Consider the following 55,190-nt stretch of genomic DNA (forward strand, 5'->3'; position numbering starts at 1 on the left):
GGCGTGACCCTGCGTTTTGTCGCCGAAGGCAGCGAAAGCACCGAAGCCCTGCGTGACGGCTCGGTCGACCTGGACATCGGCGCCGGCGACGTCACGGCGCCCGACATCCGCACCACCGTGCTGTACACCGAACGCCTGGTCGGCCTGGTCCGGGAGGACAGCCCCCTGGGCCGGCGCCCGACGCTGGCGCAGCTGTGCCGGCACCCGCACGTGTCGGCGTCCCGCCGCGGCCGCGCCCGGGGCCCGCTGGACGACGCGCTCGAGGCGGCGGGCCTGTCGCGGCACGTGGCGGCGGTGGTGCCGACGTCCGCCGTGGCCATGCTGCTGGTGGCCTCGAGCCCCTACGTCGGGCTCGTGCCGCAGCGGCTGGCCGAGCAGCACGGGCCGGCGCTGGGTCTGCGCTGGTTCCGGGTGCCGGCGCCGCTGCCGGAGATGGCCGTTCGCCTGTGCTGGCACGCCCGTCTCGACGCCGACCCGGCCCAGCGCTGGCTGCGCGAAACCATCCGTGACGCCCTCCGCTGAGCCTCCTCGGAAAGATCTTCGAAGAAATTTCCGGGGACGTGTCGAATCGCGGCCGCGGAGTTCGTAGCCGGAGTGAAGCCACCCACGAGGGGCGGCGCGAAGGCGAGGGACCGGCCACAGCCACGGCAACTTCTGCGGGAACAGTTGCTTGCCGCTCGAAGGTCCGGCTTGCTTTGGCCGGATGGGCACCAGCGCGCCGAGGCGTTCCTCTTCGGACGGCGGACCTACGAGCTGTTGGCCCGTCCTCGGCGCCGTCGAGGAGGTGCGCACCACCCGATCGGTCTGGCAGGTGTACGGCAGCGGCACGCTCACCCGGTGGCTGCCGGAAACGACCTGGTCGACGAGCTGACCCTGCTCGTGGTCCCGGTGGTGCTCGGCCAGGGCGCGCGGCTGTTCCCGGACGCCGGCCCGGACCTCGCGCTCGACCTCGTCGAATCGCGGACCGACACGAAGGGCGTGACGACCCAGGTCTTCCGGCCGGCCGGTCGCCCGCGGTATGCAACGGTCTGACATTCCCGACGCCGAGGAGCTGACTTCCGGATGCGGTACCTGGTTTCCGTGATCGACGACAAGACCGACCCCGGCCGCACGGACCGGGAGCCCGCCATCAGCGCGTTCAACGAACGCCTGGTCGCCGACGGCTACTGGGTGTTCGCGGGCGGGCTCGCGGACACCACCGCGGCGACGGTCGTCGACAACCGGGGCGGGGCGGTCGTGGTCAGCGACGGGCCCTTCGTGGAGTCGAAGGAGTACCTGGCCGGCGTCTGGGTCTGGGAGGTCCCCGACGCTTCGGTGGCGCTCGAGCTCGCCACCGAAGCGTCCAAGGCCTGCGACCGGAAGGTCGAACTGCGGCCGTTCTCGCCCGGGTGAGCGCGTCCGCTGTGGCAGGATCGGGGCGTGACCAGCACCGCCGCCACGGCGCAGTACCTGCGTGACCTCGCGCTGCTGCGGCGCGTCCGCGACCGGATCGACCGGGAGTACGCCCAGCCGCTCGACGTCGAGGCCCTCGCGCGCGGGGTCAACATGTCCGGCGGGCACCTCAGCCGGCAGTTCCGCCGCGCCTACGGGGAGTCACCGTATTCGTACCTCATGACACGGCGGATCGAGCGCGCGATGGCGCTGCTGCGCACGGGCGAGCTGAGCGTCACGGAGGTCTGCTTCACCGTCGGCTTCTCGTCGCTGGGCACCTTCAGCACGCGGTTCGCCGAGCTGGTGGGCATGCCGCCGAGCGTCTACAAGGAGCAGCGGGCCGAGGCCACCGTGGGCATGCCGCCGTGCGTGGCCAAACAGGTCACCAGACCGATCAGGAATCGAGAAGCGCGGCCTTCGGCGGCCACCTAGGGTGACGGCCATGGACGTCACCATTCACGCGAGCTTCCTCCCGCACACCGACGCGGAGGCCTCCCTGGCCTTCTACCGCGACCTGCTCGGCTTCGAGGTCCGCCAGAACGTCAAGTACGGCGAGATGAACTGGATCACGGTCGGCCCGCCGAACCAGCCCGACACGGCGATCGTGCTGTCGCCGGCGTCCGCGACGCCCGGCCTGACCGACGAAGAGCGCCGCATGATCGCCGAGATGATGGCCAAGGGCACCTACGCCTCGATCAACCTGGCGACCAAGGACCTCGACGCCCTCTTCGCGAAGCTCGAAGCGGGCAACGCCGAGGTCGTCCAGGAGCCGGTCGACCAGCCCTACGGCGTCCGCGACTGCTCCTTCCGCGACCCCGCCGGCAACCTGCTCCGCATCCAGGAGCTGCGCTGACCGAGGTCCCGTCCCACCGCCACGTCCGGCGGGTGGCCGGTCTGCTGCCGGGTGACAACGGCCTGCTCGGCCGGAACACCACGGGGTGGGCCGCGCGAGCCGAGGGCCTCCGGCCGGCGGATCCTGCGCCGGCGCCCGGTCGCCGCGCGGCGGCCGGCGACCCTGGTCGACCAGCTGCGGAACCTGCCGCAGCGGCCCCTCCTCGCCGCGATCACCGGCCGGTGGGCGCTGTGCTCCACCGTCGCCGCGCCCCTGGTCGAGCTGACCGGGGTCCGCACGCTCTTGCTGCTCCCGATCGCCGCGCGGGCGGTGCTCGGCCGTCCACCGTTGGGAGACCGATCATGTGCCTGAGCCTGTCCGCCGCCGCCCGGCGGCACATCGCCGAGCTGACGCTGCTGCGCCGGGTGCGCGACCGCATCGACCGCATCGACCGCGAGCAGACCCTCGACGTCGAGGCGCTCGCCGCCGGCGTGGACATGACGACCGGGGACCTCCTCCGCCGCTTCCGGGACGCCTACGGGCAGTCCCCGCACGCCTACCAGCGGGCCGCCCGGGCGCTCCGCACGCCGACCGCCGAACGAGTCCTGGAGACACGATGACCACGAGAAAGCCCGCGGCCCACCGCGCCGACAGCCACGACCTGATCCGCGTCCACGGCGCGCGCGTGAACAACCTCAAGGACGTGAGCGTCGAGCTGCCGAAGCGGCGGCTGACGGTGTTCACCGGGGTCTCCGGGTCCGGCAAGAGCTCGCTGGTGTTCAGCACGATCGCCGCGGAGTCGCAGCGGCTGATCAACGAGACCTACAGCACCTTCGTGCAGGGGTTCATGCCGACGCTGGCCCGGCCCGACGTCGACGTGCTCGACGGGATCACCACCGCGATCATCGTCGACCAGGAGCGGATGGGCGCCAACTCGCACTCGACGGTCGGCACCGCGACCGACGCCAACGCGATGCTGCGCATCCTGTTCAGCCGGCTCGGGCAGCCGCACATCGGCTCGCCGCAGGCGTTTTCGTTCAACGTCGCGTCGATCAGCGGCGCCGGCGCGGTCACCATCGAGAAGGCCGGGCGGCAGATCAAGGAGCGCCGCAGCTTCAGCATTACCGGCGGCATGTGCCCGCGCTGCGAGGGCCGCGGCAAGGTCAACGACATCGACCTGACCGCGCTGTTCGACGAGGAGAAGTCGCTCAACGAGGGCGCGATCACCATCCCCGGCTACAGCATGGAGGGCTGGTACGGCCGCATCTTCCGCGGCTCCGGCTTCTTCGACCCGGACAAGCCGATCAAGAAGTACACGAAGAAGCAGTTCAACGACCTGGTCTACAAGGAGCCGACCAAGATCAAGGTCGAGGGCATCAACCTGACGTACTCGGGGCTGGTGCCGGCGATCCAGAAGTCCTTCCTGGCCAAGGACGTCGACGCGATGCAGCCGCACATCCGCGCGTTCGTCGAGCGGGCTGTCACGTTCACGACGTGCCCGGACTGCGACGGGACGCGGCTGTCCGAAGAGGCCCGGTCGTCGAAGATCGACGGGATCAGCATCGCCGACGTCTGCGCGATGCAGATCAGCGACCTGGCCGGCTGGGTGGGGAAGCTGGCCGAGCCGTCGGTCGCGCCGCTGCTGGACGCGCTGAAGCGCACCCTCGACTCGTTCGTCGAGATCGGGCTGGGGTACCTCTCGCTCGACCGTCCATCCGGGACGCTCTCGGGCGGGGAAGCCCAGCGCACCAAGATGATCCGCCACCTCGGGTCGTCGCTGACCGACGTCACCTACGTCTTCGACGAGCCGACGATCGGCCTGCACCCGCACGACATCCAGCGCATGAACGACCTGCTGCTGCAGCTGCGCGACAAGGGCAACACGGTGCTGGTCGTCGAGCACAAGCCCGAGGCGATCGCGATCGCCGACCACGTCGTCGACCTCGGCCCGCACGCCGGGTCGAAGGGCGGCGAGGTCGTCTTCGAGGGCACTGTGGACGGTCTGCGCAAGAGCAAGACGCTGACCGGCCGGCACTTGGACGACCGCGCGTCGCTGAAGGAGTCCGTGCGGGAGCGGTCGGGGGTGCTGGAGGTGCGCGGCGCGTCGACGCACAACCTGCAGGACGTCGACGTCGACATCCCGCTCGGGGTGCTGGTGGTCGTGACCGGTGTGGCGGGCTCGGGCAAGAGCTCGCTGATCCACGGCTCGGTGGCCGGCCGCGAGGGCGTGGTGGCGGTCGACCAGACGGGGATCCGCGGCTCGCGCCGGAGCAACCCGGCGACCTACACCGGTCTCCTGGAGCCGATCCGCAAGGCGTTCGCCAAGGCCAACGGCGTGAAGCCGGCCCTGTTCAGCGCGAACTCCGAAGGCGCGTGCCCCAACTGCAACGGCGCCGGCGTCGTCTACACCGACCTCGGGATCATGGCCGGCACGGCCAACCCGTGCGAGGTGTGCGACGGCAAGCGGTTCTCGGCCGAGGTGCTGGAGTACACCTTCGGCGGCCGCGACATCAGCGAGGTGCTCGCGATGTCGGTGACCGAGGCCGAGGAGTTCTTCGGCGCGGGTGACGCGCAAACCCCGGCGGCGCACAAGATCCTGACGCACCTGGCCGACGTCGGACTCGGTTACCTGACGCTCGGCCAGCCGCTCACGACCTTGTCCGGCGGCGAACGCCAGCGGATCAAGCTGGCCACGCGGATGGCGGAGAAGGGCGGGGTGTACGTCCTCGACGAGCCGACGGCCGGCCTGCACCTGGCCGACGTCGAGCAGCTGCTGGGCCTGCTCGACCGGCTCGTGGAGTCGGGCAAGTCGGTGATCGTGATCGAGCACCACCAGGCGGTGATGGCCCACGCGGACTGGATCATCGACCTCGGCCCGGGCGCGGGCCACGACGGCGGCCGGGTGGTCTTCGAGGGCACCCCGGCGCAGCTGGTGAAGGCGCGGAAGAAGACCCTGACCGGGCGGCACCTCGCGGAGTACGTCGGCTGAGCCGCTCCATACCAGCGGGGACGGTAGGGCTGGCCCCCGCAAAGTGCCTCGGGCGCGCAGGATTCCGCGGCGGCCGCCCACGCCGAAGACTCGGGGGTGTGACCACTACAGAGATCAGCACCGGCAGCGACTTCGCCCGGCTGAGCCAGCGCGTCTCCGCCGCCGGCCTGATGCAGCGCCGTCCCGGTTACTACACCGCCCGGATCGCCGTCGTGACCGGGCTGTTCGCCGCCGGCTGGGTCGCTTTCGCCTTCCTCGGGAACTCGTGGTGGCAGTTGGCCGTCGCCGCGTTCCAGGCCGTCATGTTCGGGCAGATCGCGCTGCTGTCCCACGACCTCGCGCACAAGCAGGTGTTCCGGCGCCGCCGGCCCACCGAGATCGCCGGGATGCTCGCCGGCAACCTCGGTATCGGGATGAGCTACGGCTGGTGGATGGACAAGCACACCCGCCACCACGCCAACCCGAACCACGAGGAGCTCGACCCGGACGTCGACCCGGACATCCTGGTGTGGTCGAAGGACCAGGCCCGCGCCAGCCGCGGCGTGCCCCGGTTCATCGGGCGGCACCAGGCCTTCCTGTTCTTCCCGCTGCTGACGCTCGAAGGGCTGAACCTGCACTGGTCCGGCGTCCGCGCGGTCCGCAAGCCGGGCCTGCGCCGCCGCGGGCTCGAAGCCGCGTTGCTCGCGACGCACTTCGTCGTCTACTTCAGCGCGTTGGTCACCGTGCTGTCCCCCGGCATGGCGCTGCTGTTCTTCGCCGTCCACCAAGGACTGTGGGGTGTCTACATGGGATCGATCTTCGCGCCCAACCACAAGGGCATGCCGACGCTGACCGGGCGCCCCGAGCTGGACTTCCTCCGCAAGCAGGTGCTGACCTCGCGCAACGTCCGCGGCGGGCTCGTCACCGACGTCGCGCTCGGCGGCCTCAACTACCAGATCGAGCACCACCTGTTCCCGAGCATGCCGTCGCCGCACCTGCGGCGGGCGCAGCCGATCGTCCGGGACTACTGCGCCGAGCTCGGCATCCCGTACCTGGAGACGAGCCTCGTCGAGTCGTACCGGCAGGCGCTCACCCACCTGCATGAAGCTGGGGCGCCTCTCAGGAACCGTTCGTAGACTCGGGGCATGAGGAAGACCGAGTCATGAAAAAAACAGTCGCGGCGCGGGGGATCCGGGACCTGCCGGCGGCGTTCGGCGCGAGGGCGGCCGGGGCGCGGGCCGAGCGGGTCCGCCGGTCACCCCAGTTCGACGGCAAGGTGTTCCGCAACGCGGCCCCGCGCCACCCGATGACGGCCGCGTCGATCGGCACCATCTTCCGCGAGATGTTCTTCGGCGAGCACCGCGAGCTGCGCAAACCGGCCGGCGCGGTGCCGCTGGTGCAGGCAGCGCCGGTCGAGGCGGCCGAGGGCCTGCACGTCACCTGGCACGGCCACGCGACGGCGCTGGTGGAGCTGGACGGCGCCCGCGTGCTGCTCGACCCGGTGTGGAGCGACCGGGTGTCCCCCGCGGCGTTCACCGGCCCGCGGCGGCTGCACGAGCCGCCGGTGCCGCTGTCCGGACTCGGCCGGATCGACGCGGTGGTCATCTCGCACGACCACTACGACCACCTGGACCTGGCGACGATCCGGACGCTGGTCGCCGACACCGAAGCGCCGTTCCTGGTCCCGCTCGGCGTCGGCGCGCACCTGGAACGCTGGCACGTGCCGGCCGCCCGGATCATCGAGCTGGACTGGCACGAGGAGGCGACGGTCGCGGGTGTCCGGTTCGTCTCGACGCCGGCCCAGCACTTCTCCGGCCGCGGCATCACGAACGACCACACGCTGTGGACGTCGTGGGCGCTGCTGGGCCCGGCCCACCGCGTGTTCTACACCGGCGACACCGGCTACTTCGACGGCTTCGCGAAGATCGGCGAGGCCCACGGGCCGTTCGACGTCGCCCTGGTCCAGATCGGCGCGTACGCCCCCCACTGGCCGGACATCCACATGACGCCGGAAGAGGGCGTCGCGGCGGGCATCGACGTCCGGGCGAAGCTGCTGATCCCGGTCCACTGGGCGACGTTCCAGCTGGCCATGCACCCGTGGGGAGAGCCGGCGGACCGCGTGTGGCGTGAAGCCAAGGCGGCGGACCTCCCGCTGGCGATCCCCCGCCCGGGCGAGCGCATCGACATCTCGGCACCCCCAGCGGTCGACGGCTGGTGGCAGGCCCTGTGACCGGCGAGCACGAGCGTCTCCTGCTCGAGTTCGCCGCCGACGCCGGCGAGCCGGCACTGGTCCGCACGGTGCTCACCGACCCGGACGCTGTGCTGCAACCGGCGGGCGGGGAACCGGCGGCCCGGCGAGAACTGGAGCGCGCGTGAAGCTGAAGCTGGACCTCCACGACATCTACAACCGCGGCGGCGAGATCGACCGGGCCCTCCGGGCGATCATCGACGAAGCGGTCGCCAAGAAGGCGCCGCTCGTCGAGATCATTCCCGGCAAGGGCTCCGGCCAGCTGAAGAAGCACGTCCTGCGGTTCCTCGAGCGCAAGGACGTCAAGGCGCTCTACCACCGCGTCGAGAAGGACAAGGACAACTTCGGCCGGGTGTTCGTTCACTTCCGCTGGAAGTAGGTGGTCATGAGGACGCCGGACGGGAACGCCGTCGAACCGGACAGCTCGAACGAGCGCAGCGGGGCGTCTTCGGCGAACAGCCGCTTGCCCGCGCCCAGCAGCACCGGGTAGACGATCAGCACCACCTCGTCCGCGAGCTCGTGTTCGAGCAGCTTGGTCGTCACCGTCGAGCTGCCCGAGACGACCAGCCCGGGGCCGTCCTGCGCCTTGATGCGGCGGACGCCCTCGACGAAGTCCGGCCCGACCCCCTCGGCCGGGCCCCACTCGAGGCTTTCCGGCCGGTGGGTGGCGACGTACTTCTTCGCCGCCTTGATGCGGTCGCCGATCGGGTTGCTCGGCGCCTTGCCCCACATGGTCGTCCACATGTCGTAGGTGCGCCGGCCGAGCAGCAGGTCGAACTCGTCGCCGTGCGCGGCCATCACCTGGGCCCCGCCCTCGGCCGTCCGGTACGGCGCCGTCCAGTTGGTGTGGGCGAACCCGTTCTCGTCGGCGGAATGCTGGATCACGCCGTCGAGCGAGATGTGTTCGATGATCTTGAGGGTTCTCATGCCGTCTCCTCCAGGAGCGCGTCGAGCTGCGGCAGGGCGGCACGGAGTCCCTGCTCCACGCCGGGGAACGTCTTTTCCAGGGCATCGAGGCTCGCGAACCGGGTCACGCTGGTCATGCGCGACCCCGTTTCCGTGGTCTCGAAGACGAACTTCATCGCGGCCGGGCCGTCTTCGTCGCCGTCTCCGTCGTCGGCTTCGAACGAGTCGATGGGGTCCACCGCGGTGAACTTCCACGAGCCGGTCCACTTCTCGCCGTCCGGCCCGGACAGGAAGTACTCGGCGCGGCCGCCGGGCCGGAAGTCGTGGTGGGTGAAGGTGGCGGGCGCGAACGGCGGGCCCCAGAAGCGTTCCAGCTGACGCGGGTCGGAAAGCGCTTCCCAGAGACGCTGTTTCGGGACCGGGAAGTCGGCGACGAGCGTGAAACTGAGGTTTTCGGGGTCCTGGGTGACCGAGGTGACGGGCATCGTCATTCTTCTTTCGGTGAGAACATGTCGTCGAGCCGCGCCACGCGGTGACGCCAAAGGGCTTCGAAGGAGTCCAGCAGTTCCCGGGCCCGCTGCAGCCGCTCGCGGCTGGTCGAAACCCGTTGTTCGCGGCCGGTGGCCCGTTTTCGGACCAGGCCCGCGCGTTCGAGCACGGCGACGTGCTTCTGCACGGCGGCGAAGCTCATTTCGTACCGCGCGGCGAGTTCGGACACCGACGGCGTTTCCGTGATCGACCGCGCGAGGATGTCGCGGCGCGTGCCGTCGGCCAGGGCGCGGAAGAGCTGGTTGAGCGACTCCTCACTCTCTTCCTGAAGTACAACCATGTGGTTGTACGTTAGCCGTGCCCGATACCCGCGGCAAGAGCCGGGAGGGGAAAGGGTCAGAACCGGCTGTCGTGGCGCGCTTCGGACCAGGCGCGGTCCCACGCCACCGAGTGCAGGCGGCTCACGACGAGGCGGGCGGTCCCGTAGAGGCCGGCGAGCGCGCCCGTGACCGCGACCCAGAGCAGGATCGCCGCGAAGACGCCGTCGGCCGCCGAGGTCGACGGCGAGAGCGGCTCGGTCGTCAGCTGCCCGCGCTGGTCCAGCCACACCGAGAGGTGGGTGCCCGCGGGGCTGCCCGCGTCGGCCAGGACGTCACCGGTGTGGCGGGCGCCGCGCGCGTCGAACCAGGCGGCCTGGACCGTCGTCTGGTCGGCCGGGGCGCCGGCGCCGTCGGTGCTGTAGGTCTGGGTGGGGGCCGCGACGAGCGAAACCGCCGTCGCCGGGTGCCGCGTGGTGCGTTCCTGCTCGGCCCGGGCGGTCTGCGAGGCGTAGGTGTCGGAGCCGAAGGCGGCCGCGAACGGCAGGGCCAGCAGCGCGCCGGCGAACACCAGCATCAGCAGGGCCGCCTCGACGCGGTCTCCGAGCCTGGTCAGAGGGTTGCGGCCGGGGTGCACCCGGCGCCGGAACCGGGCGATCCGTCCGCTGGGCCCACGCATGCGCGACACTCCTCCCCGGGAACACGTCATCTCGGTAACAGTGTGCGCTCCAGGGCTCGACTTTCTCTCGCGAATGGGATGCGGCCCACCTGTGAAACCCTGCACAACCACCCGCTTGTGCCAACCCACGGCGATCGGCGGTCACGGACCGTGAGTGGTTCAGAGCCAGTCGTCGGGCCGCGGCCACGGCATCAGCGCCGACAGCGCGTCCCGGGCCGGCTCGGTCACCGCGTACCGGCCGCGGTGGAACAGCAGCGGCCGCGCGTCCGACGGGGTGCCCAGCGCCGTCACCCGGCCGATCACGACGTAGTGGTCCCCCGCCTCGTGGACGGCTTCCAGGCTGCAGTCGATCCAGGTGAGGGCACCGTCGAGCAGCGGCGCCCCGGACGGCGCGGGGGTCCAGCCGACCCGCGCGAACTTGTCCTGGCCGCGCGCGCCGAACACCGCGCTGACCTCCTGCTGGTCCTCGGCCAGCACGTTGACCGCGAACCGGCCCACCGCGGCCAGCACCGGCCAGGTCCGCGACGTCTTCGCCGGGCAGAACAGCACCAGCGGCGGGTCGAGCGACAGCGCCGCGAACGACTGGCAGGCGAACCCGGCGAGCGTGTCGCCGTCGCGGCCGGTGACCACCGTGACACCCGTGCAGAAGTGCCCGAGCACACTGCGGAAGGCGGCCCGGTCGACCGCCGCGGCCGTCATGAGCCCGGGGGCCGCGCGCCGACCGAGAAGTCGTGCCCCCACAGGGAAACCGCGGTGCTTTCGCGCGCGATCCAGTTGTCGTCGTCGACCTGGCGGCCTTCGCAGCCGAACTCGACGTCGAAGCCGCCGGGGGTCTTCATGTAGAACGACAGCATCAGGTCGTTGACGTGCCGGCCGAGCGTGGCCGACATCGGCACCTTGCGCCGGATCGCGCGGTCGAGGCACAGGCCGACGTCGTCGGTGTTCTCCACCTCGACCATCAGGTGCACGATCCCGCTCGGCGTCGGCATCGGCAGGAACGCCAGGCTGTGGTGGCGCGGGTTGCAGCCGAAGAACCTCAGCCACGCGGGCGGGCCGTCGGCGGGCCGGCCGACCATCTGCGGCGGCAGGCGCATCGAGTCGCGCAGCCGGAACCCGAGGACGTCGCGGTAGAACCGCAGCGACGCCTCATCATCCTTTGTAGACAAAACCACATGGCCGAGACCCTGCTCGCCGGTGACGAACTTGTGGCCGTACGGGCTGACCACGCGCCGGTGCTGCAGCGCGACGCCGTGGAACACCTCCTGGGTGTTGCCGGACGGGTCGTCGAAGCTGATCAGCTCGTCGACGCGCCGGTCGGCCAGCTCTTCGGGCGTGCCCTCCTTGTACGGCACGGACGCACTGTCCAACCGCGACCGGATCTCGGCGAGCTCGCCGGCGTTCGCCGCCTCCCAGCCGGTGACGGCCAGGCGATCCGCGGCGCCGGGTGAGATGACCAGGCGCGCCGGGAAGTCGTCCATGCGCAGGTAGAGCGCGTCGGGGTTGGTGCCGGTGCCTTCGACCATGCCGAGCACCTTGAGCCCGTACTCGCGCCACGCGGCCATGTCGGTGGCTTCGATGCGGAGGTAGCCCAGTGACCGGATGCCCATCAGGAGCTCCCGAGGAAGTCGAGGGCCAGCCGGTTGAACTCGTCGAACTTCTCCAGCTGGGCCCAGTGCCCGCAGCCGCCGAACACGTGCAGCTGCGCGCGCGGGATGGTCTTCAGCGCGAGCAAGGCGCCGTCGAGCGGGTTGACGCGGTCCTCGCGGCCCCAGATCAGCAGCACGCGCTGCCGCAGCCGGTGGGCCTCGCGCCAGAGCATGCCTTCTTCGTACGTTTCGGGCTGGGCGAACGACATCCCCATCGCGCGCATGGCGGCCAGGGACTCGGGGGTGTTCGCCGCGGCGAAGCGTTCGTCGACCAGCTCGTCGGTGATCAGCGCCTGGTCGTGGACCATGATGCGCAGGAACGCTTCCATGCGTTCACGGCTGGGTTTCGCGCCGAACTTGCCGAGGTTCTTGACCCCCTCGGTCGGGTCGGGCGCGAAGACGTTCACGCTCAGCCCGCCCGGTCCCATCAGGACGAGCCGCCCCGCGCGCTTGCCGTGGTTCAGCGCCAGCCGGACCGCGGCGCCGCCACCCAGGGAGTTGCCGACGAAGTGCGCGGTCTCGATCTCCAACGCGTCCATCAGGCCGACAACGGCGTCCGCGCTGTGGCGGAAGTACTGCGGGTGCTCGGTCGGCTTGCCGGAACGTCCGAAGCCGGGCTGGTCGACGGCGATCGTCCGGTAGTGCTTGGCGAACTCCGGCAGGTTGCGCCCGAAGTTGCTCCACGCCGACGCGCCGGGCCCGCCGCCGTGCAGCAGGATCACCGTCTCGGCGTGTTCGGCACCGGCCTCGTGGTAGTGGAGCTGGAGACCGCCCGCCTGGACGTACTTGCCAACGGGTGCGGCCATCAGTACATCGCGTTCTCGACGGGGAGCCCGAAGGCGCCGGTGCCGAACATGACGTACGCGCGCTCGGCGTCGTTGGCCGCGTGGACCCGGCCGGCGTGCGCGTCGCGCCAGAAGCGCTGGATCGGCGTGCCGCGCTGGATCGCGCGGCCGCCGGAGTTCTCGAAGAGACGGTCGATCGCGGCGATCGCGCGTTCGGTGCCGCGGACCTGGTCACGCCGGACGCGCAGGCGCAGCTCGCTCGGCAGCCGTTCCTCGCGCTTGGCCAGCTCGTACAGCTCGTCGATGTTGCGGGTCAGCTGCAGCCAGGCCGCGTCGATTTCGCTGGCGGCTTCGGCGATCCGCACCTTGGCGAACGGGTCCTCTTTGGACTGCTCACCGGCGTACGCGGCACGCACGCGCTTGCGCTGGTGCTCCACGTGCGCGTCGTAGGCGCCCTGCGCCATGCCGATGATCGGCGCGGTGATCGTGGACGGGTGCACCGACCCGTACGGCAACCGGTACAGCGGCCCGGGGTTGACGGCCTGGCCCGGCACCTTGCACTTCGACGTCGCGATGAAGCTCAACGCCCGGTGCTGTGGAACGAAGACGTCCTCGACGACGATGTCGTTCGACCCGGTGCCGCGCAGGCCGACGGTGTCCCAGACGTCCACAATGGAGTAGTCGGCGATCGGCAGCAGATAAGTGCAGAAGTCGACCGGCTTGCCGTCCTTGAACGCGGGCCCGCCGAGCAGCACCCACGTGCAGTGGTCACAGCCGGAGGAGAAGCTCCACCGGCCGGAGAGCCGGTAACCGCCGTCGACGACCTCGGCCTTGCCCATCGGGGCGTACGACGAGGAGATCCGCACGTCCTCGTCCTCGCCCCAGACCTCCTGCTGAGCCTGCGCGTCGAACAGCGCCACGTGCCACGGGTGGACGCCGAGGATGGAGGCGACCCAGCCGGTGGACCCGCACGCGCTCGCGATCAGCTTCACCGCGGTGTAGAAGCTCACCGGGTCGGCTTCGAAGCCGCCGTAGGGCTTCGGTTGCAGCAGCTTGAAGAACCCGGTCTCCTGCAGGGCCTTGACGGACTCCGCGGGGACGCTCCGCGCGTCCTCGGTGTCCTGGGCCCGTTCCCGCAGGACCGGCAGGAGGTCCCGGACCCCGGCGATCACCTGCTCGCTCATGCGCAGTCCTCTCTCGCGTTCACTCCGGCAAGACTAGAACACGTTCTCGTTTTTGTCGAGAACGCCCTGCGCCAGAGCGCTGTTGATCCCCGCCCTGCGGCCGGAAAACACGCAGTCGGCCAGGGACAGCCCGCTCACGTACGACCTGGAACAGATTCCCACCGCGGTGCGGCCGGCGGCGTACAGCCCGGCGATCGGCTCCCCCGCCGCGCTCCGGACCGCGCCGGTGTCCTCGTCGACGACCAAGCCGCCGAGCGTGAGCATCGGCGTCGGGTAACCGAGGTTGGGCCGCACCGAGATGTCGATGAGCGAGAACGGCGGGTTGTCCAGCCGGCGCGCGAACTCGGCGGGCTTGCCCATCGGGTCCTTCGCGCCGTGGTAAGCCTCGACGCTCGCGCGCAGACCCTCGGCGTTGATCCCGGCCTTCTTCGCGACCTCGTCGAGGGTCGTGCCGGTGACCCGGCCGCGCCGCAGCAGGTACCGCAGCTGGAGGCCCTGGAACCACTGGCTCTGCTTGCCGCCGTCCCGCCGCGCCTCGGCCACGATCGGCGCGTCGACGAGCAGCCAGCCCTTCGCGCCGTGCTCCTCGATGAGCTTCTCCCCGACGGCGGCGCCGTAGCGGGACTCGTCGATGACCCGGCTCCCCTCGGCGTCGACGATGATCCCGCCGAGGAACGCACTCGGCGGCGTGACGAACCGCCACGCGGAGATCCGGCCCAGCTCGCCGGTCGCGCCCCCGGCCTCGACCCCCATCCGGATGCCCGAGCCGTTGTCGGCGGACGTGCCGAGCGCGAGCCCCCCGCGGTAGGCGGGCGCGTGTTCGCGCACCATCTCGCGGTCGGCGATGAACCCGCCCGCGGCGAGCACGACCCCGCGCCGGGCGGTGATCCGCAGCTCCCGGCCGTGCGCGCGTTCGATCCGTTCGACCCGGCGGTGCAGGGACTTGCGCAGCGACGGGACGTAGATGCCGGGTTTGGCCGCGTACTGCGCGAGCCGCCGGTGCCGGGCGCGGGCCCCGGCGGGCGCGTCGCGGAGGGTGGCGGCGACGAGCCCGGTGACCCGGCCGTCGTCGTCGCGGATCAGCTCGCGCGCGTTGGTCTGGGTCAGCACCCGCACCCCGCGCTTCGCGACGGCCTCTTTGAGGCGCGTCATCAGCATTTTCCCGGAGGTCCCGGGGCCCTTGACGCGGTGGCCGCGCGGAGCGGGCTTCGCCGCGTCGCGGAAACCGCCGGCCGCCTCGCTGCCGGAGTAGTAGAGGTAGTGCCGGTCGCTCGGGTACGACGTCTTGTACGGGCACAGGCTGCCTTCGAACGGGACGCCGTTGCCCTCCAGCCAGGTGATCATCTCGCGGCTGCCTTCGCAGAACCGCGTCAGCGTCTGCTCCGAGACGACGTCCCCGGCCTCGAGCCGGAGGTAGGCGGACATCGCGTCGACGGAGTCGTCGACACCGGCGTCGAGCTGCTGGCGGGTGCCGCCACCGGCGTAGACCACGCCTCCGCTGACCGCGCTCGCGCCACCGCCCGCGAACCGTTCGACGAGAATGACGTCCGCACCGGCGTCGGCCGCTTCCAGGGCGGCGCAGGCGCCGGCCGCCCCGAACCCCACGATCACCACGTCCGCGACGAGTTCGTCCATGGTCACCACCCTAGAACTGGAACACGTTCTCGTCTATGGTGAGCTAAAGCGGCTCCCAACTGGATACTTGTCAGGTGGAACACGTTACCGATCTGGCCGAAAAGCAGGCGGGCACGGACCGGCGGCGACCCGCTCACCGCCGGCTTTCCGCCGTGGCTGTCGGCCGGATCGGTAACCATGGATACAGCAGGTGAGGTGGCATGACGGAGCAGTTCGACGTTGTCGTCGTCGGCAGTGGCGCCGCCGGGATGACCGCCGCATTGGCCGCGGCCCACCGCGGCCTGAGCGTCGTCCTCCTGGAAAAGGCCCCCTGCTTCGGCGGTTCGACCGCGCGCTCCGGCGGCGGGGTCTGGCTGCCCGGGAACCACGCGCTGCGCGCCGCCGGGATCGACGAACCGCCCGAGCGGGCGCGCGAGTACCTCGCTTCGATCGTCGGGGACGTCGTCCCGGCCGTCCGGCGCGACACGTTCCTCGAGCACGGCCCCGAGGTGCTGAAGTTCGTCTGCGACCACACGCCGTTGAAGTTCCGCTGGGTCCGGAACTACAGCGACTACCACCCCGAAGCCCCGGGTGGCCGCTCCGGCGGGCGTTCGGTCGAGCCGGTCGCCTTCGACGGGAAGCTGCTCGGTGACGACCTGGCCCACCTCGAACCGCCGTACAGCGCTCCCCCGCTCGGCGCGCCGATCACGCAGGCGGACTACCGCTGGCTGAGCCTGCTCGCGCGGCACCCGCGCGGGGTCGTCCGGCTGCTGTCACTGGGCGGCCAATGGCTTGCCGGACGGCTGCGCGGGCAGCGGCTGCTGGCCATGGGGCAAGCGCTTGCGGCCGGCCTGCGGGTGGGCCTGACCAGGGCGAACGTCGAGGTCCGGTTGAACACGCCGCTCGTCGACCTCCAGGTCGACGGCGACCGCGTCACCGGGGTCGTCACCGCCGAGGGAGTCATCGAGGCCCGGCGCGGCGTGATCCTCGCCAGCGGCGGCTTCGAGCAGAACCTCGAGATGCGCGAGAAGTACCAGCGCGCGCCGATCGGCACCGAGTGGACCGTCGGCGCGGCCGCCAACACCGGGGACGGCATCACCGCCGGTCTCAAGCTCGGCGCCGCGCTCGACCTGATGGACGACGCCTGGTGGGGCCCGACGCTCCCGCTCACCGGCGGGCCGTGGTTCGCCCTCGCCGAGCGCTCGCGGCCGCGCTGCGTCATGGTCGACGCGCGCGGCGAGCGGTTCGTCAACGAGTCGGCGCCCTACGTCGAGGCCGTGCACGCGATGTACGGCGCCGGCGACGGCCCGGGCGAGCACATCCCCACCTGGCTGGTGTTCGACCAGCGGTACAAGGACCGGTACATGTTCACCGGCATCGGGCCGCGCCAGCCGCTGCCCGGCCGCTGGTTCAAGGCCGGGATCGCGGTGAAGTCGGGCTCACTGGCCGGCCTGGCCGCGAAGATGGACGTCCCGCCCGCGGCTCTCGAAGCGACCATCACCCGCTTCAACGGCTTCGCGCGCGCCGGCGTCGACGAGGACTTCCAGCGTGGGCTCAGCAAGTACGACCACTACTACGGAGACCCGCGCAACAAGCCGAACCCGAGCCTCGGCCCCCTCGACAAGGCGCCCTACTACGCGGTGAAGATCGTGCCGGGCGACCTGGGGACCAAGGGCGGGCTGCGCACCGACGAACACGCACAGGTCCTGCGTGAAGACGGTTCGGTGGTGCCCGGGCTGTACGCCGCGGGCAACGTCAGCGCGGCCGTGATGGGCCGGACGTACGCCGGTCCGGGCGCGACCATCGGCCCGGCCATGGTGTTCGGCTACCTTGCGGCGACGCGGCTGGCGCACGAAGATCAAGGGACCACGGGAGGCGAGCGATGACGCAGGAGTCCGTACGCACGATCTACGCCGGTGAGCCGCCGACCCGGTTCGCGCGCGGCTGGCACTGCCTCGGCCTGGCCGAGCGGTTCCGCGACGGAAAACCGCACGCGGTCACGGCGTTCGGCACCAAACTCGTCGTGTTCGCCGATTCGCACGGTGAGCTGAACGTCCTCGACGGCTACTGCCGGCACATGGGCGGCGACCTCACCCAGGGCAGCGTCAAGGGCGACGAGGTCGCCTGCCCGTTCCACGACTGGCGCTGGAACGGCAAGGGCAAGTGCGTCTCGATCCCCTACGCCAAGCGGGTTCCGCTGCGCGCGCGGACGCGGTCGTGGATGGCGTCGGTGCAGAACGGCCAGCTGATGGTCTGGCACGACCCCGAGGGCAACCCGCCGGCCGAGGAGCTGGCGATCCCGAAGATCGAAGCGGCCGCCAGTCCCGAGTGGAGCAACTGGACGTGGGACTCGATCTTCATCGACGGCTCGAACTGCCGCGAGATCATCGACAACGTCGTCGACATGGCGCACTTCTTCTACATCCACTACGCCTACCCGACGTACTTCAAGAACGTCTTCGAAGGCCACATCGCTACGCAGTACCTGAACACCAAGGGCCGCCCGGACATGGGCATGGCGTCGAACTACGGCGGTGAGGACAACCTGCTGCGGTCGGAGGCGTCGTACTTCGGGCCGTCCTACATGATCAACAAGCTGGTGAACTCGTTCCAGGGCTACGAAATCGAGAGCGTGCTCATCAACTGCCACTACCCCGTGACGCCGACGTCGTTCGTGTTGCAGTACGGCATGAAGGTCAAGAAGCAGCACGGGTTGACCGACGAGCACGCGGACAAGATCGCCGCGAAGCTGGCCAAGGGCATCGGCGCGGGATTCCTGCAGGACGTCGAGATCTGGAAGCACAAGACGCAGATCGACAATCCGCTCCTGTGCGAAGAGGACGGTCCCGTCTACCAGCTTCGCCGCTGGTACCAGCAGTTCTACGTCGACGCCGCCGACGTCACCGAGGACATGACCCGGCGCTTCGAGTTCGAAGTGGACACTTCGAAGGCGAACGAGGCGTGGGCGGCGGAGGTGGCCGAAAACCTCGCCCGGCAGAAGACCGAGGCGGAAGTGTGACGACCGCCGAACAGACGGAGTTCCTCACCGGCGGGCTGCGGCCGCACGAGTGCCGCAGCTGCGGGACGTGTGTGCTGGTGAAGAAGAACAGCATCCAGCACACGAGCATCCAGTGGACCTCGCGGCCCGCCGAGACCTGCCCGGTGTTCGCCGACGCGGACGGGCCGTCGGCGCTGCTCGACACGTGCCCGAAGCTGGCGGACAGCATCGGGGACGCAGTGCGCGAGGGCTCGCTGGCGGTGGCCGATGGGTGAGCGCGTCTACACGCTCACGGTCGCCGACGTCGTCGTCGAGACGCCGGACGCGCGGTCGGTGGTGTTCGAAATCCCTGCCGAGCACGCTTCGGCCTTTTCTTACACGGCGGGGCAGTTCCTGACCCTGCGGATCCCCAGCGACCGGACCGGCTCGGTGGCGCGGTGCTACTCGCTGTCCAGCGCGCCGCACGAGAACCGCGTGCAGGTGACGGTCAAGCGGACCGACGGCGGGTACGGGTCGAGCTGGGTCTGCTCGTCTTTGAAGCCGGGGATGCAGGTCGACGTGCTCGCGCCGGCCGGGGTGTTCTGCCCGACGTCGGTCGACGAGGACTTCCTGCTGTTCGCCGGCGGCAGCGGCATCACGCCGGTGATGGCGATCCTGAAGACGGCGCTGGAGCAGGGCTCCGGGCGGGTGGTGCTGGTCTACGCGAACCGCGACGAGAGTTCGGTGATCTTCGCGGGCGAGCTCGCGTCGCTGGCCAAACGGTACGGCGATCGGCTCGTCGTGGTGCACTGGCTGGAGAGCGTGCAGGGCCTTCCGGACGTCTCGCAGCTGCGTGGCCTGGCCACGGCGTACACGTCGCACGAGGCTTTCCTGTGTGGTCCGGCGCCGTTCATGGCCGCCGTGCGGGAGGCGCTCGGGCAGCTCGGGGTGCCGCGGGAGCGGGTGCACGTCGAGAAGTTCACGTCGCTGACCGGGAACCCGTTCGAAGACGTCGCCGAGGAACCGGTCGCGGAATCGGACGAAGCGCCCGCGTCGCTGACGGTGACGCTGGACGGCTCGACGCGGTCGTCGGCCTGGCCGCGGCAGCGGAAGCTGCTCGACCACCTGCTGGACGCGGGGATGGACGCGCCGTACTCGTGCCGCGAGGGACAATGCAGCGCGTGCGCGTGCCGGGTCGTCTCGGGTGAGGTGAAGATGCTGCACAACGAGGTCCTGGACGCCGAGGACATCGCGGACGGCATCGTGCTCGCCTGCCAGTCGCTGCCGGTCACCGACGACGTCGAGATCAGCTACGAATAGGAGTTTCGCGTGCCCATCGATCCCGCGGTCGCCATCGGCGCCGAGATCGGCGAGGTGAACTTCGCCTGGACGTCGTCGGACGTGCTGCTGTACCACCTCGCGCTGGGCGCCGGGCCGGACCAGCTGCAGTTCACCTACGAGCAGGACCTGGTGGTGCTGCCGACGTTCGCGACGGTCGCGGCCAACCTCCGGGTGTTCGACCCGCCGGCGGTGTCGTTCCCCGGCGTCGAGATCGACCTGGCGAAGGTGCTGCACGGCAAGCAGGAGATCACCCTGCACCGGCCGATCCCGACGTCGGGCGAGGCGGTGGCCCGCTCGCGCGTCGCGGACGTCTTCGACAAGGGCAAGGCCGCGGTGGTGGTGCAGGAGGTCGCGGTGACCTCGTCGGCCGGCGATCCACTGTGGACGGCGCGGTCGAGCATCTTCGCCAGGGGTGAAGGGGGTTTCGGCGGGTCGCGGGGTCCGTCGGACCGCCTCGAGTGGCCCACGCGGGCGCCGGACTTCGTGTTCGAGACGCCGACGTTGCCCCAGCAGGCGCTGCTGTACCGGCTGTGCGGCGACCGGAACCCGCTGCACGCGGACCCGGCGTTCGCTGCGGCGGCCGGGTTTCCGAAGCCGATCCTGCACGGGCTGTGCACGTACGGGATCGTCGCGCGGGTGCTGGTCGACGAGCTCCTGGACGGCGACCCGGCGCGGGTGGCGTCGTTCGGGACGAAGTTCGCCGGCGTGGTGTTCCCCGGCGAGACGCTGCGCACCCGGGTGTGGCGCGCGGACGGCCGGCTGCTGGTGACGGCGTCGGCGGTCGAGCGGGACGACGCGCCGGTGCTGGCTGACACGGTGCTGTCCACGATCTGATCTCCCGGCCGGGCGCCCGCTAACGTGGAGGGGTGACTTCGGAATACTTCGTGGTGCGGGGAACCGTCGAGCCGGGTGACCAGCGCGGCCGTGAGCTGGGCTTCCCCACGGCGAACATCGCGCTGAGTGACCAGTCCGGCTCGGTCGGCGACGGAGTGTGGGCGGGCTGGGTCCGCCGCGCCGACGGAACGCACCTCCCGGCGGCGATCTCGGTCGGCCGCCGCCCGACGTACTACGGCGCGGACGGCTACCGCCTCCTGGAGGCGCACCTGCTGGAGTTCACGGGCGACCTGTACGGCGAGACGCTGGTGGTGTGGCTCGGGTCGCACCTGCGGGAGCAGCAGGCGTACGCCTCGGCGGAGGACCTGATCACGGCGCTGAAGAACGACATAGCGGCGGCGACCCGCTGGACCACAGCCCACCCGGCCGCCGGCCTTCCCGCCGCCACGGAGTCTCCCCTCGGCGAGGTCCAGCAAGTCAGGCCCTGATTCCCGCCCGCGCGAGATCCCCGCCGACGATCACGCCGAGCGAGATACCCCTGGGATCACGCGAGACACCCCTCCAGTCACGCGAGATGCCCCTCAGGTCACGCGAGATACCCCGCGGCGCACGCGAGGTCTGGCCGAACCGTCCGGCAACCGCCCCTAAGCACGCGAGACCCGGGCTCAATCACGTGAGTTCCGCCTCCGATCACGCGAGTTCCGGCCCCAATCACACGAGACCCGGCTTCAATCACGCCAATCCCGGCCCCCATCACACCGCCTCCGGCGAACCGCAGCTCACAACGCCGAAGCCAGCAGCATGTACCCCATCCCCGCCCCCATCACGGCCCGGCACACCGCCCGCGACGCCTCCCCGGCCCCGGCGGACACCACCGCCGATCCGCGCACGGCGAGCACCCCCGTCCGCGCCGCGTCGAACACGAAATAGCCCGCCGCCGCCACCGCGACCGCCGGAAGCGCCAACCTCGCCGACGGGTCCATCGTCAACCACGGTCCGTGAGCCATTCCGCCGTGGGGCATCGCCGTCACCATGTACAGCATCGCCGCCGCCGAAAGCGCGTGGTGGGCGCATGCCTCTCCGCGGCGCCAGGCCAGCGTGAACCAGCCCGCCGTCAGGGCCAGGACCGCCTGCCAGCCCGCCGCCGGGATCGGGCCGCCGATCGGGGAGAACATCGCCACCATCGCGAGCACCAGCAGCAGCTCGGCCAGGTCGCCGTGCCGGACGCCCGCGCCGAGGCGGCCGTAGTCGAGGCGGGCCAGCCGGCGCAGGCACGGCAGCGCCAGCAGTGCGAACACCGCCGTGAGCGCCCAGTCCATCCCTACGAGCAGCCGCACGAGGGGGCGCGGGGGTCGAGCGGCTCCGGCATGGCGGCCTCACTGTGCGTCGTGGGTGGTCCTTCAACCGTGACAGCCCACCCGATCGCGCACCAGCCGTCAATGAGGTGACACCGCTGACCCACAAGGGCGACTACCCGTCGCTCGTCAGCACCAGCCCGCTCGTCGGCACGCCCGTCCCCGCCGTCACCAGCACCCGGGACGCGCCCGTGACCTGGTTGACCGCCGTGCCGCGGAGCTGCCGGACGCCCTCCGCGATGCCGTTCATGCCGTGGATGTACGCCTCGCCCAGCTGCCCGCCGTGCGGGTTCAGCGGCAACACGCCGTCCAGCTCAAGAGCACCCTCGGAGATGAAGTCCTTCGCCTCGCCGCGGCCGCAGAACCCCAGTTCCTCGAGCTGCATCAGCACGTACGGCGTGAAGTGGTCGTACAGCACCGCGACGTCCACATCGGACGGCCCCAGCCCGGACTGCCCCCACAGCTGCCGCCCGACGACGCCCATCTCCGGCAGCGCCGCCAGGTCGTCGCGGTAGTAGCTGGTCATCACGTACTGGTCCGGCCCGCTCCCCTGCGCCGCCGCCGCGATCACCGCCGGCCGGGACGCCAGGTCGCGGGCCCGGGCGAGGCTCGTCACGACCAGCGCGACGCCGCCGTCGCTCTCCTGGCAGCAGTCGAGCAGGTGCAGCGGCTCGGCCACCCAGCGCGACGCCTGGTGCTCCGCCAGAGTGATCGGCCGCTCGTGGAACCACGCGTTCGGGTTGGTCGCCGCGTGCTTGCGGTCGATCACCGCGACACGCCCGAAGTCTTCGCTCGTCGCGCCGTAGTCGTGCAGGTACCGCTGCGCGACCATCGCCACCGTCGCCGCCGGGGTCGCGATGCCCATCGGGTAGTGGAACGCGTTGTCCACACCGGATGAGTTGACCTGCCCCGCCGCGGCCGGCGACACCTGCCCGAAGCGCATCCCCGAGCGTTCGTTGAACGCCCGGTAGGCGACCACCACGTCCGCGACGCCCGTCGCCACCGCCATCGCGGCCTGCTGCACGGTCGCCGCCGCCGCGCCGCCGCCGTAGTGGATGCGGCTGAAGAACTTCAGCTCGGGAATACCGAGTTCTCGCGCGACGGCGATCTCCGCATTGCCGTCCATCGTGAACGACACCAGTCCGTCCACATCGGACGGCGAAAGGCCCGCGTCCGCCAGCGCGTGCGAGATGCATTCGGCCGCCAGCCGCAGTTCGCTGCGCCCGGAGTCCTTCGAGAACTCCGTCGCGCCGATGCCGGCGATGGCCGCCTGGCCCGAGAGCGTCACGGCAGGGTCACCTCCACGGTCCCGGCGACGTGCTCGCCGAGCGAGTCCACTCCGGACACCGACACGACGACGTCGTTGCCGTCACGAGAGACCACGCGGCCGGTGAAGGTCAGGGTGTCGTAGGCGTAACACGGCACCCCGAGCCGGATCTTGATCGACCGGATCAGCGCCTCCGGCCCGGCCCACGCCGACACGAACCGCTGCACCAGACCGGTGTCGGTCAGGATGTTGAGGAAGATGTCCTTCGAGCCGCGCGCCACCGCCGATTCACGGTCGTGGTGCACGTCCTGGAAGTCGCGGGTCGCCAGCGCCGTGCTGACGACGAACGTCGGGGTCGCCTCGATCGTCAGCGGCGGCAGCTCCGTTCCTTCGGCGACGGTCATCGCGCCACCTTCCACGCCGGCAGGGTCAGCTCGTCGTCCACCTCGACGAACGCCGCCACCACGGGCAGTCCGATGTGGACCTCCTCCGGCGCGGCGTCCAGCAGCTCGGCCATGACCCGGACTCCTTCTTCCAGCTCCACCAACGCCACGACGAACGGCAGGTCCTTGCCCGGCACCGGTGGGTGGTGGTGCACGACGTAGGAAAACACCGTCCCGCGCCCGCTCGCGACGACGTAGTCCGGCTTCGAGTCCAGCGATCCGTCGGGCGGCATCGGGCCCGGCGGGTGCCGCAGGGTCTCGCCCCACCGCTGGATCCGCAGCTCCCCCTCCCGCAGACCGTCCCAGAAGAACTCCGTGTCCCGGCTGATCACCGGCCGCAGCACCGGCGCGGGCGGTGGTTTCGGCGCGGGCGGCCGGAACTTCAGCACCCGGAACATCATCTCGGCGACGGCTTCGTCCTCGACGTACCACCGCACGCGCGTGGTGACGAACCAGCCCTCGCCCAGCGCGGTCTTCTTCGGCCCGACAACGCTTTCGAGAGCAGTGGCCGCAACCACATTTTCGCCGGGTCGCAAGTAACGGTGGTAGGTCTGCTCGGAGTTCGTCGCGACCACCGAGGTGAACCCGGCCTCGTCGAGCAGCTCCATCATCAGGCCGAGCGGGTCGTCGGTCCCGCGCGGGACGTTCAGCCCGCCCATCGTCCACACCTGCGCCATCGCGGGGGGCGCGACCAGTCCCTTGTGGACACTCGCGGCGGCGAACTCCGGGTCGGTGTAGACCGGGTTGTCGTCGCCGATCGCCTCGACCCAGTTGTTCACCATGGCCTGGTTCACCGGGTCACGTGCCTGGCGCGGCGCGCACTCTCCGCGAGCAGCGACCTTCTCGGCGGCTTCGATGATGTCCTGGTCGTTCATCGTGGCACCCTCGGCAGACCCAGGCCGATCGAGGCGATCAGCTCCCGTTGGATTTCGCTGACGCCGCCGCCGAACGTCAGCACTATGTTGCGTTTCGCCGAGACGTCCAGCCACTCGGCCAGCTCGGCGGTGTCCGGATCGGACAGGTCTCCGTGGCGCCCGACGAGCTCCTCGAGGTCACGGCCGATCCGCTGGATCACCTCGGAGCTGAACACCTTGGTCGCCGACGCGTCGGCGACCACCACCGGCGCCGTCGCCGACGACACCGCGACCTGCCAGTTCAGCAGCTCGTTCACCCGCGTCACGGCCCAGGCGTCGGCCAGCACGGCGCGCACGTCGGCCAGGTCGAGCAGGCCGTGGGCGGCCGCCCAGGCACGGGCGCGGTCGTACAGGCCGCCGATGCGCCCGGCCGGACCGAGCATGACACGCTCGTGGTTGAGCTGCGTCGTGATCAGCCGCCAGCCCTCGTTTTCCTTGCCCACCAGGCGGTCCACCGGCACCTGAACGTCCGAATAGTACGTCGCGTTGACGTGGTGGGCGCCGTCGCAGGTGATGATCGGCGTCCAGGAGTAGCCCGGGTCGCTGGTGTCCATGATGAGGATCGAGATGCCCTTGTGCCGCGGCGCGTCCGGCGCCGTCCGCACGGCGAGCCAGATGTAGTCCGCGTCGTGACCGCCGGTGGTGAAGATCTTCTGGCCGTTGACGACGTACTCGTCGCCGTCGCGCACCGCCGTTGTGCGCAGCGCCGCGAGGTCGGTGCCCGCCTCCGGTTCGGTGTACCCGATCGCGAAGTGGATCTCACCCGCCAAGATCCGGGGCAGGAAGAAGGACTTCTGCTCGTCCGTGCCGTACTGCTGCAGCGTCGGGCCGACCGTCTGCAGGGTCACCGACGGCAGCTGGACGTCGGCGCGCGCGGCTTCGTCGACGAACAGGTGCTGTTCGACGCCGCCGAAACCCTGCCCGCCGTACTCGACCGGCCAGCCGACACCGAGCCGGCCGTCGCGCCCCATCCGGCGGACGATCTCGCGGAACACCGGCCCGTGCCGCTCGGTCCGCATCGCGCGGCGTTCTTCGGGGCTGATCAGCCCGGCGAAGTATTCGCGCAGCTCGGCGCGCAACTGTTGTTGCGCCGCGGTCAGTTCGACGTGCATCCGCTCACCCCGCCACTCGTTCGCCGAGCCTGCCGAGCCGGTGCGCGGTGCCGCCGAGCGCCCGGCCGAGATCCTTCACCGCCGACGAATACCGGTGCAGTGGATAGGTCTCGTCGACGCCGACCCCGCCGTGCAGGTGGTGGCAGGTCGCCAGCGCGACCGGCGCCTGCTCGGCGAGCCAGTAGGCGGCGACGTCCAGTTCGGCGTCCGCGTCGAGCCCCGAAGCCAGCCGCCACACCGCGGAAACCACGGCCAGGTGCACGGTCCGCGCGGCGACGTAGACGTCGGCGATCTGGCCCGCCACCGCCTGGAACGTCGCGAGTGGACGGCCGAACTGCGTGCGTTCGCCGACGTGCTTGACGGTAAGCGCCAAGGCGCCCGCCAGGAGGCCGTCCCCGAGGGCGAGTGCTCCGGCCAGCGCGAACCGATGCAGCGCGGCGACCGCGCCGTCGTCGGCGAGCAGGTCGGCCTCTTCGACGGCGACGTCGTCGAGCCGCACGGTGCATTCGGGCGTCCCGGCCGAGTTGCGCGACGGGACGAGCGTGACACCGTCGGCGTGCGGATCGACCAGGTAGACGGCCGTGCCGTGCGCGGTGGTCACCGGCGTGAGGATCCGCGTGGCCTCCGCGGCGTACGGAACCGCCGTCTTGACCCCGCTGAGCAGCCACTTCCCGTCACCAGCCCGCGCGGTGGCCGCGGGCGAGGCGACCAGCGGCGCGGACGGCTCGTGCAGGGCCGCGGTGAGCAGCGCCTCCCCCGCCGCGACCGGCGGCAGGAGCTCCGCGCGCTGCCGGGGTGTCCCGAGCGTCTCGACCGGCAGGACGCCCAGGGCCAGCGCGGCGTAGGCCGGCACCGGCGCGGCGGCGCGGCCGGCCTCGGTCAGCACCTGCGCGACCTCGGCCACGCCCAGGCCGTCGCCTTCCAGGTCGGGCGGCAGCGCCAGGGCCAGCAGGCCTGACGACGCCAAGGCGCGCCAAGGGTCGTCGTCCGTGCCGAGCACCTTCGCGGCGAGTGCGGCGATCTCGGTCTGCGTATCGTCGAGAGTGAAGTCCACGCCTGTCCTCCGGATCGGCGCAATACTGAAACCTGTTCTAGTCTTAACCGGAAAAGGCCTGCACGGCAACCCCCGCGGAGGAGCAGGATGGCGGTGACCGACCCCGGTGGCGCACGCCGCCGCCGGCTGATCACCGCGCCGCCGACCGCCGGGGTGCCCGAACCGGTGCCGCTGGAGCTGCCCGGCCGCGGGCGGACCGTGGTGACCGACGTCGGCCCGCGGGACGCGCCCGCGCTCGTCCTCCTGCATTCCGTGGCCTGTACGGGCTTGCTGACCTGGTACCCGGCCCTGCGGCAGCTGGCGCGCCACCACCGGGTCGTCGTGTTCGACCAGCGGTGGCACGGCCGGGGCTACCGCTCGCCGGAGTTCCGGCTGGCCGACTGCGCCGAAGACGTCACCGCGGTCGCGGACGCGCTGGGCATCGGCCGGTTCGCGCTCGCCGGGTACTCGATGGGCGGGATGGTCGGCCAGCTCGTGGCCCACGCCGAACCAGAACGTGTTGCCGGTTTGGTGCTCTGCTCGACGGCGAGCAACTTCGGCCGCGGGCTGCGGCAGCGGGTCGCCCTCGACGTCTTCAGCCGGACGCTGCGGCAGCTCCGCGAGCGCGTGAAGCTGCCGGTGGCCACCGAAGCGATGCCGCGCGCCCGCGTCGAGGACCGCCGGTGGGCGCTGCGGGAGTTCCGGTCGACCACCCCGTGGGAGATCGCGGTCGCCGTCGACGAGATCGGCCGGTTCGACTCGACGCGCTGGCTCTCGACCCTGCGGCTGCCCACCGCCGTCGTCGTGACCACGAAGGACCGGTTCATCGCACCTGAGCACCAGCGGTCGCTGGCCCGCCGGATCCCGGGCGCGGCGACCTACGAGGTCGCGGCCGGGCACGCGGCCTGCGTCCTGGCCGCCGACCGCTGGGTGCCCGCCCTGCTGGCCGCGGTCGCGTCCGTGCACACCCCTTGAGAAGGAGCTCACGATGGGACGGTTCAGCCTGCCGGAGGAGAAACCCGGCGGTCTCGACTCGCCCGTGACGGCCAAGGTCATGAAGTACGGCGCGAAGGCCCAGGTGGCGGTCTTCCGGCTGACCGGCGGCCGCGTCGGCAGCATGTGGCGGGTCGGGGCGGGGTTCCGCAAGCCGGTGCCGACACTGCTGCTGGAGCACCGCGGCCGCAGGTCCGGCCGGCTGTTCACCACGCCGCTGCTTTACCTGCGGTCCGGCGCGGACGTCGTCATCGTCGCTTCCCAGGGCGGGCTGCCGCGGCACCCGCAGTGGTACTTCAACCTGCTGGCGCACCCCGAGACCCGCGTCCACCTCAAGCGCCGTCGCGACGTCCCGGTCACGGCTCGGGTGACCGAGACCGAGGAACGCGCCGAGCTCTGGCCGCGCCTGGTCGAGCTCTACGCCGACTTCGCGAAGTACCAGGCGTGGACCGACCGGGAGATCCCGGTCGTGGTGCTCAGCCCGCGGCCTTGAGCAGCTCGGCCAGCGCCTCCGGGAGCGCGTCGGCGAGCGGCCACAGGTCCTTGACCAGCTCTCGCGCGCCGAGCAGGCCGACGTGCACCTTGCCCGCGTTGGACAGCACGGTGACGTTCAGCCCGGCGCCGTGGAAGACCGGGCCGAGCGGGTAGAGGCCGGTGATCCGCGCGCCGAGCAGGTACAGCGGCATCGGCGGGCCGGGCACGTTGGAAACGACCAGGTTGTGCACCACCGGGTGCTTCTCGGCCAGCCGCAGCGCCGAGTACGCGCGCACGGCCATGCCGAACGCCGTCGCCGCGGAAAACTGGGCCCAGTCCTGCAGCATGTCGGCGTCGATGTCGTAGTGGTGGTCCTTCGACAGCCGGTTGGCCTCGGCGAGGAAGAACACCCGCGCGGCCGGGTCGGCCAGGTGCGTCGGCAGGGACGCGAAGAAGGCCGAAACCTTGTTGCTGCCGTGGTCACGTTCGGTGCGGTCGTGCACCGACACCGGCACGGTCGCGACCAGCGGGTCGTCCGGCAGCTCGTCTCTCGCTTCGAGGAACTCGCGCAGGGCGCCGGCGACGAGCGCGAGCACGACGTCGTTCACCGTGACGCCGAAGGCGTTCTTGACCTCCTTGACCTCGTCGAGGTCGAGCTGGGCGAACGCGACGCTGCGGTGCCCGGTGATCGTGCCGTTCAGCGACGTCCGCGGCGCGGTGAACGGGACCGGCATCCCCTTGCCGCGCATCGTTTTCCCGAGCCAGCGCGGCACGAGCCCCACCAGGTCCGGCAGCAGCCGCGCGACCTCGAGAGGCCGTTTCGCGACGCTCTCGACGCCGGTGCGGAGCAGGTGCAAGGGCGATGGGATCGCGGAGTTCTGCGGCTGCTCGACCTCGGGCATCGGCGCGTCCGGTTCGAGCCCGGCCAGGTAGGCGATCAGGCTGGCGCCGCTCACGCCGTCGACGCTCGCGTGGTGCATTTTCAGCAGCACGGCGATCTGGCCGTCGGCCAGGCCTTCGATGACGTAGAGCTGCCACAGCGGCTGGGCGCGGTCGAGCTGCTGCCCGGCGATGTGCGCGCACAGCTCGGCCAGCTCGGCGCGGTCGCCGGGGGCCGGCACGCCGATGCGGTGCACGTGGTGGTCGAGGTCGAAGTCGTCGTCCTCGATCCACACGGGATGCCCGACGTTCCAGAGCGGATTGTGCAGTTTGCGGCGGAACGCCGGGATCACGCGGACCCGTTCTTCGAGCTTTTCCTTGAGCTTCGCGAAGGTGTAGCCGCCGGGGACGGTCGAGCCGTCGAGGGTCATCAGGCCGCAGACGTGCAGGACCTGGGACGGCGTCTCGAGGTAGAGGAAGCTCGCGTCGAGGCCGCTCAGTCTCTGCATGCCGCCAGCGTAAGCCACTTCCGGTGAGCGGCGCGTCACCCTACTCGCCGGTATCATCACGGGGGTGCAGCCGAACTTCCTGATCCGCCGCGCGGTCCAGCTCGGCCTCACCGCCAACGCGCTCCGCCCCCTGCGAGCCCGCTCCACGACCATCCCGGTGTTCTTCGCCGGCTGGCTGACCGGGGAGCTCGCGCCCCAGTTCCTGGCGCTGACGGCGGCGGACACCGCGGTGCACGTGGCGCGCCACGGTGTCCGCGACCGCTCGACGCAGGCCGGGCTCGCGATGGCGGCCGCGTCCGCCGCCGGGCTGGCCGCGCTGATCCGGACCGGGCACGGCGCCCGCGACGAGATCGAGAAGGCGCTGACGTCCGCGCTGGGCGAGGACTACGCGGACGAGCTGGGCCGCTCCGACCTCGGCTTACCGTGGGGCGAGCTGGCGCTGCCGTTCCGGATGGGCGCGCCGGACGTCCGGGTCGACCGCAACATCGCGTACGCCCCGGGCGGCAAGCGCTTCCTGCTGGACGTGTACCGGCCCGCGACGCCGGTGACCGGCGCGCCAGTGCTGCTGCAGGTCCACGGCGGCGCGTGGGTGATCGGCAACAAGGAGGAGCAGGGCCGTCCGCTGATGCGGTACCTGGCGCGCCGCGGCTGGGTGTGCGTCGCGATCAACTACCCGCTCTCGCCGACGCACCGCTGGCCGGCGCACATCGTGGCGGCGAAGCAGGCGTTGGCGTGGATCCGCTCTTCGATCACCTCGTACGGGGGTGACCCGGGTTTTGTGGCGGTGACGGGCGGTTCGGCGGGCGGGCACCTGTCGTCGCTGCTGGCGTTGTCGCAGAACGACCCGGCGCTGCAGCCGGAGTTCGAGGACGTCGACACGAGCGTCCAGGCGTGCGTCCCGCTCTACGGGGTGTACGACTTCGCGGCGACGTCGGGATCGCGGGCGAGCCAGTACCGCCTGGAAAGCCTGCTCGCGCGCCGGGTGTTCGCGGCCGACCGCGACCCGGTCCGGCATCTCGACGACTACATCGCGGCGTCACCGCTGGACCGGATCACGTCGGAGGCCCCGCCGTTCTTCGTGATCCACGGCCGCGACGACTCGCTGGTGCCGGTCCGCGAAGCACGCGAGTTCGTGCGGCGGCTGCGGGAGAAGTCCCGGCAGCCGGTGGCTTATGCCGAGCTGGCGGGGGCTCAGCACGCGTTCGACGTGTTCACTTCGGTGCGGAGTGCGCATGTGGTGCGGGGCGTGGCGCGGTTTCTGGACCACACCTACCACTCCTGGAAGGCCGAGAACCGGTAAGCACACCAGAGGCTCCTTCCCGGCGTGCCGCCCACCTCGCCCGACTCAGTGCGTCGATGAGCGCGCAAGCACAAGCCTGGTCCGGTCGCGAAGGGCGTCGAGTTCGAGAGAATCGCCTCTTACCTCGATGACGAGCTCGACGGCGGCCAACAGGTACTCAAGGGCGATGACGTGCTCGTCGAACGGGGCGTCGACCTCGAACTCGTCGAGCAGGACCTGGAAGTCGGTCAGGACCGCCTCGACGTGGGTGGCGGCTCGGCCGGGATCGCCGTTGCGCTGGATGCAGCGGGCCGACTCGATCATCACTCGCCCGACGAAGGCGTGACACTGCCCCAGCAGCCGGGTGACGATGCGTCCCACCAGTCCGAGGCCGCTCTCTTCGAGCTGCGGGTCGGGCTGGGCAGCGAACTTCGCGGTGACCTGACGGGCGGCCGCGGCGAGTGCGACACCGTCGACCCATTCCTGGGAACCCTCCGGGGCACAGGGCCGCTGCCCCAACCGGGCGATGCAAGCTTCGGCTGCGACCGACAGTGACGTCGCCGCTTCGAGGAGAAGGGGGAAGCGTGTGCGACCCGGCTCCTGCGACGCGACGGCCAGGCGTGCGACCTCGAGCGCCACGGCGACGTCCTCCGTGCCATGCGTGGGCTCGCCACGGCGCGCTCGCTCCAGGAGCGCCTCGGCGGCCGCCCGCTCTTCCGAGGATGGCCCGGCGGCATCGTCGTCGATGGGCAGGCCGAGCTCGAGGCGGTAGGACATCCAGGCCAGCGGGTCCTTGACGGGGTCCGGCTCGTTGGCGGAGCTGCCGGACCCGGCGCGAACGACTCCGCCCGCGACGCGGTCCATGGCGAGCCGCGCATCATCGAACGGCAGCGCGAACCGTTCGGTCAAGACGGCAAGCACATCGCGCCGGGACGCCCCCTGGGCGAGCGCCGCTCGCAGATACGAGACAAGCCCGCCCGTTGACGTTCCACGGGCAACGCGCACAGTCATGTCGTCGGTCCACTCCACCGGCCGAGAATGCCGGTCCCGATCTCGAACGACAAGCGAGGCGCGCTCTCGGTCCCCGCAACTTGTCACTTGTCACGCCGGTCGGTCAGTAGGCCAGGTCCACGAGGCTCGCGGAGGGTGGGCCGTCCATGCGCCACTCCCCGCCCGCGCGGATGAAGCGGTACCAACGAGCGTCGCGGCCGTAGCGCAGCTGCAGCTCTCCCTGTGTCATGCGGTTGCGCCACGCCTTCGGGGTTCCCGGCAACCCCGCGTCGGCCAGGACTGCCCGCGCCTCCGCCAGCGGGCCCGGCCCCGGTTGCCACGCCTCGCGAACAACCGCCAAGCCGTCGCGGCCCGCTTCGCGCCACGCCTCGGCCCAGCGGACCAGGTCCCGCAGGGGCACGCCGGCCGCCGTCGCCAGCGCGGTGAAGTCCGGGCCGGAGCGGCCCGCCGCGCGCCGGGCGAGGTCTTCCTCGAACGTCAGCTCCGCGGCCGTCGCGCCGCCGACCAGCAGGTCGCGGGCCAGGGCCGCCGCGTCCGCGGCCAGGCCGGACAGCGCTGCCGCCGTCCAGCCGGTGCTCGGCGGCGGGTCGAGGTCGAGGACCGCGGGTGACCCGGCGACCCGCGGGGGCGGCGGCAGCTCCGGGAGCGCCCCCAGCCGTCGTGCGTAGGCGGCTCGCGGTGTCAGACCCTCGTCCACGGGCTTCGGGAGCTTCGGCTTCTCGCCGCGCGCCGGCGCCCGGCGGGCGCGCAGCTCGGCCAGGACGTCCGCCCGGGGACGTCCGCGCAGCAGGAACAGAGTGAACGGGTCGCGGTCGACCTCGTCGGCGACCAGGTAGTACACCGCGGCGACGTGCTTGCACGGGTTCGCCGAGTCCGGGCACGAACATCGCGGCCGCAGGTCGCCCGGGCCGGGCAGCAGGTCGGCGCCCGCCTCGCGGGCCTGCTCGGCGAGCGCGCCCGGCAGCTCGCCGTCGAGCAGGGCCGCCGCGTGGCCGAGCTGCGTGCCGACGACGCCGAGCAGGGTGTCCCATTCGCCGTCGGTGAAGGTGCGCATGGTGATGGTGACCTTGTAGGGCTCCGGGCGGCTGCCGCGCACCCGGGCGGTGACCGCCCCAGCGGCGACGTGCAGCTCGCTGACCGTGCCCTTGCGCGCGTACGTCCGCCCGCGGGGCAGCCGGTTCGGGTCGAGCTTCGCGCGCTGTTCCAAGGCGTCGACCCAGGCCCGGCCCCACCAGGTGTGGCCGAAGTTCCGCCGTGGGGACATCACCCGCTCCCGAGGCGCACGAGGTCGGCGAGCGCGTCGTCGGACAGTTCGGTGATCCAGTCTTCCCCGGCGCCGACGATCGACTCGGCCAGCCCGCGCTTCTTCTCCAGCACCTGCGCGATCCGCTCCTCGAGCGTGCCCTCGGCGATCAGCCGGTGCACCTGGACCGGCCGGTCCTGGCCGATGCGGTAGGCGCGGTCGGTGGCCTGGTCTTCGACCGCGGGGTTCCACCAGCGGTCGTAGTGGATCACGTGGGTGGCGCGGGTCAGGTTGAGCCCGACGCCGCCCGCCTTGAGCGACAGCAGGAAAACCGGGATCTCGCCGGCCTGGAAGCGGTCGACCATGTCCTGCCGCTTGGCCGGCGAGCTCTCGCCCGAGAGCAGCTCGGTGGGCAGGCCGCGCTCGGACAGCCGCCGTTCGAGCAGCCGGCAGAGCTGGACGTACTGGCTGAACACGAGGACGCTCTCGCCCTCGTCGAGGATGACGTCGACCAGCTCTTCGAACGCGGCGAGCTTGCCGGAGCGCCCGGTGAGCCCGCCGTGCGGCTCCTTGAGGAACTGCGCGGGATGGTTGCAGATCTGCTTGAGCTCGGTGAGCAGCTGGAGGACCTGCCCGCGCCGCTTGATGCCTTGGGTCTCCCGGATTTCGGCCATGTTTTCCCGGACCACGGCTTCGTAGAGGGTGGTCTGCTCGGCGGTGAGCGGGACGAACCGGTCGGTCTCGGTCTTGGGCGGCAGCTCCGGGGCGATGTCCGGGTCGGACTTGCGGCGCCGGAGCAGGAACGGCCGCACGGTGGCGGCCAGCCGTTCGGTGACGGCCTTGTCCCGGTCGCGCTCGATCGGCCGCGCGACGGTGCGGCGGAAGCGGTCGAGCGGGCCGAGCAGACCGGGGGTGGTCCAGTCCACAATGGACCACAGCTCGGTGAGCCGGTTCTCGACGGGGGTTCCGGTGAGGGCGACCTTGGCTTGCGCGGGGATCTTGCGGAGTTCTTTCGCGGTGGCGGACAGCGGGTTCTTGACGTGCTGAGCCTCGTCGGCGGCGACGAGGCCCCAGTCCACTTCGGACAGAGTCTCGCGGTCACGGCGGAGGACGCCGTAGGTGGCGAGGACGACTTCGTCGGGGGCGAGGTCGTCGAGGTGGCGGCTGCCGCCGTGGAAGCGGCGGACCGGGATGCCGGGGGCGAAGCGGGCGAACTCGCGTTCCCAGTTGCCGAGGAGGGAGGTGGGGCAGAGGACGAGGGTTGGGCCGCCGGGTTGCGGGAGGCCTGCAGCGGGGTCGGCTGGGGGCGCGGCCTCGGCAGGTGGCACCGAATCCGGCGCGGGCTCGGCGGCCGACACCGACTCCGATACGGGCGCCGGGGCATGCTCGGGCGGCAAGCCACCGGCTGGTTCCGGATCGGCGGCGGATCGGGGAGCTTCGGCGGCGGAATCGGCGGGCAGCTCGGCGGCAGGATCGGTCGAGCCGCCGATGGTTGCCAGCTCGGTGCCGCGCTCGGCCGGCACCGGCTTCGCACGCGACCGTTTTGATCCGGCCGCAGGCGCGCCCGGAGGTTTGCGGATCGGCCCGGCCTCGGGCGGCGCGAGTTCGCCCGGCAGCTCGGCGACCTGTCCGGCCACAGATGCGCCCGGCAGCTCGGCAACCAGCTCCGCCTCGGGCGACACGAGTTCGCCCGGCAGCTCGGCGACCGGACCCGCCTCGGGCGAGGTGAGTTCGCTCGGCAGCCCGCCCACCCCTCGCGTCTCGGGGCGCGCCTGCGCCAGGGCTCGGCGGTGCAGATGCAACGCGATCAGCTGGATCGTCTTGCCCAGGCCCATGTCATCAGCCAGGCACGCACCCAGGCCAAGGCCCGTCATCGTGGCCATCCACGCCAAGCCCGCCTGCTGGTACGGCCGCAACGTCGCCTGCAACCCCGGGGGCACCGCCACCGCCACGCCATCCCGGTCGCGGATGCGTGAGGCCAGCCCGCCCAAGACCGGTGGGGCCGCGAACTCCACCCGTTCGCCGTCCAGTTCCAGCTCGCCCGTCAGGGCCGCCGCCAGGGCTTCGCCCGCCTCGAGCTTGCGGGTTCGGCCTCGGACCCGGGCCAGCAGCTGCGGGTCGACCCGTACCCACTGGCCGCGCAGCCGGACCAAGGGGCGCTTCGCCTCGGCCAGGGCCGCCACCTCGGCCTCCGTCAGCTGCTCGCCGCCCAGGCTGAGCTGCCAGCGGAACTCCAGGAGGCTTCGCAGCGCGAACTCCGCCTCCGTGACGCTCGCCGGGGCCTGGGTCGCGCTCGCCTTCGCCTTCACTTCGCCCGCGAACAGGCCCTTCGACCAGAGCACCTCGATGCCGGCGCCGCCGAGGTCGCGGGTGCCGTTCGTCAGGAGGTCGACGACGTCGTCGTCCGACAGGGGCAGCTCCGCGGGCGCGGCTTCGGCCAGTGCCCGGCCTAGCGGCGCCCAGGCCCGCGCGCCGCGGCGGAGGCCGAGGAGGAGCTGGGTCTCCACCTGGTCGCCGAGGCGGTTCAGCACCGCGTCCGGCGCGTCCCACAGCGTTGACGCCTCCACCACCAGGCTCGGCTCCGCCATGCTGCGCACCGCCAGCACCCCGGCGAACGAGTCGTCCTCCCGGCCCTCGACCCGCAACAGCACCTGCACTCCGCGGGGCTCGCGCGCCTCCAGCTCGGCCAGCCAGGCCGCGGCGTCGGGGCCGAGCAGCGCCGGTTCGCGCGCCGCGAACGCGGGATCGCCCGCCCCGACCGGGGCCGCCGGGCTGCGGACCAGCAGGTCGGCGGTCGCGTCCCAGAGGGCGCGCACCAGGGAGTCCGGTGAATGCAGGCGGATGCGCTTCAGCCCGGTCAGCGGCAGCGCGTACGCCTCGGGGGGCAACGCGCCGGCCAGGCCGCGCAGCAGTTCTTCGTCGGCGGCGTCGAGCGGGCCGATCCGCCAGGCCGCCGCGCCGCCCGGGGACGCCGCGGGCCGCAGCCGCCCGCGCGCGACGAGGTTCACCCCCGCGTTGACGGCCGCCGACCACGCCGCGACGGCCGGGCTGGCGTCCTCCCCCACCGCGAGCAGCCGCGGCAGGGCGCGTTCGAGCGGGACGAGCTCCGCGTCGACCTTCGTCCGCGCGAACTTCGCGCCCCGGGGCAGCACGAGCTCGATCGTGGTCCCGCCGGCCACGTCGTCGCCCCACAACGCCAGCACGCCTTCCCGCGGCGGATCCGCGGGAAGGTAGGTGGCCTGGGTGTCTGCGCTGAACTCCACGACCGCAACGCTAGAACACGCCCCCGACAGTTTCGGGCCCGGCGGCACGAACGGTCCTTTCGCACCGTCTCACGAGAAGACTCACGAGGAGACTCAGCGAGGCAGCCCCAGCAGCCGTTCCGCCGTCAGCGAACGCAGCACCTGCGTCGTGCCACCCGCGATCGACAGACAACGGGTCAGGAGGAACTCGTGCTGCCGGGGATCACCCGCGACGAGACCGCCCACCCCCGCCAGCTCCAGCGCGAACTCCGCGACGTCCTGCCGGTGCTGCACGCCGAGCAGCTTCCGCACGCTCGACTCCGCGCCCGGGTCCTGCCCGCCGAGCTGCCGCAACGCCGCGCGCAGGTCCAGCACCGACCCCGCCACCCCGAAGGCCACCAACGACCCGAGCCGGTCCAGCGCCACGTCGTCCAACGCCGAGGCGTCCACTGTGGACACCAGCGACTGCACGCTCTCGCCGACCGCGAACCCGCTCCCGAGGGCCACCCGCTCGTTGGCCAGGGTCGTCCGCGCCAGCCGCCAGCCGCCGCCGGGGGTGCCGACGACGTCGGCGTCCGGGACGAACACGTCGTCGAGGAACACCTCGTTGAACACGGCCTCGCCGGTGATCTCGCGCAACGGCCGGGTCGTGATGCCCTCGGCGCGCATGTCGAGGAGGAAGTACGTGATCCCCTTGTGCTTCGGCACGTCCGGATCGGTGCGCGCCAGGCAGATCCCCCAGTCGGCTTCGCGGGCGAGCGACGTCCACACCTTCTGCCCGGTCAGCCGCCAGCCGCCGTCGACGCGCCGCGCGGCCGTCCGCAGCGCCGCCAGGTCGGACCCGGCGCCGGGCTCGCTGAACAGCTGGCACCACGTGAGCTCACCCCGCAGGGTGGGCCGCGCGAACCGCTCGCGCTGCTCGTCACTGCCGTGCTCGAGGATCGTCGGGACGGCCCAGGCCCCGATCACCAGGTCGGGACGGCGGACGCCGGCGGCCGCCAGCTCGGCGTCGATCCGCAGCTGCCCGGCGGCGTCGGCCCCGCGGCCGTACGGCGCCGGCCAGTGCGGCGTCAGCAGGCCCGCGTCGGCGAGCGCGACGCGTTGAGCAGCCGAAGGCAGCGCGGCGATCCGCGCCACTTCGTCCCGCAGGTCAGAATCGTCTCCGACGTCGACGCCGAGGGTGCGTTCGGTCCCCTCGAGCGCCAGCGAAGCCGCCCGACGGCGCCACGACCCGCCGAGCCATTGCCGCAGGGCGACGGCGCGGCGCAGGTAGAGGTGGGCGTCGTGCTCCCAGGTGAACCCGATCCCGCCGAGCACCTGGACGCAGTCCTTCGCATTGGCGACGGCCGCGTCGAGGGCGACGACGGCCGCGCTCGCCACCGACAGCGGGTGCTGTCCGGAGGCCGCGTCCCATGCCAGCGCTTCGGCCGCTTCGGCGCGGCACAGCATCTCCGCGCACAGGTGCTTGATCGCCTGGAACGCGCCGATGGGCCGGCCGAACTGCTCGCGGACCTTCGCGTACTCGACGGCGACGCTCAGGCAGCGACGCGCCACTCCCGCCGCTTCCGCCGAGGCCAGGGTCGCCGCCAGCGGAGCGACCGTCGGCAGGCTCAGAACGTCGCCACGGACGCCGGAGAACCGGACGCGCGCCAGCGGGCGCGAGAAGTCGAACGGCGCCAGCGGCTCGACCGTCACCCCGGGTGTGCCCGGCGCGAGGAGCACGTGACCACCGTCGGCCGGCACCAGCAGCCACGAGGCGGCGTCAGCGCCGGGCACCGGCCCGGAGACGCCGCCGGAGAGCGACGGCGCGTCGAGCAGCACCGCGACTGTCGCCGCTCCCTCGGCCACCGCCGCGAGCAGCTCCTTGGCCTCGGGAACCTCCACCAGGAGGAGCCCGGCCAGTGCCGTCGAAAGCACCGGTCCGGGAACAAGTTCTTCGGCCGCCGCGGCGAGCCCGGCGGCCAGGTCGGCGACACTGCCGTCGGCGCCGCCGGCCGAGCCCGGCAGGGCGACCCCGAAGAGGCCGAGATCGGCGAAGCCGGCGGGAACCCCCGCGGCAGCACCGGTTTCCGCCGCCCGCACCGCCTCTCGCGGGTGGTGCGCGGCCGACCAGGCGTGGATCGCCTCGGCCAGCGCGGCCTGTTCCTCGGTGAGCGCGACCGGCATGGGCCCTCCTCGCGGTAAGAACACTGTGTCGGCTGTTGCCGATCCGGCCGGCAGCCACGGCGGAACTGGTGCCGGTGAGCGGAAGGCTCCGGGCCGTCTCCGCCTGCTTTCGACCGGATCGGCAATACTACTCGCGAGTGTAGAACGTGTTACAGTTTTTCGGCCAGTGGGTCACTGGTTGAACGTTTCGCCAGGACAGGTACTCTACGTCGTGAACTGGAACAAGTTCCGAGGGACGGGGGAACACCGATGCCCGGCAAAGCCAAAGCGCCGGTGAAGGCACGCGGCAACGGGCTGAGCGCGATCGGAGCCGACGAACTCGGCTCGGCCGCCCAGCGCGACCGCCGCCGCCGGATCATCGACGCGACCCTCGCCCTGGCCTCGAAGGGCGGGTACGACGCCGTCCAGATGCGGGCCGTCGCCGAGAAGGCCGACGTCGCGCTCGGCACCCTGTACCGGTACTTCCCGTCGAAGATCCACCTGCTCGTCTCCGGGCTGGCGCGCGAGTTCGAACGCGCGCAGGAGAAGCTGGAACGCCAGGCCATCCCGGGCGACACCCCGGCCGAGCGGCTGATGTTCGTGCTCGGCCGCAACACCCGGCTGATGCAGCGCGACCCGCACCTCACCGAGGCGATGGTGCGCGCGTTCATGTTCGCCGACACCTCCGCCGCCGCCGAGGTCGAGCAGGTCGGGCGGCTGATGGAGAACATGTTCGGCCAGGCGATGGGGATCTCCGACCCGACCGAGGCCGACCGCGACATCTTCCACGTCGTCGCGGACGTCTGGATGGCGAACCTGGTGGCCTGGGTGACCCGCCGGGCGTCGGCCGCCGACGTCGCGAACCGGCTCGAGCTGTCGGTCCACCTGCTGCTCGACAAGTGATCCCGACGGCCGCGGTCGCCGTGGCCCACAGCCGGCTGCACCGCGCCCTGGAACCCCTCACCGACGAGCGGGTCCACGAGCCGTCACCGCTGCCGGGCTGGACCCGCGGGCACGTGCTGGCCCACGTCACCGACGCCGGACGCGCGCTGGCCGACCTGGTCGAGAGCGCGCTGCGCGGGGTGCTCGTCCCGCTCTACGACCCGAAGACGCACGATCGCGACGGCATCATCGAGGCGACCGCGGGCCGCTCCGCCGAAGAGCACCGGCGAGCCCTGCTTCGCCACTCCGTCCGCCTCGAAGACGCGTGGGCCCGGGTGACCGACTGGAGCCAGCACGTCGACTACCGCGACGGGAAGCTGTCGGGGTCGGCTTCGCCGGCTGGCCGGCGGACTTCTGCGGCCACGCCGTGGACTTCCTCCAGGACCGCCTGCCCGACGGCGTGGCTGTCCGCGACGGCGACCGGCGCTGGGGCGCAGGGGACACCGAAGTGACCGGGACCGTGCGCGAGCTGGCCGCGTGGCTGTCCGGGAGGGCCGGCGGCGAAGGCCTGACCGGCGTCCTCCCGGACCTGGGCCCCTGGCCCGTCAGCGGTGCTCGGCCACCACGGCGGCCAGCTCGTCGAGCGCCTTGAGCGTCTCGGCCTCCGGCATCGTCTCCAGCAGGAATGTGTAACGCTCGACGCCCGCCTCGCGGAAGCCGTCGATCACCTTGGCCTTCGTGTCACCGCCGAAGACGGCGAACTGGACGTCGGTGCGGCCCTGGTCGGCGAGCCAGCCGCGGACGCGCTTGGCCTCGTCGAAGTGCGTGTGACCGCGAAGCAGCCAGCCGTCCCCGTAGCGGGCGAGGCGGTTCAGGGCCGCTTCGCTCTCACCACCGATGTAGATCGGCGGGTGCGGCTTGTGGACGGGCTTCGGCCAGGCGTAGATCGGGTCGAAGTCGACGTGCCGGCCGTGGAACTCGGCCTCGTCCTTCGTCCAGATCTCCTTGAGCGCGGCCAGCTGCTCGTCGATCAGCGCACCGCGGGTCTTCGGGTCGGTGCCGTGGTTGCGCATCTCCTCGCGGTTCCAGCCGACGCCGACGCCGAACAGCGCACGCCCGTCGGAGACGAGGTCGAGGGACGCGACCTCCTTGGCCGTGTGGATGAGGTCGCGCTGGATCAGCAGCGCGATCCCGGTGCCGAGCAGCAGCTCCGACGTCGCGGTGGCCGCGGCGGTGAGCGCCACGAACGGGTCGAGGGTGCGCTTGTACTTCTCCGGCAGGTCTCCCCCGCCCGGATACGGGCTCTCCCGGCTGACGGGGATGTGCGAGTGCTCGGCCAGGAACAGCGAGTCGAAGCCGCGCTCTTCCAGCGCCGCGCCCAGCACGTCCGGCCGGATGCCTTCGTCGGTCACGAACGTCGAGATCCCGAATTTCATACTCAACGACTACCACCAGGTTGACAGGTGGTGCAGGATGGAGTGATCTCATCATACGTTGAATAAGGGGGTAGTGATGGACGTTCAGGACATCGACTTCGAAGAGCTCTACCAGGGCGCCACCCCGATCGGGCGGAAGATGCCGTGGGACATCGGCGCGCCGCAGCCCGCCGTCGTCGCGCTGGCCGACGCCGGCGAGTTCACCGGCGAGGTGCTCGACATCGGCTGCGGCCTCGGCGACAACTCGGCGTTCCTCGCCTCCCGCGGCCTGCACGTCACCGGCCTCGACGGCGCGCCTTCGGCGATCGAGCAGGCCCGCACCCGCACCCCGGACGCCACCTTCGCGGTGGCCGACGCGACGAAGCTCGAAGGCTACGAAGGCCGCTTCGACACGGTTCTCGACAGCGCGCTTTACCACTGCCTGTCCGAAGACCAGCGGCGTCAGTACCTCGCGGCCCTCACCCGCGCGACGCGGCCGGGTGCGCGGCTGCACCTGTTCGCCTTCTCCCCCGACGTGCCCGACACGTTCCCGGCGCCGTACCTGATCAGCGAGGCCAACCTGCGCGAGACGGTCGGCAAGGACTGGACGATCGACCGGCTCGAACCGACCGTCTACACGACGTCGATGACCCCGGACGAGCTGCGCCAGAGCGTCCAGGTCGTGCTCGACACCGACGCGGCCGGCCTGGCCGGGATGGACACCGACGCCGACGGCCGGGTCCTCGTCCCGGTCTGGCAGCTGACGGCGACCCGCCGCTGACCTCGGGCGCGGGGGTCAGACGTTGCGGCGGTACTGGCCCCCCACCTCGAAGAACGCCTCGGTGATCTGACCGAGCGAGCACACCCGCGCCGCGTCCACCAGGACACCGAACAGGTTGCCACCGCGCGTGGCCGCCTCCTTCAGCGCCTTCAGCGCCTGCTGGGCCTCCTCGTGGTGGCGGTTCTTGAAGTCCGCGAGCCGGTCCAGCTGCGACTTCTTCTCCGCCTCCGTCGCGCGCGCCAGCTCGACCTCGACGTCGTCCTCACCCTCGCGCGGGTTGCGGAAGGTGTTGACCCCGACGATCGGCAGCGAGCCGTCGTGCTTCTTGCGCTCGTAGAGGATCGACTCGTCCTGGATCTTGCCGCGCTGGTAGCCGGTCTCCATCGCGCCGAGCACGCCGCCGCGCTCGGAGATCCGGTCGAACTCGGCCAGCACGGCCTCCTCGACCAGGTCGGTCAGCTCGTCGACGATGAACGAACCCTGCAGCGGGTTTTCGTTCTTCGACAGGCCCCACTCCTTGTTGATGATCATCTGGATGGCCATCGCGCGGCGCACCGACGACTCCGACGGCGTCGTGATCGCCTCGTCGAAGGCGTTGGTGTGCAAGGAGTTCGCGTTGTCGTACAGCGCGCAGAGCGCCTGCAGCGTCGTGCGGATGTCGTTGAAGCTCATCTCCTGCGCGTGCAGCGACCGCCCGGACGTCTGCACGTGGTACTTGAGCTTCTGCGACCGCTCGTTCGCGCCGTAGCGCTCCTTCATGGCCACGGCCCAGATCCGCCGCGCCACCCGGCCGAGGACCGTGTACTCGGCGTCCATGCCGTTGGAGAAGAAGAACGACAGGTTCGGCGCGAAGTCGTCGATGTCCATGCCTCGGGCCAGGTACGACTCGACGTAGGTGAACCCGTTGGACAGCGTGAACACCAGCTGCGAGATCGGGTTCGCCCCGGCCTCGGCGATGTGGTAGCCGGAGATCGAGACCGAGTAGAAGTTGCGGACGCCGTGCTCGATGAACCACTCCTGGATGTCGGCCATCATCCGGAGGCTGAACTCGGTGGAGAAGATGCAGGTGTTCTGGCCCTGGTCCTCCTTGAGGATGTCGGCCTGCACGGTGCCGCGCACGTTCTTCAGCGCCCACTCGCGCAGCTCGGCGGCCTCGGCGTCGGACGGCTCGCGCCCGTGCTCGGCGCGGAAGGCGTCGAGCTTCTGGTCGATCGCGGTGTTGAGGAAGAAGGCCAGGATCGTCGGCGCCGGGCCGTTGATCGTCATCGACACCGACGTGCTCGGTGCGGTCAGGTCGAAGCCGTCGTAGAGGACCTTCATGTCCTCGAGCGTCGCGATGGACGCGCCCGAGGTGCCGACCTTGCCGTAGATGTCCGGGCGCGTGTCGGGGTCGTGGCCGTAGAGCGTGACCGAGTCGAACGCGGTCGAGAGCCGCTTGGCCTCGGAGTCGGCCGAGAGCAGCTTGAACCGCCGGTTGGTGCGGAACGGGTCACCCTCGCCGGCGAACATCCGCGCCGGGTCCTCACCCTCGCGCTTGAACGGGAAAACCCCGGCGGTGTAGGGGAAGTAGCCCGGCAGGTTCTCGCGGCGGAGGAACGACAGCAGCTCGCCGGACTCGGTGTAGCGCGGCAGGGCGACGCGCGGGATCCGGTTGCCGGACAGCGTGTCGCGCCACAGCTGCGTGTGCAGCTCCTTGTCGCGGATCTTGACGACGAGCTCGTCCTGGCGGTACTCCTCGGCCAGCGCGCGGAAGCGCTCGAGGAGCTTGGCCGACTCGCCGTCCACTTCGGACTCCGCGGTGGCGAGCAGGCCGTCCAGCGCGTCGGTGGCCGCGTCCACCTTGGCCAGCTCGGCGCGGGTGGTCGCCAGCGCCTCGTGCTTGCGGATCGCGGCGACCTGCTGGCCGGTCTTCGTGTGGTACCCGCGCACGGTGTCGGCGATCTCGGCCAGGTAGCGCGCGCGGTTGCCCGGGATGATCGTGCTCGCGTCGGTCGACACCTTGCCCTCGACCACCGGCAGCGTGCCGGCCGAAACGGTCAGGCCGCGCTCGGCGAGCAGGCCGCGCAGGTGCTGGTAGAGCGCGGTGACGCCGTCGTCGTTGAACTTCGCGGCGCTCGTGCCGTAGACCGGCATGTCCTCGGGACCGGAGTCGAACGCCTCGCGGTTGCGCACCAGCTGGCGCGCGACGTCGCGGCGGGCGTCCTCGGCGCCGCGGCGCTCGAACTTGTTGATCGCGACGACGTCGGCGAAGTCGAGCATGTCGATCTTCTCCAGCTGCGACGCGGCGCCGAACTCCGGCGTCATCACGTACAGCGACTGGTCGACGAAGTCGACGATCCCGGCGTCACCCTGCCCGATGCCCGGCGTCTCGACGATCACCAGGTCGAACCCGGCCGCCTTGCACGCCACGATCGACTCGCTCAGCCCGGCCGGGATCTCGCCGGACGTCGTCCGGGTGGCCAGCGAGCGGAAGTACACCGGGGAGCCGTCGAGGCAGTTCATCCGGATGCGGTCGCCGAGCAGCGCGCCGCCGCCCTTGCGCCGCGACGGGTCGACGGCGAGCACCGCGATCCGCAGCTTGTCCTCCTGGTCGAGGCGGAAGCGGCGGATCAGCTCGTCGGTGAGCGAGGACTTGCCCGAGCCGCCGGTGCCGGTGATGCCGAGCACCGGCACCTCCCGCTTGCCCGCGGCCTCGGTGAGCCCGGCGAGCAGCTCGCCGGAGAGCTGCTCCGCCTGCAGCTGGGTGATGACGCGCGAGAGCGCCGCGACGTCGCCGGAGAGCACCTTGTCGAGCGCCGGGGCTTCGGCCGCCAGGTCGACGTCGCAGGCCTTGATCATCAGGTTGATCATGCCCGGCAGGCCCAGCTCGTAGCCGTCCTCGGGCGAGAAGATCCGGGCGACGCCGCGCGAGTGCAGCAGCTCGATCTCCTCGCGCACGATCACCCCGCCCCCGCCGCCGAAGACCTTGATGTGCCCGGCGCCGCGCTCGCGCAGCAGCTCGACGAGGTAGGAGAAGTACTCGACGTGCCCGCCCTGGTAGGCGGAGACGGCGATGCCCTGCACGTCCTCGGCGATGGCCGCCGTGGCGACCTCGTCCACCGAGCGGTTGTGCCCGAGGTGGATGACCTCCGCGCCCTGCGACTGCAGGATCCGCCGCATGATGTTGATCGACGCGTCGTGACCGTCGAAGAGGCTCGACGACGTGACGAACCGGACGGGGTGCGCGGGGCGGTGCAGCTCACTGCTCATCCTCCCAAAATACTTTGACTTCCTACTATTGGAAACCCGAGGACCAGTGACACGGCTCTCACGACCGCACGCTGAAGCCTTGACAAGACCCAGCTCGGCGCTATGTTTAACGAGTCCCTTAATTAACAAGGTGCTGAAATGACCACTGCCGCCGATGACCTGAGCCGCACGTTCTCGGCCCTCGCCGACCCCACGCGGCGCGCCATCCTCGCCCGGCTTTCGGCCGGCGAGGCGACCGTGAACGAGCTCGCCGAGCCGTTCCCGATGAGCCTGCCCGCGGTTTCGCGGCACCTGAAGGTGCTGGAGCAGGCCGGGCTCATCACCCGCGGCCGCACCCGCCAGTGGCGGCCCTGCCGGCTGGAGGCGAAACCCCTGGAAGACGTCGCCGACTGGGTCGCGACCTACCGCCCGTTCTGGGACGAGGGGTTCGACCGCCTCGAGGAACACCTGCGAACCCTGCAGCGCACGACCGAAGGACCCGAAGATGCCTGACGACGTCCTCACCATCACCCGTGTCTTCGACGCGCCCCGCGAGCTCGTGTTCGGCGCGTGGACCGACCCCGACCAGCTCGCGAGCTGGCTGGGCCCGCACGGGTACACCGGTGCCGCCGTCACGCTCGCGACCCGGCCGGGCGGCGCCTGGCGCGCCTGCATCCGCGGCCCGGAAGGCGACGAGCACTGGATGCACGGCGTCTACCGCGAGATCACCGCCCCCGAACGGCTCGTATTCACCTTCGCCTGGGACTCCGAAGGCGACCTGCGCGCCGAGACCCTCGTGACGATCGACTTCGCCGACCACGGCGGCAAGACCGAGATGACCTTCACCCAGAGCGGCTTCCCCACCGCCGCCGACCGCGACAGCCACCAGGACGGCTGGACGTCGTGCTTCGAAGATCTGGCCGGCTTCATCCACTCCCGAGGAAAGGACCCCCGATGACCTCGACCCACGCCCTGCCCCCGATCGCCTCGCCCGAAGAGTGGCAGGCCGCGCGGGACGCGCTGCTCGCCAAGGAGAAAGCGCACATGAAGGCGGCCGACGCCCTCGCCGCCGAACGGCGCCGGCTGCCGATGGTGCCCTTCACCAAGCCGTACGAGTTCGACTCGCCGGAGGGCAAGAAGAGCCTGCTCGACCTCTTCGAGGGCCGGCCCCAGCTCGTCGTCTACCACTTCATGCTCTACCCGGGCAGCGGCGACGCGGTCTGCCCCGGCTGCTCGATGATCGTCGACAACCTGCCGCACCTGGCGCACCTGCACGCCCGGGACGTCACGCTCAAGGTCGTCGCGCCGGCTCCGCTGGCGGAGATCGAGCGGTTCAAGACCCGGATGGGCTGGGACGTGCCGTGGGTGTCCGCGAACGGCACGGAGTTCCCCGACGACTGCGGCGTCGGCAGTGCCTTCGGCGTCAGTGTGTTCCTCCGCGACGGCGACCAGGTGTACCGCACGTACTTCACCAACGGCCGGGGTGGCGAGCAGTTCCTGGTGACGCACCGCTACCTCGACATCACCCCGCTGGGCCGGCAGGAGGCGTGGGAAGAGGAGAGCCACGGCGATGCCGGCCCCAGCTCCTGGTGGCGCCTCCACGACGAGTACTGAAAGTCGCGGGCCCGGGGCGCTCCCCCGGGCCCGGCGGCGTCAGCGCGACTTGGCCGCCCGCAGCGCGATCCACTGCCGCATCGCGTACTCGACCAGCGTGATCAGCGTCTGCTTCGTCGACTCGCGGTCCCGCGCGTCACAGCGGACGATCGGGATGTTCGGATCGATCGACAGCGCCTCGCGCACGTCGTTGATGTCGTGCTCCAGCACGCCGTCGAACGTGTTGACGCCGACGATGTACGGCAGCCCCCGGTCTTCGAAGAAGTCGATCGGGGCGAACGAGTCGGCCAGCCGGCGGGTGTCCGCCAGCACGACCGCGCCGATCGCGCCGCGGACCAGGTCGTCCCACATGAACCAGAACCGCTGCTGCCCGGGCGTGCCGAACAGGTAGAGGATCAGGTCCGCGTCCAGCGACACCCGGCCGAAGTCCATCGCGACGGTGGTCGTCGACTTGCCCGGGGTGTGGTCGAGGTTGTCGACGCCGACGCTCGCGTCGGTCATCATCGCCTCGGTGGTGAGCGGCACGATCTCGGACACCGATCCGACGAACGTCGTCTTGCCCGCGCCGAAGCCGCCCGCCACCACGATCTTGGCGGATGTCATGGTCGGGGGCGCGGTGTCCCGCGGTGCCTTAAAGCCGACGGAGTCCACTCAAAACCCTTTCCATCAACACCAGATGTGCCTCGGCGCCGTCATTGCCCGTAATCGTCTTGTGCACCGTGACCAGCCCCGCGTCCGCCGCGTCGCTGATCAGCACCCGGGCCACGCCCAACGGCACCCGCAAGGCCGACACGATCTCGGCGACCGAACGGGGGGTCCGGCACTCTTCCATGATCGAGACGCACTCGATCTGCTCCGCGGCCACCTCGGGGAAGCCACCGGTGGCAGCGTAGTCCTTCGCGGAGACCAGTGTCTCCAGCTCCAGGGCATAGTTCGCGCGGGTGCGGCCACCGGTCAAAGCGTACGGCCGGACGATCGCCGTCTGGTCTTCGGGAGCCGGGGGCTGTTCGAACACCGCGGGCATGACGAACTCGCCGCTGGGCGGACCCGGGTCGAACAGGCCGCCCGGTCTGGGGCCGTCCCCGTCGGTACTGCCGGGTGGAGAGACTAAAGAGGTCACGGGATCTCCTTGGTCGGCCGACGGCGCGGGCGCCGTCGGTTCCGCGGCCGCGTGCGCACCGGCGGCCGGGGGTGGCGGGGACTCCTTGTTCTTCTTGCGCTTCCGGCGGGCACGGCCGGAATCCAGGGTGAACCCGTTGAGGACGTCGGCGAAGGTGCCGTCGTCCCCTGCGCCGGAGGCGGCGTTGTGCGCCTCCGGTGGTTCACCGAAAGATCCGGACCCCGTGCTCATCGCGCCATCATCCCACCGGTTCGCCGATCAGCGACCCACCCGAGCCCTGGAGCTGGGCGCGCAGCTCCGGGGTCAGGATCTGGCCGACCCGGTCGACGAGCATCGTCATCTCGTAGGCGACCTGACCGATGTCGCAGTTGGGGGCGGCGAGCACGGCCAGGCAGGACCCGTCGCTGATGGACATCAGCACCATGATCCCCAGCTCCATCTCCACGACGGTCTCGTTGACCGCCCCCGCCTCGAAACACCGGGCCGCGCCCTGCGTGAGGCTGACCAGCCCGGAGGCGACCGCGGCGAGCTGGTCGGCCCGGTCCAGCGGCAGCCGGTTCGACGCGCTCAGCAGCAGGCCGTCCGCCGAGACGACCACGGCGTGCGCCACGCCCGGCACCCGCTCGGCGAAGTCGTTGATCAGCCAGCCGAACTGATTCTGCGTCGGCTGCGCATTACTCGGCGAGGTCATTCACCCTCCAGTGTCTCGTGGTTGGTCTCAGTGGCCCGCGCGGTGCGGTGGCGTCCGCGCTCGATGCCCTGCTGGAAGCTCCGCAGGCGGCCGCGCACGTCGTGGGCGTCACGTTGGGGTCGGGGGGCCGTGGCCCCGGTGGGCGGTCCGGCGCTGCCCGGGAGAAGCTGCTCCCCGCGACGGCGCCGGGGCAATCCTGCCGAAGTGAAGGTGGCGGGCGCCGACTGGGACACCGCTTGCACCGCGCGCCAGCCTTCGTCGGTGCCGAAGGTCCACTCCGCGGTGGTTTCTTCGGCGCGGACTTCCGGTGGGGCGGAGCGGCGGGACGGGAGCGCGGACGGCGGGGTGGCCGGACGGCCGGCCGGTGGCAGCTGGCCGGTGGTCGGAGGTGGCTCCGCGCCGGGTGACTGCTGCCTTGGCTGAGGGAGGCCGCCGGTTGCCGGGCTTTGCGGGAAGGGGTGGGGCTGAGCCGGGCCATTCGGCTGGCCTGGCGCCGGTTGGAAGGCGTTCGGCTGCGGCTCGTCGGGCCGCTGGACTGGCTGGGCCAGCCCATTGGCCTGTCGGGAGCTCGGCTGGGGCAAGCCGTTCGGCTGCCCGGCCTGCGCCGCCGCGGGTCCCTGCTGGCCCGGCTGCGGCAAGCCGTTCGGCTGCCCGGCCTGCGCCGCGGCAGGTCCTTGCCGGCCCGGCTGCGGCAGGCCATTCGGTTGCCCGGCCTGCGCCGCGGCAGGTCCTTGCCGGCCCGGCTGCGGCAGGCCATTCGGTTGCGGTGCGGCCGCAGGCGGCTGGAAGGCGCCCGGCTGCGAACCCGTCGCCGGTCCCTGCTGACCCGGGCCGTTCGCCTGCCCTGCCTGCGGCGACTCGAAAGCGCTCGGCTGCGAACCAGCGGCAGGCCCGTGCTGGCCAAGGCCATTCGCCTGGCCGGCCCCCGGCTGTGAACCGGCGGCAGGGCCCGGCTGCGGCAGGCCGTTCGTCTGCGGCGCAGCCGCGGGCGACTCGAAGGCACCCGGCTGCGATCCGCCGGTCCCCTGCTGACCCGGCGACACCAAGCCGTTCGCCTGCCCAGCCTGCTCCCCCGCCCCGCGCGGGGGCAGAGCCGAGGATTCCGGCTGCTGGGCCGCATCCGCCGCGGCCTTGCGGGCCTGCTGGCGGCCGCGGGTCACGCCCTGCTGGAAGCTGCTGAGGCGGCCGCGGACGTCCGCCGGGTCGCGGACCGGGAGCTCGGGGCGAGCCGGGGCCGACGGGGGCTGGGCCGGTGGCGTCGACGTTGCGCTGCCCGGCATCAGCTGCTCGCCGCGGCGGCGGCGGGGCAGGCCCGCGTCGGTGAACGCCGTCGGCTCGGCCTTCGTCACCGCCTGGACCGTGCGCCAGTTTTCGTCGCTCGCGAAGTCCCAGCTGCGAGGCTCCTGCTCCTGCGGCTCCTCCGCCGCCTTCTTCTCCACCGCGGGCGAAGCGGCGCTGGCAGCGGCCGGCTCTTCCCCGGCCGCCGGCTTGTCCTCGCGGAACCACGCCGACAGCATCTCGTCGAAGATCGGCGTCGTCTCCGAGCGGTCCGGTGCCGGGGCGGCCGCAGGCGGCGGGGGGGCCGGGGCCGCGGGGGTTGTCGTCGCCTGGCGCCACCAGTCGCCGAGCGTGGTTTCGTTGGCGGAGAACAGGTCCTTGCCCGCCGGGAGGTCACCCGCGCGCGGGGGCTGCTCCGGCTGCGGGACCGGGAGCACGGTCGGCACCGGCGGCAACGTCGGGCGCTGCGGCGGGACCTCTTCGTCCTTCGGGATCGGGGCGAACAGCGCCGTCCCGGAGATCTCGAGGTCGGACGGCGGGCGCGGGGCCGTGGGGCCGTGGCCGTTCGCCAGCCCGGCGAGGTCGTTCGCCGACGGCCAGCGCTCCTCCCCCATCGCCGGCTGCGGCGGGACCAGCGGCCGCGGGCGGGAGTTGCCGTTGACCGGGCGGCGCGGCAGGCGGTTGCCCGCCGCCGGGCTCGCCGGGTGCTGCTGGGGCGAGCCGATCGGGCCGGTCACCGGGCCGTCGGTCACCGGCATCACCAGGTCCGGCGGGACGACGACGGTCGCGCGGACCCCGACGATGTCCTTGCCGCCGTGCAGCGAAACCCCGATCCGGTGCCGGCTGGCGAGCCGGCCGACGACGAACAGGCCCATCCGGCGCGACGTGGCCAGGTCGACCGACCCGGCTTCGGTCAGCCGCGTGTTCGCCTCGCCGACCTCGGCCTCGTTCATGCCGATGCCCTTGTCGAGGATGTCGATGTTGAGCGAGCCGTCCTCACCCAGCCGCGACGCCACCGTCACCGACGTCTCCGGCGCGGAGAACGCGGTCGCATTGTCCAGCAGCTCGGCGACCAGGCGCATCAGGTCGCTCGCGGCGTACCCGACCACGCGGGCCGGGGGCGGCGGCTGCACCTGGACCCGCTGGTACTGCTCGATCTCCGACACCGCCGCGCGGAGCATGTCCGTGGTGCCGACCGGCTTGCCCGACCGGCGGCCCGGCTCGGCGCCGGAGAGGACCATCAGGTTCTCGTTGTTGCGGCGCATCCGGGTGGCGAGGTGGTCGAGCTGGAACAGCGTCGCCAGCTGGTCGGCGTCCTCTTCGTCCCGCTCCAGCTGCTCGATCAGCTGCAGCTGCCGCTGCACCAGGCTCTGGCTGCGGCGGGAGAGGTTGACGAAGACGCTGCCGTAACCCGTGCGCATCGCGGCCTGCTCGGTCGCGAGCCGCAGCGCCTGGTGGTGCACCTTGTCGAAGGCGCGGGCCACTTCGCCGACCTCGTCGTCGGTCCGCACCGGCACCGGCACGACGTCCGTGCCCTGCGCGCGGCCCTCCTGGATGTTGCGGACCGCCTCGGGCAGCGCCGTCTCGGCGACGTCGAGAGCGCTGCGGCGCAACACCTTCAGCGAGCGCAGCAGCTGGCGGGTGATGAGGAAGACGACCGCGACCGCGAGCACCATCGCGGCGAACAGCAGCACCGCGAGCAGGCCCGCGCCGCTGCTGGCCTCGTCGACCAGCTCGGTCGACGTCGCCGACGCCGACGCGCCGAGCCGGTCGGCGACCTGGCCGATCTGCGTCCGCATCGCGGCGGACGCGGCGTTCCAGTCCGCCGCGGACAGCGCGCGGAAGGCGTCGTCGACGGCGCTGCTCTGCGCGTTCACGACCGACTCGACCATCCGGGCGCGGCTCTGCGCCTGGGTGCCTTCGGCGATCGCCGCGAAGTCGCGCTGCAGCGCGTCGCCCGCCGCGGAGCGGAAGTCGACGAGCCGGTCGGCCAGCCGCAGCTCGGCGGCGCGGACGGTGGCCAGCTCGCTCGGCGTCAGCGACGCGCGGGTGATGCCGTAGGAGACCAGGGCCTGGCTGAGCGACACCTGCTCGCCCGCGACCAGCAGCTCGTGCAGCCCGGCGGGCGTGCCGCCGAGGGTGCCGTCGCCGGCGCCCGCCGTGGCGGCGGTGTCGAGGCTGATCAGCGCACCGGTGACCCCGGAGTAGGCGGTGACGGCCTGGGCCGGGCCGAGCTGGCCGCCGTCGACCTGACGGCGGAGGAAGCCCAGCGTGCTGATCTGCGCGGTCGCCGCGCCGGCGGCGCCGGCCACCCCGGGCTCGACGTCGGCCGCGCGGGCCTGCGCCGAAGTGAACGGGTCGATCGCGGCGTCGGTCGCCTTGCGGGCCGCGGCCAGCTCGGGGGTGCCACCGACGGTGCCGTCGGTCAGCATCGCCGCGGTGACCGTGCGCTCTTGCTGGAGCGCGCCGGTCAGCGCGCGCGTCTGGCCGCCGAGCGCGACGAGCCGGTCGAGCCGCTGGTACTCGTCCGAGCGGCTCACCTGCGCGGCGATCGTCGTGATGCCGAGCACCAGCGCGAGGATGATGGGCACGACGGTGACGGCCGAGAGCTTGACGGGCAGGCTCCAGTCGCGCCAGCGCACCAGCGCGCGCCAGGCGTCCTTGCCCTTGGACCGCCGGGGCGCTCGGCCGAGCAGCTCCCCCACGGGCACCTGACCTTCTCCTGCAACGGTCACGTGAGTGACTCCCTGTCCGGCGTCATGGATCCGCGTCGGCGGCGCGGCGTCGGTGTCCGCCCTCGCTCGCCCCCGGCTGCCCCGCTGTCCGCGCTGTTCGCACGCCCGGTTCCGGGCAGGCACCGTCCCGGCGTCCCGTGCCCGGGACTCTGCACGTGCACGGCGCAACTTGCGGTCTGCACGGTCGTCGAGATCAACTTAATCGGTGCCAATCGATCGCTGCGGTCAGCTGGGCCAAAGAATCGTACCCCCGCGGTCCTGCCGGTCAATTTTGTTCCCCGTTCGGTCGCTGACCTGCGAAAAGTGCTTTCGGGTCCGAGGGTGGTCCGCGACATTCTGCCTCGCCGCCCCCGAAGAGGGAATTCCGGTTACCGGACGCGGTGCTCGGAGACGTCCGGCCGTCACCCGATTAGCCCACCCAGGGCAACTGCATCACTCGGACGATCTACACTCCGTACCCCCATCGGGTGGGTCAAGTCTCAAGGTGTGCCCGATGTTGTGGCGTTCACCCGCACCGTCGCCCGACCCGGTGATTTCTTTCGAGACCCCCCGCTGACCAGTGGATCTTCGCCGCCACGCCCGCCCTCGGAGGACCCTCTCCCGCGCTACGAACCCCCGGCAGAGCCACTCTGAGTGACGAATGACTACGCAGTCCCCACAGGATTAGCTCGTTCGCCGCAGTACCGGCACAACGCGACAACGTCGTGTCACAATTCTTCTCATCATTAGGGTGATCTGCCCGTGATCACGAAGCGAACGCGGATTCGACACTTTCGACAGGAAATCGAATACCGCGCGTTCCGGCGGCTTCGACCACCCGGCCGCCTGCCGACTCCGCCGGACGGCCTAGTTACGATGGCCGCTCGCAGTCCGCAAGGGCGGCCCGGCGCCCTGCCCGCAGGCGCCCCCGGGCCACCGCCGCCACGCAGGCATTCCGCCGGAGGCACCCATGTACGACGTCGCGCGCCCCGTGACGGGCAACGCCCTCGAGGAGACCGGTCAGCTGCCGGCCCTGTTCGCCGGGGACCGCCCGTCCGGCGCCCACCGCCAACCCCCTCCCCGCACGGGGCCCGACTACGCCGGGATCCAGGCCGGCCCCGAGTTCGTCGCGCTGCGGCGGCGGTTCCGGGCGTTCGTCTTCCCGATGAGCTTCGCCTTCTTCGCCTGGTACATGACCTACGTGCTGCTCGCCGCCTACGCGCACGACTTCATGAGCCAGAAGGTGTTCGGCCAGGTCAACGTCGGCATCCTGCTCGGCATCGGCCAGTTCGCCAGCACCGCGCTCGTGACCTGGCTCTACCTGCGCTACGCCCGCCGCCACCTCGACCCGCGGGTCGCCGAGCTCCGGGCCCGGGCGGGCCTTCCGGAAGGACCGCGCCGATGACCACCCTCGCCGCCGAAGGCACCCCCGCCAGCAACCCGATCGTCAACACGGCCGTGTTCGCCCTCTTCGTGGCGATCACGCTGTACGTCGTCTACCGGGCCAGCACCCGCAACTCCTCGACCGCGGACTACTACGCCGCGGGCAGCGCGTTCACCGGCCGCCAGAACGGCATCGCGCTCTCGGGCGACTTCCTCTCCGCCGCGTCGTTCCTCGGCATCGCCGGCGCCATCGCGATCCACGGCTACGACGGCTTCCTCTACTCCATCGGGTTCCTCGTCGCGTGGCTGGTGGACCTGCTGCTGATCGCGGAGCTGCTGCGCAACACCGGCCGGTTCACGATGGGCGACGTGCTGAGCTTCCGGATGAAGCAGCGCCCGGTCCGCGCGGCGGCGGCGACGTCGACGCTGGTGATCTCGTTCTTCTACATGCTCGCGCAGATGGCGGGCGCCGGCGGCCTGGTCGCGCTGCTGCTCAACGTGCACTCCAAGCTCGGCCAGGCGCTCGTGATCGGCGTCGTCGGGCTGGTCATGGTGCTCTACGTGCTGGTCGGCGGGATGAAGGGCACCACCTGGGTGCAGATCATCAAGGCGACGATCCTGCTGCTCTGCGGCGTGCTGCTCACGGTGTTCCTGTTCGGCAAGTTCGGCTTCGGGTTCTCGAACCTGCTGTCCTCGGCGGCCGACAACAGCCCGCTCGGCGACAAGCTCCTCGAACCGGGCGGCTCGTACGGCAAGAACGGCACCACCAAGCTCGACTTCGTGTCGCTCGCCCTGGCCCTGGTGCTCGGCGCGGCGGCCCTGCCGCACGTGCTCATGCGCTTCTACACGGTGCCGAACTCCCGCGAAGCGCGGCGAAGCGTCGTCTGGGCGACGGCGTGCATGTTCGTCTTCTACCTGTGCACGCTCGTGATCGGCTTCGGCGCCGCCGCGCTGGTCGGCGCGGACGAGATCAAGGCCGCCCCGGGCGGCGAGAACTCGGCGGCGCCGCTGCTCGCCCTGCACGTCGGCGGGACGCTGTTGCTGGGCATCATCGCCGCGGTCGCCTTCGCGACGATCCTCGCCGTCGTGGCCGGGCTGACGATCACCGCGTCGGCCTCGTTCGCCCACGACGTCTACGCGAACATCTTCAAGCGCGGCAAGGCAGAACCGGCCGACGAGGTCCGGGTGGCGCGGCTGACCGCGATCGCGGTCGGGGCGCTCGCCATCGTCGGCGGCGTGCTGGCGAACGGCCAGAACATCGCGTTCCTGGTGGCCTTGGCGTTCGCCGTGGCTGCGTCGGCGAACCTGTCGACGCTGCTGTACTCGCTGTTCTGGAAGCGGTTCAACACGACCGGGACGCTCTGGGGTATCTACGGCGGCCTGGCCGCGTCCCTGGTGCTGGTGCTCTTCTCCCCGGTCGTATCCGGCTCGGCGGACTCGATCGTCAAGGGCATCGACTTCGCCTGGTTCCCGCTGAAGAACCCGGGCCTGGTGTCGATCCCGTTCTCGTTCCTCTGCGGCTTCGTCGGCACCCTGCTGGGCAAGCCGAAGGCGGACGCGGAGAAGCACGCGGAGATGGAGGTCCGGTCCCTCACCGGGATCGGCGGCTGACCCGGCGGACGGCCTGCGTCACGCGCGCAGGCCGTCCAGGATCACGGTCAGCACCCGCTTGCCGTCCTCGGGGCTGCAGTTGCGCACCGCCATTCCGGCGCCGTGCCCCAGCCGCAGGACGTCGGCCCCGACGACGTCGCCGCGGATCAGGCCCGCCTCGCGCGCGGTGTCGACCAGCACGCCCGTCGCCGCGCGCAGGCGCTGCTGGCAGTACAGGAACGTCTCCGAGCCGGAGTCGATCGACTCCTTGAGGATCGTGGCCAGCTTGTGCCGCTCCACGACCCAGGTCACCTGCTCGGTCAGCCACGCCTCGAGCGCCTCCC

The 55,190-nt window shown here is 71.5% G+C and carries 56 protein-coding genes (2 of these 56 running past the window's edge); 29 read left to right on the plus strand and 27 right to left on the minus strand.

Annotated elements, in window-relative coordinates:
• The 12 genes from ACZ61C_RS16760 to ACZ61C_RS16815 all read left to right on the plus strand — a co-directional run.
• Positions 1-522, plus strand: the 3' portion of a protein-coding gene (locus tag ACZ61C_RS16760) for a LysR family transcriptional regulator (protein ID WP_465307526.1). The gene continues 363 nt to the left of window position 1, outside the view; 522 of the gene's 885 nt are visible here — the last part of the coding sequence; its start codon lies off the left edge, out of view; it ends in the stop codon at positions 520-522.
• A gap of 315 nt (positions 523-837) precedes the next feature.
• Positions 838-1,032 carry a dihydrofolate reductase family protein gene (locus tag ACZ61C_RS16765; protein WP_465307528.1) on the plus strand — a complete coding sequence of 65 codons (195 nt, stop codon included), beginning with the start codon at positions 838-840 and terminating at the stop codon, positions 1,030-1,032.
• Positions 1,033-1,062: 30 nt separating this feature from the next.
• Positions 1,063-1,392, plus strand: coding sequence for a YciI family protein (locus tag ACZ61C_RS16770; protein ID WP_465307530.1), 330 nt, complete (start codon positions 1,063-1,065; stop codon positions 1,390-1,392).
• Positions 1,393-1,419: 27 nt separating this feature from the next.
• On the plus strand, positions 1,420-1,863 hold the full coding sequence (locus ACZ61C_RS16775) for a helix-turn-helix transcriptional regulator (RefSeq protein WP_465307532.1): 444 nt from the start codon (positions 1,420-1,422) through the stop codon (positions 1,861-1,863).
• Between the two features lie 10 nt (positions 1,864-1,873).
• Positions 1,874-2,284 carry a VOC family protein gene (locus tag ACZ61C_RS16780; RefSeq protein ID WP_465307534.1) on the plus strand — a complete coding sequence of 137 codons (411 nt, stop codon included), beginning with the start codon at positions 1,874-1,876 and terminating at the stop codon, positions 2,282-2,284.
• Between the two features lie 51 nt (positions 2,285-2,335).
• Complete coding sequence (locus ACZ61C_RS16785) at positions 2,336-2,635, plus strand: hypothetical protein (protein WP_465307536.1); 300 nt, start codon at positions 2,336-2,338, stop codon at positions 2,633-2,635.
• The gene (locus tag ACZ61C_RS16790; RefSeq protein ID WP_465307538.1) at positions 2,626-2,883 is read left to right on the plus strand and encodes an AraC family transcriptional regulator; all 258 of its coding nucleotides are present in this window, start codon (positions 2,626-2,628) and stop codon (positions 2,881-2,883) included. The genes ACZ61C_RS16785 and ACZ61C_RS16790 overlap by 10 nt, the downstream gene beginning before the upstream one ends.
• Complete coding sequence (locus tag ACZ61C_RS16795) at positions 2,880-5,252, plus strand: ATP-binding cassette domain-containing protein (RefSeq protein ID WP_465307540.1); 2,373 nt, start codon at positions 2,880-2,882, stop codon at positions 5,250-5,252. Before ACZ61C_RS16790 ends, ACZ61C_RS16795 begins: the two co-directional genes overlap by 4 nt.
• A 98-nt stretch (positions 5,253-5,350) precedes the next feature.
• Positions 5,351-6,367: a fatty acid desaturase family protein gene (locus tag ACZ61C_RS16800; RefSeq protein WP_465307542.1), complete on the plus strand. Its 1,017-nt coding sequence runs from the start codon at positions 5,351-5,353 to the stop codon at positions 6,365-6,367.
• Positions 6,368-6,393: 26 nt separating this feature from the next.
• The gene (locus tag ACZ61C_RS16805) at positions 6,394-7,461 is read left to right on the plus strand and encodes an MBL fold metallo-hydrolase (protein ID WP_465307544.1); all 1,068 of its coding nucleotides are present in this window, start codon (positions 6,394-6,396) and stop codon (positions 7,459-7,461) included.
• A complete protein-coding gene (locus ACZ61C_RS16810; protein ID WP_465307546.1) occupies positions 7,458-7,607 on the plus strand; it encodes a hypothetical protein in 150 nt (49 codons plus the stop codon). Before ACZ61C_RS16805 ends, ACZ61C_RS16810 begins: the two co-directional genes overlap by 4 nt.
• A complete protein-coding gene (locus tag ACZ61C_RS16815; protein WP_003092780.1) occupies positions 7,604-7,858 on the plus strand; it encodes a Smr/MutS family protein in 255 nt (84 codons plus the stop codon). The genes ACZ61C_RS16810 and ACZ61C_RS16815 overlap by 4 nt, the downstream gene beginning before the upstream one ends.
• On the opposite strand, the gene ACZ61C_RS16820 is transcribed toward ACZ61C_RS16815, so the two are convergent.
• From ACZ61C_RS16820 to ACZ61C_RS16860, 9 genes are all read right to left on the minus strand, one after another.
• Entirely contained in the window at positions 7,840-8,406 is a 567-nt protein-coding gene (locus tag ACZ61C_RS16820; protein WP_465307549.1) for a dihydrofolate reductase family protein, read from the minus strand. The two genes, ACZ61C_RS16815 and ACZ61C_RS16820, sit on opposite strands and share 19 nt — an antisense overlap.
• Positions 8,403-8,870: an SRPBCC family protein gene (locus ACZ61C_RS16825; RefSeq protein ID WP_465307551.1), complete on the minus strand. Its 468-nt coding sequence runs from the start codon at positions 8,868-8,870 to the stop codon at positions 8,403-8,405. Before ACZ61C_RS16825 ends, ACZ61C_RS16820 begins: the two co-directional genes overlap by 4 nt.
• A gap of 2 nt (positions 8,871-8,872) precedes the next feature.
• A complete protein-coding gene (locus tag ACZ61C_RS16830; RefSeq protein WP_465307553.1) occupies positions 8,873-9,214 on the minus strand; it encodes an ArsR/SmtB family transcription factor in 342 nt (113 codons plus the stop codon).
• A gap of 56 nt (positions 9,215-9,270) precedes the next feature.
• A complete protein-coding gene (locus ACZ61C_RS16835; RefSeq protein WP_465307555.1) occupies positions 9,271-9,870 on the minus strand; it encodes an Rv1733c family protein in 600 nt (199 codons plus the stop codon).
• A 159-nt stretch (positions 9,871-10,029) separates the two neighbouring features.
• Positions 10,030-10,569: a 3-hydroxy-9,10-secoandrosta-1,3,5(10)-triene-9,17-dione monooxygenase reductase subunit gene (gene hsaB, locus ACZ61C_RS16840; protein WP_465307557.1), complete on the minus strand. Its 540-nt coding sequence runs from the start codon at positions 10,567-10,569 to the stop codon at positions 10,030-10,032.
• Positions 10,566-11,477, minus strand: coding sequence for an iron-dependent extradiol dioxygenase HsaC (gene hsaC / locus ACZ61C_RS16845; RefSeq protein ID WP_465307558.1), 912 nt, complete (start codon positions 11,475-11,477; stop codon positions 10,566-10,568). The genes hsaB and hsaC overlap by 4 nt, the downstream gene beginning before the upstream one ends.
• Positions 11,477-12,322, minus strand: a complete 846-nt coding sequence (gene hsaD / locus ACZ61C_RS16850; protein WP_465307560.1) for a 4,5:9,10-diseco-3-hydroxy-5,9,17-trioxoandrosta-1(10),2-diene-4-oate hydrolase — start codon at positions 12,320-12,322, stop codon at positions 11,477-11,479. Before hsaD ends, hsaC begins: the two co-directional genes overlap by 1 nt.
• The gene (gene hsaA, locus ACZ61C_RS16855) at positions 12,322-13,485 is read right to left on the minus strand and encodes a 3-hydroxy-9,10-secoandrosta-1,3,5(10)-triene-9,17-dione monooxygenase oxygenase subunit (protein ID WP_465307562.1); all 1,164 of its coding nucleotides are present in this window, start codon (positions 13,483-13,485) and stop codon (positions 12,322-12,324) included. The genes hsaD and hsaA overlap by 1 nt, the downstream gene beginning before the upstream one ends.
• A gap of 33 nt (positions 13,486-13,518) precedes the next feature.
• Positions 13,519-15,120, minus strand: coding sequence for an FAD-binding protein (locus ACZ61C_RS16860; RefSeq protein ID WP_465307564.1), 1,602 nt, complete (start codon positions 15,118-15,120; stop codon positions 13,519-13,521).
• Between the two features lie 200 nt (positions 15,121-15,320).
• Here ACZ61C_RS16860 and kstD point away from each other — a divergent pair, with 200 nt between their 5' ends.
• The 6 genes from kstD to ACZ61C_RS16890 are packed head-to-tail and all read left to right on the plus strand — an operon-like array spanning position 15,321 to position 20,739.
• Positions 15,321-16,985, plus strand: coding sequence for a 3-oxosteroid 1-dehydrogenase (kstD, locus tag ACZ61C_RS16865; RefSeq protein WP_465307566.1), 1,665 nt, complete (start codon positions 15,321-15,323; stop codon positions 16,983-16,985).
• Complete coding sequence (locus ACZ61C_RS16870; RefSeq protein ID WP_465307568.1) at positions 16,982-18,118, plus strand: Rieske 2Fe-2S domain-containing protein; 1,137 nt, start codon at positions 16,982-16,984, stop codon at positions 18,116-18,118. The genes kstD and ACZ61C_RS16870 overlap by 4 nt, the downstream gene beginning before the upstream one ends.
• The gene (locus tag ACZ61C_RS16875; protein ID WP_439378339.1) at positions 18,115-18,372 is read left to right on the plus strand and encodes a hypothetical protein; all 258 of its coding nucleotides are present in this window, start codon (positions 18,115-18,117) and stop codon (positions 18,370-18,372) included. Before ACZ61C_RS16870 ends, ACZ61C_RS16875 begins: the two co-directional genes overlap by 4 nt.
• Positions 18,365-19,396 carry a 2Fe-2S iron-sulfur cluster-binding protein gene (locus tag ACZ61C_RS16880; protein ID WP_465307571.1) on the plus strand — a complete coding sequence of 344 codons (1,032 nt, stop codon included), beginning with the start codon at positions 18,365-18,367 and terminating at the stop codon, positions 19,394-19,396. Before ACZ61C_RS16875 ends, ACZ61C_RS16880 begins: the two co-directional genes overlap by 8 nt.
• A 9-nt stretch (positions 19,397-19,405) precedes the next feature.
• Complete coding sequence (locus tag ACZ61C_RS16885; protein ID WP_465307573.1) at positions 19,406-20,251, plus strand: MaoC/PaaZ C-terminal domain-containing protein; 846 nt, start codon at positions 19,406-19,408, stop codon at positions 20,249-20,251.
• A 32-nt stretch (positions 20,252-20,283) separates the two neighbouring features.
• Positions 20,284-20,739 (plus strand): riboflavin kinase, encoded by a 456-nt coding sequence (locus ACZ61C_RS16890; protein WP_465307575.1) that lies wholly within the window; start codon positions 20,284-20,286, stop codon positions 20,737-20,739.
• Between the two features lie 291 nt (positions 20,740-21,030).
• Here the strand turns inward: ACZ61C_RS16890 and ACZ61C_RS16895 are convergent, their stop codons facing one another.
• The 6 genes from ACZ61C_RS16895 to ACZ61C_RS16920 all read right to left on the minus strand — a co-directional run bounded on the left by ACZ61C_RS16895 (position 21,031) and on the right by ACZ61C_RS16920 (position 26,396).
• A complete protein-coding gene (locus ACZ61C_RS16895) occupies positions 21,031-21,570 on the minus strand; it encodes a DUF5134 domain-containing protein (RefSeq protein ID WP_465307577.1) in 540 nt (179 codons plus the stop codon).
• Between the two features lie 151 nt (positions 21,571-21,721).
• Positions 21,722-22,894 carry a lipid-transfer protein gene (locus ACZ61C_RS16900; RefSeq protein ID WP_465307579.1) on the minus strand — a complete coding sequence of 391 codons (1,173 nt, stop codon included), beginning with the start codon at positions 22,892-22,894 and terminating at the stop codon, positions 21,722-21,724.
• On the minus strand, positions 22,891-23,277 hold the full coding sequence (locus tag ACZ61C_RS16905) for a MaoC family dehydratase (protein ID WP_465307580.1): 387 nt from the start codon (positions 23,275-23,277) through the stop codon (positions 22,891-22,893). The genes ACZ61C_RS16900 and ACZ61C_RS16905 overlap by 4 nt, the downstream gene beginning before the upstream one ends.
• On the minus strand, positions 23,274-24,191 hold the full coding sequence (locus ACZ61C_RS16910) for a bifunctional MaoC family dehydratase N-terminal/OB-fold nucleic acid binding domain-containing protein (protein WP_465307582.1): 918 nt from the start codon (positions 24,189-24,191) through the stop codon (positions 23,274-23,276). The genes ACZ61C_RS16905 and ACZ61C_RS16910 overlap by 4 nt, the downstream gene beginning before the upstream one ends.
• The gene (locus ACZ61C_RS16915; protein WP_465307584.1) at positions 24,188-25,342 is read right to left on the minus strand and encodes an acyl-CoA dehydrogenase family protein; all 1,155 of its coding nucleotides are present in this window, start codon (positions 25,340-25,342) and stop codon (positions 24,188-24,190) included. The genes ACZ61C_RS16910 and ACZ61C_RS16915 overlap by 4 nt, the downstream gene beginning before the upstream one ends.
• 4 nt (positions 25,343-25,346) lie before the next feature.
• Positions 25,347-26,396, minus strand: a complete 1,050-nt coding sequence (locus tag ACZ61C_RS16920) for an acyl-CoA dehydrogenase family protein (protein ID WP_465307586.1) — start codon at positions 26,394-26,396, stop codon at positions 25,347-25,349.
• Between the two features lie 87 nt (positions 26,397-26,483).
• Between ACZ61C_RS16920 and ACZ61C_RS16925 the strand changes: the two genes are divergently transcribed.
• Positions 26,484-27,350, plus strand: coding sequence for an alpha/beta fold hydrolase (locus ACZ61C_RS16925; RefSeq protein ID WP_465307588.1), 867 nt, complete (start codon positions 26,484-26,486; stop codon positions 27,348-27,350).
• A 13-nt stretch (positions 27,351-27,363) separates the two neighbouring features.
• Complete coding sequence (locus ACZ61C_RS16930; protein WP_465307590.1) at positions 27,364-27,861, plus strand: nitroreductase family deazaflavin-dependent oxidoreductase; 498 nt, start codon at positions 27,364-27,366, stop codon at positions 27,859-27,861.
• Here ACZ61C_RS16930 and ACZ61C_RS16935 read toward each other — a convergent pair.
• The gene (locus ACZ61C_RS16935; RefSeq protein WP_465307592.1) at positions 27,845-29,230 is read right to left on the minus strand and encodes a WS/DGAT/MGAT family O-acyltransferase; all 1,386 of its coding nucleotides are present in this window, start codon (positions 29,228-29,230) and stop codon (positions 27,845-27,847) included. The genes ACZ61C_RS16930 and ACZ61C_RS16935 overlap by 17 nt on opposite strands.
• A 64-nt stretch (positions 29,231-29,294) precedes the next feature.
• On the opposite strand from ACZ61C_RS16935, the gene ACZ61C_RS16940 reads away from it, so the two are divergent.
• A complete protein-coding gene (locus ACZ61C_RS16940) occupies positions 29,295-30,530 on the plus strand; it encodes an alpha/beta hydrolase (protein ID WP_465307594.1) in 1,236 nt (411 codons plus the stop codon).
• A 45-nt stretch (positions 30,531-30,575) separates the two neighbouring features.
• On the opposite strand, the gene ACZ61C_RS16945 is transcribed toward ACZ61C_RS16940, so the two are convergent.
• The 4 genes from ACZ61C_RS16945 to ACZ61C_RS16960 form a co-directional block, all read right to left on the minus strand.
• Positions 30,576-31,538, minus strand: coding sequence for a hypothetical protein (locus tag ACZ61C_RS16945; protein WP_465307596.1), 963 nt, complete (start codon positions 31,536-31,538; stop codon positions 30,576-30,578).
• A gap of 85 nt (positions 31,539-31,623) precedes the next feature.
• A complete protein-coding gene (locus ACZ61C_RS16950) occupies positions 31,624-32,784 on the minus strand; it encodes an SWIM zinc finger family protein (protein ID WP_465307598.1) in 1,161 nt (386 codons plus the stop codon).
• Complete coding sequence (locus ACZ61C_RS16955; RefSeq protein ID WP_465307600.1) at positions 32,784-36,026, minus strand: DEAD/DEAH box helicase; 3,243 nt, start codon at positions 36,024-36,026, stop codon at positions 32,784-32,786. Before ACZ61C_RS16955 ends, ACZ61C_RS16950 begins: the two co-directional genes overlap by 1 nt.
• Positions 36,027-36,119: 93 nt before the next feature.
• Positions 36,120-38,171, minus strand: a complete 2,052-nt coding sequence (locus ACZ61C_RS16960; RefSeq protein WP_465307602.1) for an acyl-CoA dehydrogenase family protein — start codon at positions 38,169-38,171, stop codon at positions 36,120-36,122.
• 249 nt (positions 38,172-38,420) lie between these two features.
• On the opposite strand from ACZ61C_RS16960, the gene kstR reads away from it, so the two are divergent.
• Both kstR and ACZ61C_RS16970 read left to right on the plus strand, forming a co-directional pair.
• Positions 38,421-39,053 (plus strand): cholesterol catabolism transcriptional regulator KstR, encoded by a 633-nt coding sequence (gene kstR / locus ACZ61C_RS16965; RefSeq protein WP_465307604.1) that lies wholly within the window; start codon positions 38,421-38,423, stop codon positions 39,051-39,053.
• The gene (locus tag ACZ61C_RS16970) at positions 39,050-39,544 is read left to right on the plus strand and encodes a maleylpyruvate isomerase N-terminal domain-containing protein (RefSeq protein WP_465307606.1); all 495 of its coding nucleotides are present in this window, start codon (positions 39,050-39,052) and stop codon (positions 39,542-39,544) included. The genes kstR and ACZ61C_RS16970 overlap by 4 nt, the downstream gene beginning before the upstream one ends.
• Before the next feature lie 93 nt (positions 39,545-39,637).
• Here the strand turns inward: ACZ61C_RS16970 and ACZ61C_RS16975 are convergent, their stop codons facing one another.
• Complete coding sequence (locus ACZ61C_RS16975; RefSeq protein WP_465307608.1) at positions 39,638-40,468, minus strand: LLM class F420-dependent oxidoreductase; 831 nt, start codon at positions 40,466-40,468, stop codon at positions 39,638-39,640.
• A 76-nt stretch (positions 40,469-40,544) separates the two neighbouring features.
• Between ACZ61C_RS16975 and ACZ61C_RS16980 the strand changes: the two genes are divergently transcribed.
• Positions 40,545-41,228 (plus strand): class I SAM-dependent methyltransferase, encoded by a 684-nt coding sequence (locus ACZ61C_RS16980; RefSeq protein WP_465307610.1) that lies wholly within the window; start codon positions 40,545-40,547, stop codon positions 41,226-41,228.
• A gap of 15 nt (positions 41,229-41,243) precedes the next feature.
• Here ACZ61C_RS16980 and icmF read toward each other — a convergent pair whose 3' ends face one another.
• A complete protein-coding gene (icmF, locus tag ACZ61C_RS16985; protein ID WP_465307612.1) occupies positions 41,244-44,477 on the minus strand; it encodes a fused isobutyryl-CoA mutase/GTPase IcmF in 3,234 nt (1,077 codons plus the stop codon).
• Between the two features lie 138 nt (positions 44,478-44,615).
• Here icmF and ACZ61C_RS16990 point away from each other — a divergent pair, with 138 nt between their 5' ends.
• From ACZ61C_RS16990 to ACZ61C_RS17000, 3 genes are read left to right on the plus strand one after another with little or no spacing between them, the layout of a single operon-like run.
• Positions 44,616-44,969 (plus strand): ArsR/SmtB family transcription factor, encoded by a 354-nt coding sequence (locus ACZ61C_RS16990; RefSeq protein WP_465307614.1) that lies wholly within the window; start codon positions 44,616-44,618, stop codon positions 44,967-44,969.
• A complete protein-coding gene (locus tag ACZ61C_RS16995) occupies positions 44,962-45,414 on the plus strand; it encodes an SRPBCC family protein (protein WP_465307616.1) in 453 nt (150 codons plus the stop codon). The genes ACZ61C_RS16990 and ACZ61C_RS16995 overlap by 8 nt, the downstream gene beginning before the upstream one ends.
• A complete protein-coding gene (locus ACZ61C_RS17000; RefSeq protein WP_465307618.1) occupies positions 45,411-46,070 on the plus strand; it encodes a DUF899 domain-containing protein in 660 nt (219 codons plus the stop codon). The genes ACZ61C_RS16995 and ACZ61C_RS17000 overlap by 4 nt, the downstream gene beginning before the upstream one ends.
• A gap of 39 nt (positions 46,071-46,109) precedes the next feature.
• On the opposite strand, the gene ACZ61C_RS17005 is transcribed toward ACZ61C_RS17000, so the two are convergent.
• Genes ACZ61C_RS17005 through ACZ61C_RS17020 form a run of 4 tightly spaced genes read right to left on the minus strand, consistent with a single transcriptional unit; the run spans position 46,110 to position 51,870 of the window.
• Positions 46,110-46,673, minus strand: a complete 564-nt coding sequence (locus tag ACZ61C_RS17005) for a GTP-binding protein (protein WP_155542172.1) — start codon at positions 46,671-46,673, stop codon at positions 46,110-46,112.
• Positions 46,674-46,701: 28 nt separating this feature from the next.
• On the minus strand, positions 46,702-47,421 hold the full coding sequence (locus ACZ61C_RS17010; RefSeq protein ID WP_465307620.1) for a DUF742 domain-containing protein: 720 nt from the start codon (positions 47,419-47,421) through the stop codon (positions 46,702-46,704).
• Between the two features lie 7 nt (positions 47,422-47,428).
• Positions 47,429-47,881 (minus strand): roadblock/LC7 domain-containing protein, encoded by a 453-nt coding sequence (locus ACZ61C_RS17015; RefSeq protein ID WP_465307622.1) that lies wholly within the window; start codon positions 47,879-47,881, stop codon positions 47,429-47,431.
• The gene (locus tag ACZ61C_RS17020; RefSeq protein WP_465308262.1) at positions 47,878-51,870 is read right to left on the minus strand and encodes a sensor histidine kinase; all 3,993 of its coding nucleotides are present in this window, start codon (positions 51,868-51,870) and stop codon (positions 47,878-47,880) included. Before ACZ61C_RS17020 ends, ACZ61C_RS17015 begins: the two co-directional genes overlap by 4 nt.
• Before the next feature lie 973 nt (positions 51,871-52,843).
• Here ACZ61C_RS17020 and ACZ61C_RS17025 point away from each other — a divergent pair.
• Together ACZ61C_RS17025 and ACZ61C_RS17030 are read left to right on the plus strand one after the other, a co-directional pair.
• Positions 52,844-53,278, plus strand: coding sequence for a DUF485 domain-containing protein (locus tag ACZ61C_RS17025; RefSeq protein WP_465307624.1), 435 nt, complete (start codon positions 52,844-52,846; stop codon positions 53,276-53,278).
• On the plus strand, positions 53,275-54,867 hold the full coding sequence (locus ACZ61C_RS17030) for a solute symporter family protein (protein WP_465307626.1): 1,593 nt from the start codon (positions 53,275-53,277) through the stop codon (positions 54,865-54,867). The genes ACZ61C_RS17025 and ACZ61C_RS17030 overlap by 4 nt, the downstream gene beginning before the upstream one ends.
• An 18-nt stretch (positions 54,868-54,885) precedes the next feature.
• On the opposite strand, the gene ACZ61C_RS17035 is transcribed toward ACZ61C_RS17030, so the two are convergent.
• On the minus strand, positions 54,886-55,190 hold the 3' portion of the coding sequence (locus tag ACZ61C_RS17035; RefSeq protein ID WP_465307628.1) for a TetR/AcrR family transcriptional regulator. It continues 256 nt past the right edge of the window; 305 of the gene's 561 nt are visible here — the last part of the coding sequence; its start codon lies off the right edge, out of view — the gene reads right to left on this strand; it ends in the stop codon at positions 54,886-54,888.

It is taken from the genome of Amycolatopsis sp. NPDC104587, from assembly GCF_055583645.1.

Coding starts and splice junctions, on each gene's coding strand:
- ACZ61C_RS16770 (WP_465307530.1), top strand. CDS start 1,063: ATGCGGTACCTGGTTTCCGTGATCGACGACAAGACCGACCCCGGCCGC.
- ACZ61C_RS16780 (WP_465307534.1), top strand. CDS start 1,874: ATGGACGTCACCATTCACGCGAGCTTCCTCCCGCACACCGACGCGGAG.
- ACZ61C_RS16790 (WP_465307538.1), top strand. CDS start 2,626: ATGTGCCTGAGCCTGTCCGCCGCCGCCCGGCGGCACATCGCCGAGCTG.
- ACZ61C_RS16795 (WP_465307540.1), top strand. CDS start 2,880: ATGACCACGAGAAAGCCCGCGGCCCACCGCGCCGACAGCCACGACCTG.
- ACZ61C_RS16805 (WP_465307544.1), top strand. CDS start 6,394: ATGAAAAAAACAGTCGCGGCGCGGGGGATCCGGGACCTGCCGGCGGCG.
- ACZ61C_RS16820 (WP_465307549.1), bottom strand. CDS start 8,406: ATGAGAACCCTCAAGATCATCGAACACATCTCGCTCGACGGCGTGATC.
- ACZ61C_RS16825 (WP_465307551.1), bottom strand. CDS start 8,870: ATGCCCGTCACCTCGGTCACCCAGGACCCCGAAAACCTCAGTTTCACG.
- ACZ61C_RS16830 (WP_465307553.1), bottom strand. CDS start 9,214: ATGGTTGTACTTCAGGAAGAGAGTGAGGAGTCGCTCAACCAGCTCTTC.
- ACZ61C_RS16835 (WP_465307555.1), bottom strand. CDS start 9,870: ATGCGTGGGCCCAGCGGACGGATCGCCCGGTTCCGGCGCCGGGTGCAC.
- hsaB (WP_465307557.1), bottom strand. CDS start 10,569: ATGACGGCCGCGGCGGTCGACCGGGCCGCCTTCCGCAGTGTGCTCGGG.
- hsaC (WP_465307558.1), bottom strand. CDS start 11,477: ATGGGCATCCGGTCACTGGGCTACCTCCGCATCGAAGCCACCGACATG.
- hsaD (WP_465307560.1), bottom strand. CDS start 12,322: ATGGCCGCACCCGTTGGCAAGTACGTCCAGGCGGGCGGTCTCCAGCTC.
- hsaA (WP_465307562.1), bottom strand. CDS start 13,485: ATGAGCGAGCAGGTGATCGCCGGGGTCCGGGACCTCCTGCCGGTCCTG.
- ACZ61C_RS16860 (WP_465307564.1), bottom strand. CDS start 15,120: ATGGACGAACTCGTCGCGGACGTGGTGATCGTGGGGTTCGGGGCGGCC.
- kstD (WP_465307566.1), top strand. CDS start 15,321: ATGACGGAGCAGTTCGACGTTGTCGTCGTCGGCAGTGGCGCCGCCGGG.
- ACZ61C_RS16870 (WP_465307568.1), top strand. CDS start 16,982: ATGACGCAGGAGTCCGTACGCACGATCTACGCCGGTGAGCCGCCGACC.
- ACZ61C_RS16880 (WP_465307571.1), top strand. CDS start 18,365: ATGGGTGAGCGCGTCTACACGCTCACGGTCGCCGACGTCGTCGTCGAG.
- ACZ61C_RS16895 (WP_465307577.1), bottom strand. CDS start 21,570: ATGGACTGGGCGCTCACGGCGGTGTTCGCACTGCTGGCGCTGCCGTGC.
- ACZ61C_RS16905 (WP_465307580.1), bottom strand. CDS start 23,277: ATGACCGTCGCCGAAGGAACGGAGCTGCCGCCGCTGACGATCGAGGCG.
- ACZ61C_RS16910 (WP_465307582.1), bottom strand. CDS start 24,191: ATGAACGACCAGGACATCATCGAAGCCGCCGAGAAGGTCGCTGCTCGC.
- ACZ61C_RS16915 (WP_465307584.1), bottom strand. CDS start 25,342: ATGCACGTCGAACTGACCGCGGCGCAACAACAGTTGCGCGCCGAGCTG.
- ACZ61C_RS16925 (WP_465307588.1), top strand. CDS start 26,484: ATGGCGGTGACCGACCCCGGTGGCGCACGCCGCCGCCGGCTGATCACC.
- ACZ61C_RS16930 (WP_465307590.1), top strand. CDS start 27,364: ATGGGACGGTTCAGCCTGCCGGAGGAGAAACCCGGCGGTCTCGACTCG.
- ACZ61C_RS16935 (WP_465307592.1), bottom strand. CDS start 29,230: ATGCAGAGACTGAGCGGCCTCGACGCGAGCTTCCTCTACCTCGAGACG.
- ACZ61C_RS16950 (WP_465307598.1), bottom strand. CDS start 32,784: ATGTCCCCACGGCGGAACTTCGGCCACACCTGGTGGGGCCGGGCCTGG.
- ACZ61C_RS16960 (WP_465307602.1), bottom strand. CDS start 38,171: ATGCCGGTCGCGCTCACCGAGGAACAGGCCGCGCTGGCCGAGGCGATC.
- kstR (WP_465307604.1), top strand. CDS start 38,421: ATGCCCGGCAAAGCCAAAGCGCCGGTGAAGGCACGCGGCAACGGGCTG.
- ACZ61C_RS16975 (WP_465307608.1), bottom strand. CDS start 40,468: ATGAAATTCGGGATCTCGACGTTCGTGACCGACGAAGGCATCCGGCCG.
- ACZ61C_RS16980 (WP_465307610.1), top strand. CDS start 40,545: ATGGACGTTCAGGACATCGACTTCGAAGAGCTCTACCAGGGCGCCACC.
- icmF (WP_465307612.1), bottom strand. CDS start 44,477: ATGAGCAGTGAGCTGCACCGCCCCGCGCACCCCGTCCGGTTCGTCACG.
- ACZ61C_RS16990 (WP_465307614.1), top strand. CDS start 44,616: ATGACCACTGCCGCCGATGACCTGAGCCGCACGTTCTCGGCCCTCGCC.
- ACZ61C_RS16995 (WP_465307616.1), top strand. CDS start 44,962: ATGCCTGACGACGTCCTCACCATCACCCGTGTCTTCGACGCGCCCCGC.
- ACZ61C_RS17000 (WP_465307618.1), top strand. CDS start 45,411: ATGACCTCGACCCACGCCCTGCCCCCGATCGCCTCGCCCGAAGAGTGG.
- ACZ61C_RS17005 (WP_155542172.1), bottom strand. CDS start 46,673: ATGACATCCGCCAAGATCGTGGTGGCGGGCGGCTTCGGCGCGGGCAAG.
- ACZ61C_RS17010 (WP_465307620.1), bottom strand. CDS start 47,421: ATGAGCACGGGGTCCGGATCTTTCGGTGAACCACCGGAGGCGCACAAC.
- ACZ61C_RS17015 (WP_465307622.1), bottom strand. CDS start 47,881: ATGACCTCGCCGAGTAATGCGCAGCCGACGCAGAATCAGTTCGGCTGG.
- ACZ61C_RS17025 (WP_465307624.1), top strand. CDS start 52,844: ATGTACGACGTCGCGCGCCCCGTGACGGGCAACGCCCTCGAGGAGACC.
- ACZ61C_RS17030 (WP_465307626.1), top strand. CDS start 53,275: ATGACCACCCTCGCCGCCGAAGGCACCCCCGCCAGCAACCCGATCGTC.